Source organism: Streptomyces sp. NPDC051909 (assembly GCF_040681095.1).
Taxonomy (GTDB): Bacteria; Actinomycetota; Actinomycetes; order Streptomycetales; family Streptomycetaceae; genus Streptomyces.
This window is the reverse complement of record NZ_JBFAYA010000036.1, coordinates 1-44,931: the sequence shown is the minus strand read 5'-3', so window position 1 is coordinate 44,931 and position 44,931 is coordinate 1. Positions and strand designations below refer to the sequence as shown.

Genomic DNA, 44,931 nt, shown 5'->3' with positions numbered 1-44,931 from the left:
AGCGGTCGTCGTGCCACCGGCCGTGGTGGTGCCACCAGCGGTCGTGGTGCCCGCATCGGTACCACCAGCGGTCGTCGTGCCACCGGCCGTCGTGGTGCCACCAGCGGTCGTGGTGCCCGCATCGGTACCACCAGCGGTCGTCGTGCCACCGGCCGTCGTGGCGCCACCAGCGGTCGTGGTGCCACCAGCGGTCGTGGTGCCACCCGTGGACGTAGTACCGGCGTCAACGCCGCCCGGGCCGCCACTGCTGTCGCCGCCCTCGCCGTTGATGCCGAGGCCGACGTCGATCTTCTCGTCCGTCACCGTGATGTCGGCGTCCACGCCGACCACGGCCTGAGCGGCACCCGCGACGGTCAGCGACGCACCGGCGGCGATAACGGCACCGGCAGCGATCCGCGCGACGCGGATGCGCGTCTTCTTGGTCATCTGGCTGCTACCCCCAGTAGCTCAAATCGTCTGTAGAGCTGCGTTCGGGGCCACCGGACATCAGGGGCGTCACAAAGCACTGGACCTGCCCCCGTTCACACGCGCCCCAGATTCACGCATGCCGCATGCCACCCTTCCGAGTTTCCGAGAGCACGTCAAGGTCGTTGCGCGTGCGATGCCCGAAAGATCACCTTGTGCCCACCATGCGGGGATGCAACTGTGACGTAAACCCTGAACTCCCGGCCCCACCCGACCAGTTCCCATGTCGACAAAGCGCCAGAACTGCCAACACACCGCTTGCGCCCGCGAATCAACCGAAGGAACAAGCACTGCCCTCGGCCAGGAACTCGTCACGGTCCATCACCTTGTTCTTCTCGCCACCGTCCGCGACAAGAACATCATCCGGACCGAGCTCCTCCACATCATTGAGGGTGAAGAAGATTCCACCGTTAAGAGCCCGGTCTCCCACCCGCCCCATGGACCCGGCCCTGTACGGGACCCCACTGGCCAAGAAGGTGAGCGACGCCTCGTCGGTGCGCCACCCCGTGGTGAGCTCGGTGCGCGCGCCCACGACCTCGACGCGCTCCCCGGTCTCGGCCGCCTCGGCGAGAGCCCGCTGTTCCTCGGTCGCCGAACCGCCCACGGCGGGCGGTGTGGCTGCCCGCGAGGCGCTCGCGGCAGCGGCGGGCAGGCCCGTCCAGGCCAGCGTTCCTACGACGATCGCGGCAATCGTTCTTCGAAAGCATGTCAGGTGCACCATCGACATACATCACCTCAACACATGTCCATGAAGCGCACGAACGTATACGCCGACCCGGAAGACCTCGCCATCATCAAGGAGGCGGCCAAGCGCCGCGGCATCGGCGAGGCGGAGATCATCCGGCAGGGCATCCACCTCGCCGCCATGGCCAACCGGGTCTGGGACGAGCCGCTCTTCTCGCGGACCTTCGAGGGGCCGGGACGAACGCTCTCCAAGGACGAGGTGCGGGATGTGGTCGCCGACGGCGTCACCCACGGGTCGGGAAGCGCCGCGTGATCATCGTCATCGCCGACACGTCCGGCCTGCTCGCGGAGCTCGACCACGTGGCGACCCGAGAGCTCGGCCGGGCGGCGGCGATCAGCGCGATCGACGACATCCGGCACTGGATGAGACGCGGACGCGTCATCGTTCCGGAGGTCTCCGAGGATCATCTGGGGGCCGCACAGTCCCTGCGGGCGCGTTACGCGGGGCTGAATCTGAACCTCGCCGATGCCGTGAACGTCGCGCTCGCCGCCGACTACGACACCGACGCGATCCTCGCCCTGGACCGTCGCGACTTCCGCGCGGTACGCCCGCCGGGCCGGCACAAGGCGTTCCGGGTCCTTCCCGACGATCTTCCGCTGTGAGACCTCCCCTGCGAGGCGGGAAAAGCCTCGGGCCCCACGCGTGACGTCACGAGTGGGGCCCGCTGCCTGAGGAGTCAGGGAGTGGTGCTACTGCACCTGCTCCTGCTGCTTGCGCCAGCGGATGCCCGCCTCCAGGAAGCCGTCGATCTCGCCGTCCAGGACGGACTGCGGGTTGCCGACCTCGAACTCGGTGCGGAGGTCCTTGACCATCTGGTAGGGGTGCAGCACGTACGAACGCATCTGGTTGCCCCAGGAGCTGCCGCCGTCGCCCTTGAGGGCATCCATCTTGGCGCGCTCCTCCTGGCGCTGGCGCTCCAGGAGCTTCGCCTGGAGGACGTTCATCGCGCTCGCCTTGTTCTGGATCTGGGAGCGCTCGTTCTGGCAGGAGACCACGATGCCGGTCGGGATGTGCGTGATGCGCACCGCCGAGTCGGTGGTGTTGACGCCCTGGCCGCCGGGGCCCGACGCCCGGTAGACGTCGATGCGCAGGTCCGACTCGTCGATGTCGACGTGGTCGGACTGCTCGACGACCGGGAGGATCTCGACGCCCGCGAAGGAGGTCTGGCGGCGGCCCTGGTTGTCGAAGGGCGAGATGCGCACCAGGCGGTGCGTGCCCTGCTCGACGGAGAGGGTGCCGTAGGCGTACGGGGCCTTGACCACGAAGGTGGTCGACTTGATGCCGGCCTCTTCCGCGTACGAGGTCTCGTAGATCTCCGTGCCGTAGCCGTGGCGCTCGGCCCAGCGCAGGTACATGCGCTGAAGGCGCTCGGCGAAGTCGGAGGCGTCGACGCCGCCCGCCTCCGCGCGGATGTTGACCAGCGCCTCGCGCTCGTCGTACTCGCCGGAGAGGAGGGTGCGGACCTCCATCTCGTCCAGGGCCTTGCGGACCGACGCGAGCTCGGTCTCGGCCTCGACCCGGGTGTCCGGGTCGTCCATCTCCTCGGCCAGCTCGAAGAGGACCGCGAGGTCGTCGATGCGGCCGCGCAGCGCCTCGGTCTTGCGGACCTCGGCCTGGAGGCGCGAGAGCCGGCTCGTGATCTTCTGCGCCGCCTCCGGGTCGTCCCACAGGGACGGGGCCGCGGCCTGCTCTTCGAGCACGGCGATGTCTGCCCTCATCTTCTCGAGGTCCAGGACGGCCTCGATCGACCCCATGGTCGAGGAGAGGGACTTCAGCTCTTCGGATACATCGACGACTGCCACGCGTCCAGCGTAACGGCTCCGCGCCCCGACCCGGACTCTCCCGGTGCCAGTCCGTCGGATCGGGGGCGGTCGGGCGGCCGCCTCGCGGGCCTGGGGCCTGTCCGGCGGATCAGGGCCGCACCAGAGGTCGGTGGACCCGGCCGAGATTCCGGAAGAGACGGCCTAAGGCTGCTGCGACTGTTCCGAGTCCTGCGGCGGGGCGTCCTCGCCGGCCGAGGCCGCGACGTAGCCGCCGGCGCCCAGTGCGCCGGCGAGGACGACCGCGGCGATCGTGAGGGTGATGCGGCGCTTGCGGACGGCGTCCGCCTTGTGGCGGGCCGAGCCGGGGCGGCGGGCGCTCGCGGAGCGCGGGGCGCGGGCGGTGCCGAGGGGGCCGCCAGAGAGCTCGTCGGGGCCGGGGACCCGCATGGAGGTGTGGGTGTCGCGGTTGGAGTCGGTGGAGGCGCCCGGCACCAGGGGGACGGCTGCCCGGCGCGGGGACGGCTCGCCGCCGCCCGTACCGCCGTTCGTCGCGTACGGCTCCACCTCCGGCTCGGCCGCCGGGTCCGCGTCCGGCTCGTCCACGTCGAGCGGCGGGATGCCCTTGAGCATCGGCAGCACGTCCCGCAGCCGGCTGCCGAGCTCGGAGGCGCGCAGCCGGGAGGCGGGGGCCTTGGCGAGGCACTGGACGATCAGCTGCCACAGCTCCTCGGGGATGCCGGGGAGCGGGACGACGGTCTCGGTGACGTGGCGGCGCAGGACGGCGCCGGGGTGGCCGCCGCCGAACGGCGTGAAGCCCGCCAGCAGCTCGTAGAGGACCGTCGCGAGGGCGTAGATGTCGACGGCGGCGCGGGGCGGCAGGCCCTCGACGATCTCGGGGGCGAGGTAGTCGGGGGTGCCGATGATCCGGGTGGCCTTGGTGCGGCCGGGGGTGTCGATGAGCTTCGCGACGCCGAAGTCGGTGAGGAGGGCGGGGTGGGCGCCGCCGGGGCCGAGCGGGCCCTCCATGTCGAGCAGGATGTTCTCGGGCTTGACGTCGCGGTGCACGACACCGGCCTTGTGGGCGGCGGCGAGACCGTCGGCGACGTCGGCGATGATCGCGACGGCGGCCTCGGGCGCGAGCCGGCGCTCGCGGTCGAGGCGGGTGCGCAGATCGGTGCCGCGGACCAGGTCCATGACCAGCGCGAGGTCGTTGCCGTCGACGACGAGGTCGCGGACGGAGACGACGTGCGGGTGGTCGAGCCCGAGCAGCGCGGTGCGCTCCTGGACGAAACGGCCGACAAGTTCCTGGTCGGAGGCGAGGTCCTCGCGCAGCAGCTTGATGGCGACGGGGCCCTCGGGGCCCTCGCCGAGCCACACCGTGCCCGCGCTGCCCCGCCCGAGGATCTGGTGGGCCGTGTAGCGGCTGCCGATATTCCGTGCCAAGACTGCTCCCTCAGCGGCTGCGGTTCGCGTCAAAGTTACGCGTCCGAGGGCATCGACCGGCACTTCCGAGAGGAAATCACCCCTCGGAAGTCGACAAATCGACGCCCCGACCGTCCGCCGGGGCCCTCCTACTGCCCGCTACCGCCGGTAGCACCGCTGCCTCCGCCGCTGCTGCCCGTGCTGTCGCCGAGCGAGGAGACCCAGTCGGTGAAGGAGGTGATCGCGTCACCGATCGTCTCCCAGTAGCCCTTGCCCTGGGCGACCCAGTCCTGGAGCGGGGTCAGCTCCCAGACGAGCCAGCCGGCGACCACGAAGAGCACGATCGTGAACAGACAGCCCTTGAGGCAGCCGAGGCCCGGGATGCGCATGGGGTTCGCGCTGCGCTGACGCGGCGGACGCGGCTCACGCGGGACCGGGGCGGGCGCCGGAGCCTGCGGGGGCGGCTGCGGCGGCGTGTAGGCCTGCTGCGGCGGCTGGGGAGCGTATTGCTGGGGCGCGTACGGCTGGGGCTGGGGCTGGCGCGGCTGCTGGGGCTGCGGGTAGCCCTGCGGAGGCCGCTGCGGCTGCTGGTACGGCGCCTGCTGCCCGTACCCCTGCCCCTGCGGAGGCTGCGGCTGCGCCCGGCGCTGCGGGCGCCGTCGCAGCGGGTCCTCGCTCGGGTCGAGGTACTGCACCTGGGTCTGCTCGTTGCGGTCGCGGAGCGCGCCGAGCTGGGTCTGCCAGGGGTGCGGGTCCTCCGGCCGCGGACCGGGCGGGTCCTGCGGTACGGGGGGCATGACCGCGGTCGGGTCGGCGGCGCCCGCACCGGCGGTGGGCAGCATCGCCGTCGGGTCGGCGGCGCCGGCCGGGCCGCTGGTGGGCAGCACGCTGGTCGGCGCGGCCGGGTCGTACGCGCCCGCCGGGGCGGCGGAACCGGCCGGCAGCACCTGGGTGGCGCCCGCCGGGTCCACGCCCGGGATCTGCGGGACGGGCGCGGGCGCCGGGTCGGGGGCGAGCAGCGCGCCGACGCCGTCGGCGGCCTCGATCTGGGCCGGGGTGGCGTGCACGCCGATGCCGGCGGCGACGGTCCGCAGGCCGCGGGCGAGGTTCTCGGCGCTGGGCCGCCCCGCCGGGTCCTTGCTGAGGCAGCGCTCTATCACCGTCCACAGCGGGCCGGGCACCGTGGACGGGCGGCGCGGCTCCTCGCTGAGGTGCCGGTGCAGGACCTCCAGGGCGGTGCCGCCGGCGAACGGCGGACGGCCGGTGACCAGCTCGTACAGCAGGATTCCGGCGCCGTAGACGTCGACGGCGGAGGTCTGCGGGCGGCCCTCGGCGGACTCCGGGGCGACGTACGCGGGCGTGCCGACGAACTCGTGGGTGCGGGTCAGGCCCGGGGAGTCGGCGAGGCGCGCGATGCCGAAGTCGGTGAGCATCGGGTGCATGCCGCCGTCCTGCTCGGCGAGCAGCACGTTGGCGGGCTTGAGGTCGCGGTGCACGACGCCGTCGGCGTGGCTGGCGGCGAGCGCGTCGGCGATCTGCGCGGTGAGCAGCGCGGCGGCGACCGGGGTGAGCGGGCCGTTCTCGCGGATGTAGCGGTGCAGGTCGGGGCCCTCGACGAGGTCCATGACGAGGGCGAGGACATCGCCCTCCACGACCAGGTCGCGGGTGCGCACGATGTTGGGGTGGGTGAGCCGCAGCAGCACGGACCGTTCGCGCAGGAAGCGCATCACGATGTCCGCGTCGTTGGCCAGCTCCTCCTTGAGGACCTTGATCGCGACGGTCTCGCCGGGCTGGCCCGCCACCGCCGCCTCTGCGCCGGCCGTCTCCCGCTGGCGGGCTCGCCAGACGGTGCCCGTGGCGCCGCGGCCGAGCGGCTCCTCGAGCAGGTACTTGCTGCCGATAGGCCGCACGTCACGCGCTCCCTGCTGATCGTGGTCCTGGGGTCGTCCGTCGAAGTGTCCCCGGGGTCCCTGTGTGTTCTGTGACCCGTCCGGGTGTCCGACCCACTTTAGGGCCTCTCCGGTGCCGCCGAACGTGTCATCGATCGTTCGAGAAGCGTCCGGGGGACGGCCGATTCCGGTGCCGTACGTGTCCGAAAAGAAGACGTCCGGAACGCGGCCGGGGTTGCCGTAAGTGCTGCGAGCCATACGCAATCAGGCGAAATAGCGTCCCTCGACGACCGGACAAGATCATTTGGAGGCGACCCGGGGGCGGGGTGTCAGTGGCAGGTGCGAGGATGCGTACAGCACGTCGTGTCGGGGTCGGGAGCCCCGGCCCCGTGCCGACCTGTACCGGACGACGCGTCCGCGCCGGGTGGGGGGAGCGAGCGGTCCTGTCCCCTGCCGGGCGCGCCGCGCAGAAGGGACCGCTGACGGCGATGCAGATCCGGCTGACCGTCCTCGCGCCGCACGCCGGCCACGGCGCGGGCCGCGCCTGCGACGTGCTCGTCACCGCGCCCGCGGGGACCGAGCTGGCCGCCGTGGCCTCCTCGCTCGCCGCGGCCGTCTCCGGCCCCGACACGTCCTCCTCCGGCACCACCGTGCTGTACGCGGGCGAGCGTCGGCTCGACACCCGCCGCTGTCTGCTCGGCGAGCCGCCGCTGGTCGACGGGGCGGTGCTCTCCCTCCAGGTGCCTGGCCCGGACGAGGTCATGGGCGAGGGCGCCCCGGCCCGGCTGCACGTGGTGGCGGGACCGGACGCCGGCGGAGTGCATCTGCTGCACGGCGGGGCGAACGGCGGAGCGATCAGAATCGGCCGTTCTGTGGACGCGGACGTTCCGCTCGACGACCCGGACGTCTCGCGGGTCCACTGCACCGTGACGGTCGGCCCGGACGGCCGGGTCACGGTCACCGACCAGGGCTCCACCAACGGCACGACCCTCGACGGCGCCCCGGTCGGCCCCCGGCCCGTCCGCTTCCCGCCCGGCGGCACCCTCCGGGTGGGCGAGTCCGCCCTGCGCCTGTCCTCCGGCGGTACGCGTACGGAATCGGGTACGGGTACGGGCGTCGGCTCGGGCGCGGGCGCGGGTACGGAGCCCGGCGCCGCGCCCGGCGCGGACGACGTCCGGCTGCCGACCGTCCCCGACGGCGAGGGGCACCTGCGGGTGGCCCTGCGCGCCCCGGAGGCCGCGTACGGCGCCGCCCCTGGCGGCGGTAGGGGCGGGCAGGGCGCGGGCCCCGCTCCGTACGCGCCCGTGGCGGACGAGGGCCACGGCCCGGCGGCCGACCACGAGCCCGGCGCCTCCCACGGCAACGGCCAGGGCCACGGACACGCGCGCGTGGAGGAGCCCGACGAGTCCGACGGCGAGGTCGAGTCCCACAGCAGGACCCGGCAGACCCGCCGCCGCGGCCTCGGCGCCTGGGCCCGGCGGCTCGCGGGCGGCCGGGACGAGGACCGGGACGGCGAGTACGGCGTGGCTCCGGTGCCCGCCTTCGCCGGCGGCGCACGCCCCGGTCCCGCGCCCGAAGGCGGCGGAGCCGCCCTGCCCTCCCCGGACAGCTGGCCGGATCCCGCCGCGATACTGCTCACCGCCCTCGGCCCCGGCCCGCGCCTGTGGGAGCGGGGCCCCGGCCACCCCGAGGCCCTGGTGGTCCGGCTCGGCACCACCGACCGCGCCGACCTGTGCGGCGTGCCCGTCACCGTCGGGCTGCGCGAGGCGGGCTCGCTCGGCCTCGCCGGGCCCGCGCCCCGGCTCGGCGGCCTGGCCCGTTCCGTGGTCGCCCAGCTGGCCGCCCTGCACTCCCCCGCCGACCTGGAGATCGTCCTCGTCAGCGCCGACCGCAACCGGCCCCTGGAGGAGCGGCGCCGGGACTGGGCGTGGCTCGGCTGGCTGCCGCACACCCGCCCGGCGCACGGCCAGGACTGCCGGCTGCTCCTCGCGTACGACCGCGAGCAGGCGCACGCCCGGTTCACCGAGCTGACCCGGCGGCTCGACGACGGGCCGCTCGGCCCCGGCTGGCCCAGCGCCGACCGGGCCGCCGTGGCGGAGGCCGCCGCGCGTCACGAGGGCCCCGCGACCGTCGTGATCGTCGACGGCGACCCGGGCTCCGCCGCGCTCCGCGAGACCGCGGCGCGGCTCGCCGGGGCCGGACCCGCCGCCGGCATCCATCTGCTCTGCCTCGCCGAGGCGCCCGCCGCCTCCCCGGCCTCCCCGGTCGCCGCCACCTACGAGTCGGCCTGCGCCGCGTCCCTCGCCTTCCGCGAGTGCGGTGCGGCCGCCCTGCTCAGCGGCGACGTGGCGACCGCGCTGCGGCTGCTGCGCACGGCGGGCGGGCGGGCCGCCGGACACGGCACGGTCGGCGTGGTCGACGCGGTGTCCGTGGCCTGGGCCGAGCGTTTCGGCCGCGCCCTCGCCCCCTTGCGTACGGAGACGGCCGCGGGCGGCGGACCGGGCCGGGCGGCCGCCGCGCTGCCCCTGTCGGCCCGCCTGCTCGACGAGCTGGGCCTCGCCCGGGCCACCCCCGCCTCCCTGATGGCCCGCTGGGCCTCCGCCGCCGACGGCACCGCCGTCCTGGGTGCGGGGCCGCGCGGGCCGGTCGCCGTCGACCTCACCCAGGAGGGCCCGCACCTCCTCATCGAGGGCCCGGCGGGCAGCGGCCGCACCGAGCTCCTCCGCTCGGTCGCCGCGTCCCTCGCCGCCGGGGCCCGCCCCGACCGCCTCGGGATCCTCCTCGTCGACGGCGCGGGCGGCGACCGCGGCGAGGGCCTGGCGGCCTGCACGGAGCTGCCGCACGTCACCGAGCACCTGGTGGCCTCCGACCCGGTCCGGATGCGGGAGTTCGCCCAGGCGCTCGGCGCCGAGCTGAAGCGCCGCGCCGAACTCCTCGGCGACACCCACTTCGCCGACCGCCGCTCGGCCCGGCTGATCGGCCAGCGCTCCCCGAGCGCGGCCGAATCCGTCCCGCCGGCCGCCGGCCGGGCCACCGCCCGCATCCCGGACGCCCGCTCGGGCACGGACCTCCTCGGCGACCGCCCCAGCGGACGCACCCTGCGCACCGCGCCCGACGGCGCGATCGGCGACGTCCCGAGCAGCCGCAGCCACCGCACGGCGCCGCGCGAGGTGTACGACCAGCAGGCCGACACCACCACGTACCGCACGCCGCCGCCGGGCGCGGACCTGCTGGGCGACCGCCCGAGCGGACGCCTCCCGCGTACGAGCTCCGGCGACCGCACTCCACCGCCCGGCGCCGACCTGCTCGGCGACCGGCCCAGCAGCCGCACGCTGCGGCTGACCGCCGACAGCCTGCTCGGGGACACGCCGAGCGGCCGCACCGAACCGGCGCGCGGCGGTCCGGCCGCCGAGGGGGCGGGCGCGCTGCCGCGGCTCGTGGTCCTCGTGGACGACTTCGACGCCCTGGTCGCGCCCGCGCTCGGCGCGCCGGGCCGGCCGGCGGCCGGGTCCGTGGTGCGGGCCCTGGAGGCGGTCGCGCGCAACGGGGCGCGGCTCGGGGTGCACCTGGTGGCGGCCTCGGCCCGCCCGGACCGCACGGCGGACACGGAGCTGGCCCACGGCGCGCGGCTGCGGATCGTCCTGGACCCGCCGCCCGCGGCCCCCGGCCCGGACGAGCCCCGGCCGGGCCGCGGCCGGCTCGGTCACCCGGACGGCCGGGTGACCCCGTTCCAGACCGGCCGCGTCACGGGACGCATCCCCCGCACGGCCACCCTGCGCCCGACGGTCGTCCCCCTGGAATGGGACCGCATGGGCGACCCGCCCACCCGCCGCCCGGTCCGCGAACTCGGCAACGGCCCCACGGACCTGGCCCTCCTCGCCAGCGCCCTGGACCGCGCGGCCCGCTCGGTGGACGCGACCCCGGTACCGCCGCTGGTGTCCCCGACGCCGGCCTGAGGGACGGGGTCCTCCGGACGGGAGCGGGGGACGTGCCACCGGAACGGCCCCCGCGCACCCACCCACCACAGCGGCCCGACCCCCGCCCCACCGCCCCTCCAGCCCACCCCCGTACCGCACTTGACGCCACGTCACGAGCCGATCACGATCCCGCTCCCCACCCCGAAGGCGGCCTTGCGGGCCTCCGGCGCCGCGCGTAGACCTGAGGGCACGGGACCGGAAGACGCGGGAGAGGCGGGGCTCGGATGCGTGACGGCAGAACTCTTCGACTCGGTGTGGTGGCGGCGGTCGCCGTGCTCGCGGCGGCCGGTTGCGGCGGCGGAGGCGACGGCGGTGACAGCGGTGACGGTCCGGCCAAGACCGCGCCCGGCACCAGCGCGCCCGGGGTCTCGTTACCCTCCCTCAAGGGGGAGAAGATCGCGGTCGCCGCCGTCTGGACGGGGCCCGAGCAGGCGAACTTCACCAAGGTCCTGAAGGAGTTCGAGAAGCGCACCGGCGCGACCGTCACCTTCGTGCCCGCCCAGGACCCGATCGTGAACTTCCTCGGGACGAAGATAGCCGGCGGGTCGCCGCCCGACGTGGCGATGCTGCCGCAGGTCGGCGCGATCCAGCAGGCCGCCGCGCAGAAGTGGCTCAAGCCGCTCGGGCCGGAGGCCAAGGCCCAGCTGACGGCGAACTACTCGAAGGGCTGGCAGGGCCTCGGCGCGGTCGACGGCACCTCGTACGGGGTGTACTTCAAGGCCGCCAACAAGTCCCTGGTCTGGTACAACACCGCCGCCTTCGAGGACGCCGGCGTGAGCGAGCCGAAGACCTGGAAGGACTTCCTCGCGACCGCGGAGACGATCTCCGCCTCCGGTGTCGCGCCGGTGTCGGTCGGCGGCGCGGACGGCTGGACGCTCACCGACTGGTTCGAGAACATCTACCTCTCCCAGGCCGGTCCGGAGAAGTACGACCGGCTCGCGAAGCACACCATCACCTGGACCGACCCGTCGGTCGCCCAGGCGCTGACCACGCTCGGCGAGCTGTTCGGCAAGCAGAACCTGATCGCGGGCGGCGCGGACGGCGCCCTGCAGACCGAGTTCCCGATGTCCGTCACCCAGACCTTCACGGGCGGCGACCAGGGCAGGACCGCGATGGTCTTCGAGGGCGACTTCTCGGCGGTGAACATCGCCGAGACCGGCGCCAAGATCGGCACGGACGCGAAGGTGTTCCCGTTCCCGGCGGTCGGCGACGGCAAGGCGCCCGTGGTGACCGGCGGCGACGCGGCGGTGGCCCTGAAGGACACCAAGGGCGCGCAGGCGCTGCTGACCTTCCTCGCCTCGCCGGACGCGGCGAGGATCTGGGCGGCCGAGGGGGGCTTCCTGTCGCCCAACAAGGCGCTCGACCCGGCCGCCTACCCGAACGAGGTGCAGCGGACGATCGCGAAGGCGCTGATCGACTCGGGCGACGCCTTCCGCTTCGACATGTCGGACCAGATGCCGCAGTCGTTCGGCGGCACGCCCGGCAAGGGCGAGTGGAAGGCGCTCCAGGACTTCCTGAAGAACCCGAAGGACGTGGCGGGGACGCAGGCCCGTCTTGAGGCCGACGCGGCCAAGGCGTACAAGGGCTGATCCGGTGGACACGCCCCCCGGATCCGCCACCCCCACCCCCACGCCCACCGCCGAACCCGCCCGGCCCGACCGGTCCGACCAGGCGGCCGGGGCCACCCGGCCCGGCCGTCCCGCCCGCTCCCGTCACACCACCGTCGCCGCCCTCTTCCTGCTCCCGGCCCTCGTCCTCCTCGGCGCGCTGGTCGTCTACCCCATCGGGTACTCCCTCCAGCGCTCCCTCTTCGACCGGTCCGGCGACTCCTTCGCGGGCCTGGACAACTACCTCACCCTCTTCACGGACGACGCGATCCGCACCGCCCTGCGCAACAACCTGATCTGGGTGGTGCTCGCGCCGACCGTGGCCACGGCGCTCGGGCTGGTCTTCGCGGTGCTCACCGAACGGGTCCGCTGGGGCACGGCGTTCAAGCTGGTCGTCTTCATGCCGATGGCGATCTCGATGCTCGCCGCCGGAATCATCTTCCGGCTGGTGTACGAGCAGGACCCGGACCGCGGGGTCGCCAACGCGGTCTGGGTCGGGGTGCACGACACCTTCGCCGAGGCATCCGTCTTCCCGCGCGCCCGCCCCCTTCCGGTGCACCCGCTGAAGGCGGCGGGCGACGGCGCGTACGAGACGAAGTCCCCGGTCCGTGCGGGCGAGGTGGCCCGGCTCCCGCTGGTCGGCGTGGCGCCGGCGCAGATGCCGGAGGGCGCCCGCCCGGCCCGTACCCCCGCGCCCGGGATCAAGGACACGATCGAAGGCGTCGCGTGGCTGGACTTCACCCGGGGCGGCGGCGGGCGGCCGAACACCGTCGATCCGAAGGAGCTCGGGCTCAAGGGACTGCGCGTCGAGGCGGTGAAGGACGGCAGGGTGGTGGCCCGGGCGACGGCCGCCGCCGACGGCGGCTTCACCCTCGACGCCGCCGCCGAAGGGGCCGTCCTGCGGCTGCCCGCGAGCAACTTCCGCGAGCAGTACAACGGGGTCTCGTGGCTGGGCCCGCACCTCGTCACCCCGGCGATCATCGGCAGTTACGTGTGGATGTGGGCCGGGTTCGCGATGGTGCTGATCGCCGCCGGGCTCGCCGGGCTGCCGCGCGACGTCCTGGAGGCGGCCCGGGTCGACGGGGCGAACGAGTGGCAGGTGTTCCGGCGGATCACCGTGCCGCTGCTCGCGCCGGTGCTCGGCGTCGTCCTGGTCACCTTGATGATCAACGTCCTCAAGGTCTTCGACCTGGTCTTCATCATCGCGCCGGGCTCGGCGCAGGACGACGCGAACGTGCTCGCGCTCCAGCTCTACCGCTCGTCCTTCGGGACGGACGCGGACCTCGGGGTGGGTTCGGCGATCGCCGTGGTGCTGCTGTTGCTCGTGCTGCCGGTGATGGCCGTGAACATCCGCCGTATGCGAAGGGAGAGCCGCCGATGAGCGGCGTGAGCAGCACGAACAGCACGAGCAGCAGCGCAAGCACGGGCGGCGGCCGTCCCGGCGGCCGGAGTACCGGCCTTGCCGCGCGGCTCGCCGCCCGCGCCGCCGGCGGCGCGCTGCGCGTCCTCCTGGTCCTGGTCGCGCTGTTCTGGCTGATGCCGACGGTCGGGCTGCTGCTCTCCTCGCTCCGTTCGCCCTCCGACATCTCGTCGAGCGGCTGGTGGCAGGTGTTCACCGCACCGGCGCAGCTGACCACCGAGAACTACCGGGACCTTCTCTCCGACGACGCGATCACGGGCTCCCTCGTCTCCACGGTGCTCATCACCGTCCCGGCGACCCTCCTCGTGATCGTGATCGGCGCCTTCGCCGGCTACGCCTTCGCGTGGCTGGACTTCCCGGGCCGGGACTGGTGGTTCCTGCTCGTCGTGGCGCTGCTCGTGGTGCCGGTGCAGGTGGCGCTCGTGCCGGTGTCGAAGCTGTTCGGCGCGGTGGGGATCTTCGAGACGACGCTGGGCGTGGTGCTCTTCCACACGGCCTTCGGCCTGCCCTTCGCGATCTTCCTGCTCCGGAACTTCTTCGCGGAGATCCCGCGTGAGCTCCTTGAGGCCGCGCGGCTCGACGGGGCGGGCGAACTGCGTCTGTTCACCCGGGTGGTGCTGCCGCTCGGCGGCCCGGCGGTCGCCTCGCTCGGCATCTTCCAGTTCCTGTGGGTGTGGAACGACATGCTGGTGGCGCTGATCTTCGCGGACGCACAGTCGCCGCCGATCACGGTGGCGCTGCAGCAGCAGGTGCGGCAGTTCGGCAACAACGTCGACGTGCTCGCGCCGGGCGCGTTCGTGTCGATGGTGATCCCGCTGCTCGTCTTCTTCGCGTTCCAGCGGCAGTTCGTGAACGGGGTGATGGCGGGCGCGGTGAAGTAGCCCGCACCGAAGGCCACAGGAAGAGACGCGTCACGCGGTGAGCGCGGCCACCGCCGAGCGCGCCAGGTCGTCGAGGTAGCCCTTCGGCGGCTCGGTACGCACCACGACGAGCCGCCAGTAGAGCGGGCCCATCACGAGGTCCAGGGCGCGGTCCGGGTCGGCGTCGGCCGGCAGTTCGCCGCGCTCGACGGCGGCGCGGACGACCTGGGCGACGACGCCCTGCTGCGGGTCGAGCAGGGCGGCCTTCAGGCTGTCGGCGATCTCCGGGTGCCGGGCCGCCTCGACGAGGAGGTCCGGGATGACCTGCGAGGCCACGGGGTGGCGCAGGGCGTGCGCGGCGAGCTCCAGGAGGGCGCGGACGTCGCCGTGCAGCGAGCCGGTGGCCGGGGCGGGCATGCCCTGCACGGCGACGGCGCCGACCAGGTCGAGCACGAGCGAGAGCTTGGACTTCCAGCGCCGGTAGACGGCGGTCTTGCCGACCCCGGCGCGACGGGCGATGCCCTCGATGGACATGCGGGCGAAGCCGACCGCGGCCAGTTCCTCGAAGACGGCGGCGCGGATGGCCTCGGTGACGTCCTCCCGGAGCACGGCGGCTCCCGCGGGGGCGCGGCGAGGGGTTCCCGAGGATCCGGTGGGTGGCGTCATGCCCAGGATCTTATCCAGCGGTTACGGAACGAGCTCGTGACGACGAAACGGTAGCGTTCCGACGTTGACATGCTCCGACCTCACGTCCTAGCCTCCACGTAGCGACGATACGGACCCGTTCCATCGAAGGCTCATCGAAGGCGATCCCGTGACGACCCTCCACGCCCCCACCCTCCAGAAACCGCCCGCGCCCCCGACCTCCGAGGAGCTGCGCGCCCTCGCGCTGCGCCACGGGCTGACGGTGAGCGGCGCGCGCCCCTCCCTCCCCGCGTACGTCCGGCAGCTGTGGTCCCGGCGGGACTTCATCACCGCCTTCGCGACGGCCAGGCTGACCGCGCAGTACAGCCAGGCCCGGCTCGGCCAGGTCTGGCAGGTGGTGACCCCGCTGCTCAACGCGGCCGTCTACTACGCGATCTTCGGCGTCCTGATGGACGTGCAGCACGGCATCCCGGACTACGTGCCGTTCCTGCTCACCGGCGTCTTCGTGTGGACCTTCACCTCACAGACGCTGTTGGTCGGCACCCGCGCCATCAGCGGCAACCTCGGCCTGGTCAGGGCGCTGCACTTCCCGCGGGCCAGTCTGCCGATCGCGCTCGCGCTGCAGCAGCTCCAGCAGCTGGTCTTCTCACTCGGCGCGCTGGTCGTGATCCTGTTCTGCTTCGGCGAGTTCCCGCGCCCGAGCTGGCTGCTCGCGATCCCGGCGCTGACCCTGCAGGCGCTGTTCAGCACCGGGCTCGCCCTGGTGACGGCCCGGCTCGCGGCCCGTACCCCGGACATCGCGCAGCTGATGCCGTTCCTGCTGCGCACCTGGATGTACGCCTCCGGGGTGATGTGGTCCATCGCCCGCCTCACCGAGGGCCGTGGCCTGCCGCACGCGGTGGTCCTGCTGCTCCAGGCCAACCCGGCCGCCGTCTACATCGACCTGATGCGCTTCGCGCTGGTGGAGAGCTTCACCGCCGACCTGCTGCCGCCGCACGTGTGGGCGCTGGCGGCCGGCTGGGCGCTGCTCGCCTTCGCGGGCGGCTTCGCCTACTTCTGGAAGGCAGAGGAGACCTACGGCCGTGGCTGACCACGCGAAACCCGGCCCCCGCACCCCCACCGTCGTCGCCGACGGCGTCCACATCACGTACACCGAGCGCAGCGGCCCCCGCGGCACCCGCACGGTCCACGCGGTCAAGGGCGTCAGCTTCGCCGCGTACCGGGGCGAGGCGATCGGCCTGATCGGTTCGAACGGTTCGGGGAAGTCGACCCTCCTGAAGGCGGTCGCAGGACTCCTGCCGACCAGCGCGGGCCGGATCTACACCCGGGGCCGGCCCGCGCTGCTCGGGGTCGACGCGGCCCTCATGGGCGATCTGACCGGCGAGCGGAACGTGATCCTCGGCGGGCTCGCCATGGGCATGAGCCGCAAGGAGATCACCGCCCGGTACGCCGACATCGTCGACTTCTCGGGGATCAACGACAAGGGCGAGGACGCCGTCTCGCGCCCGATGCGGACCTACTCCTCCGGCATGGGCGCCCGGCTCCGCTTCGCCATCGCCGCCGCCCGCAGCCATGACGTACTCCTCATCGACGAGGCCCTGGCCACCGGCGACGCGGCCTTCCGGCGCCGCAGCCAGAAGCGGATCGACGAGCTGCGCGCCGAGGCGGGCACGGTCTTCCTGGTCAGCCACTCGAACGCGACCATCACGCAGACCTGCGACCGGGCGCTGTGGCTGGAGGCGGGCGTGCTGCTGATGGACGGCCCGGCGAAGGACGTGGTGGCGGCGTACGAAGGACGCGCGGACACCTCACCGCAACGGCCCCCAAGAACGTAACAAAAGGGATATAGCGCACTACAGTGCGGTGGGGTGACGATCGACCCGCCCTCGCCCGACCCCGCCCGCACCAGCCCCGCGCCACCCACCCTCACCCGCTCCCCCTTCGAGTCGGAGACCTTCACCTCCGCCACCTTCGTGACCGTGGGGCGCGGCCCGCTGCTCGCCCTCGCCGCCGTCTGGCTGCTCACCCGGGCCGGGACGCTGCTGCTCCTGATCCGCGACGACCTCGGCATCGGCGGCGTGGGCAGCGAGGTGTACCTCCTCTACCGGCACTGGTACGGCCAGTTCGCGCAGGGCACCTTCCCGCCCGGCGACGTCACCTGGCAGTACCCGCCCGGCGCGGGCCTTGTCATCATGGCGCCCGGAGCGCTGCCCTGGCTGAGCTACTTCCAGGCCTTCGTCGCCCTCGCGCTGCTCGCCGACGCCGTCGTCACCGGCGCGCTCGCCCGCGCCGACCGCGCCCGGCTCACCCACGGAGCCTGGTATTGGGCGCTCGGCCTGCCGCTGCTCCTGCACATCCCGCTCGCCCGTTACGACGTGCAGACCACCGCCCTCGCCGTCCTCGCCCTGCTCGCCCTCACGGCCCGGCCGACCGCCGCCCACCGGATCGGCGGCGTGCTCGCCGGACTCGGCGCGATGGTCAAGGTCTGGCCGGCGCTCGCGCTGATCGGCACCCCGCGCGGCCGCACCACCCGCGAGGCCTGGACCTCCGCCGCCGTCACCGCGGTGACCCTGCTCGCCGCACTCGCCCTGCTCTTCGCCGAGCCCCTCGGCTTCCTGCGCCAGCAGGGCGACCGGGGCGTGCAGATCGAGTCCCTCGGCGGCACCGGCCTGGCCCTCGCCCGGGCCACCGGACTGTGGCCCGGCAGCGTCCAGTTCCGCTTCGGCGCCTTCGAGTACGTCGGCCCGTACGTCTCCACCATCGGGCACCTGGCCCTGTTCCTGACCGCCGCCGCCTTCATCTGGCTGGTGTTCTGGCGCATCCGGGCCCTCCGCTGGACCCCGGCCACCCCGCTCGACGCGGCCCTCGCCGCCGTTCTGCTCTTCACCGTCACCAGCCGGGTGATCAGCCCCCAGTACCTGATCTGGCTGCTCGGTCTGGCCGCCGTCTGCCTGACCTCACGGGCCACCGTCATGCGCCCGGTCGCCCTGCTGCTCCTGCCGGCCGCCGCGCTCAGCGCCCTCGCGTACCCCGTCCTGTACGAGGACGTCGTCGTCGGCAGTTGGCTCGGCATCGCCGTGATGACGGCCCGCAACGCCCTGCTGCTCGCGGCGGCGGTGCTCGCCGCACGGCGCCTGTGGACGTCCACGGTGACCTCGTAGCCGTACCCACGCCGTACGAGAAGAGGGGCGCCCCCGCCGGTCACGCAGACCGACGGGGGCGCCCCTTCCCGCAAGCGGGACTAGCTGTGCGTACGGAGCAGGGTGCGCATCGTCCGCATCGCGACCGACAGGTTCGCCAGGTCGAAGGCGTCCGAGCCCTGGATCTCCTCCAGGGTCGTGCGCGCGCGGCCCAGGATCGCCGCGTTCTTCTCCTCCCAGTCCTTGAACCGCTCCTCCGGGATGGAGGTGCCGTTGCCGGCCGACAGGACGTCGGCGGTGAGCCCGGCGTGCGCGGCGAACAGGTCCTCGCGGATGGAGGCGCGGGCCATGGACTGCCAGCGGTCGTTGCGCGGCAGCTCGATGATCCGGTCCATCAGGTCGGAGATCCGCAGCCGGTCGGCCAGGTCGTAGTAGACCTCGGCGACCGCCAGCGGGTCCTTGCCGGTGCGGTCCGCGATCGCGACGATGTCGAGCGTCGGGAAGGCGGAGGAGAACCCGGCCACGCGCAGCGCCAGCTCCTCCGGGACGCCGACACCGGTCAGCTCGTCCAGGATCGACTGGTACCACTCCAGGTCCGAGCCGCGCAGCAGCTGCGGCAGCTTCTCCCAGACCTGCTCGACCCGCTCCGCGAAGAACTCGATGGTCTCGCCGATCTGGAGCGGCTGCGGCCGGTTGTTGAGCAGCCAGCGGGTGCCGCGCTCGACGAGCCGGCGCGAGTGCAGACGCATCCGGGTCTGGAACTCGGCGGCCACCTTGTTGTCGAGGTCCTCGACGGCGTCCCAGACCTCGCCCAGGCGGAAGATCGCGCGGGCCGCGGTCTGCGCGCGCACGATCTCCTCGATCGACGCGCCGGTCTCCTCGCGGAGGCGGTGCAGGAAGGTCGAGCCACCGGTGTTGACGGTGTCGTTGACCAGGACCGTCGTGATGATCTCCCGGCGCAGCGGGTGGGTGTCGACGGCCTCGGCGAAGGTGTCGCGCAGCTGCGTCGGGAAGTAGGCGTGCAGCAGCCCGCGCAGGTACGGGTCGTCCGGCAGATCGGTGCCGATCAGCTCGTCGGCCGCGGTGATCTTCGTGTACGCGAGGAGAACGGCCAGCTCCGGCTGGGACAGGCCCCTGGCGTTGTTGAGCAGGTCCCGGATCTGCCGGTCGTTGGGCAGGAACTCCAGCGAGCGGTCGAGCGCCCCGTCGCGGCCGAGCCGGCGCATGAAGCGCTGGTGGGCGTGGAGCAGGGACGGCGACTGGGCGACGGCGTTGGCCAGGGCGGTGTTCTGCGCGTAGTTGTTGCGCAGCACCAGCGCGCCGACCTCGTCCGTCATCTCGGCGAGGATCTTGTTGCGCTGCTTGAGGGTCATGTCGCCCTCGGCGACCAGACCGTTGAGCAGGATCTTGATGTTGACCTCGTGGTCGGAGGTGTCCACGCCGGCGCTGTTGTCGATGGCGTCGGTGTTGATCTTGCCGCCCTCGCCGGCCGGTCCGCCGGAGCGGGCGAACTCGATGCGGCCCAGCTGGGTCGCGCCGAGGTTGCCGCCCTCGCCGACGACCTTGGCGCGCACGTCCTGGCCGTCGACGCGGATGGCGTCGTTGGCCTTGTCGCCGACGTCGGGGTTGGACTCGACGCTCGACTTCACGTACGTGCCGATGCCGCCGTTCCACAGCAGGTCGACGGGCGACTGCAGGATCGACTTCATCAGCTCGGCCGGGGTCAGCTTGGTGATCCCGTCCTCGATGCCGAGGGCGGCCCGCATCTGCGCGTTGACCGGGATGGACTTGGCGGTACGCGGGTGGATGCCGCCGCCGGCGGACAGCAGCTCCGTGTTGTAGTCCGCCCACGAGGAGCGCGGCAGGTCGAAGAGCCGGCGGCGCTCGGCGTACGAGGTGGCCGCGTCCGGGTTCGGGTCGATGAAGATGTGCCGGTGGTCGAAGGCCGCGACGAGGCGGATGTGCTCGGAGAGCAGCATGCCGTTGCCGAAGACGTCGCCGGACATGTCGCCGACGCCGACCACGGTGAAGTCCTCGGTCTGGGTGTCGTGGCCCAGCTCGCGGAAGTGCCGCTTGACCGACTCCCAGGCGCCGCGGGCGGTGATGCCCATGCCCTTGTGGTCGTAGCCGGCGGAGCCGCCGGAGGCGAAGGCGTCGCCCAGCCAGAAGCCGTAGTCCTGGGCCACGCCGTTGGCGATGTCGGAGAAGGTCGCGGTGCCCTTGTCGGCGGCGACGACCAGGTAGGTGTCGTCCTCGTCGTGGCGGACCACGTCCGCCGGGGGCACGACCTCGCCGGCCACCAGGTTGTCGGTGATGTCGAGGAGCGCGGAGATGAAGGTCTTGTACGAGGCGATGCCCTCGGCCAGCCACGCGTCGCGGTCCACGGACGGGTCCGGGAGCTGCTTGGCGACGAAGCCGCCCTTGGCGCCGACCGGCACGATGACGGTGTTCTTCACCATCTGCGCCTTGACCAGGCCGAGGATCTCGGTACGGAAGTCCTCACGGCGGTCGGACCAGCGCAGGCCGCCTCGGGCGACCTTGCCGAAGCGCAGGTGGACGCCCTCGACGCGCGGCGAGTACACCCAGATCTCGAAGGCCGGGCGCGGCGCCGGCAGGTCCGGGATGGCCTGCGGGTCGAACTTCATCGACACGTACGGGTGCGGCCGCCCGTTCTCCGCCTTCTGGCCCCTCTTGTCGCTTCCCTCGCTGACGCTCTGGAAGAAGTTCGTGCGGAGCGTGGCCTTGATGACGGTGAGGAAGGAACGCAGGATGCGGTCCTCGTCCAGGCTCGCGACCTGGTCCAGGGCGCCGTCCAGCTCCTCCAGGAGTCCGTCGATCAGCTCGGTGCCGGCGCGCTGCCGCTCCGGCGCCATCCGGGCCTCGAAGAGGTTGACCAGGAGACGGGTGGTGTGGACGTTGTTACGGAGGGTGTCCTCCATGTAGTCCTGGCTGAAGGTCGAACCGGCCTGGCGCAGGTACTTGGCGTAGGCGCGCAGCACCATCGCCTCGCGCCAGGTCAGCCCGGCGGACAGCACCAGCGAGTTGAAGCCGTCGTTCTCGGCCTCGCCGGTCCAGGTGGCGGCGAAGGCCTCCTGGAAGCGCTCGCGGGCGTCGTCGCCGAGGTAGTCGCCGTTGCCGCTGGGCGTGGGCATCCGCAGGCCGAAGTCGTAGACCCAGGCGTGGGTGCGGTCGGCGCAGCGCAGCTCGTAGGGGCGCTCGTCGGTGACCTCGACGCCGAGCCGGTTGAGCACCGGCAGGACGGCGGACAGGGAGATCTGCTCGCCGGTCTTGTAGATCTTGAAGCGGCGCTCGCCGGAGCCGGACGCGACCGGCTCGTAGAGGGAGAGCGCGAAGTCCTTCTCGCTGTCGGCCAGGGCCTCCAGGTGCTGGAGGTCGGCGACGGCGGCGCGCGGCGAGTGGTCGGCCTTGTAGCCCTCGGGGAAGGCGTTGCCGTAGCGGCGGAGCAGCTCGGCGGCGCGCTCCTCGCCGCACTCGGCGTTGAGCGCCTCGGCGAAGCCGTCGGCCCAGGAGCGGGTGGCGTCGGCGAGCCGGGACTCGATGCGGTCGACGTCGGCCTCGGTGAGCTTGGCGAGGACGGTGCCGGGCTCGACGCGGATGACGAAGTGCAGCCGGGACAGGATCGACTCGGTGTTCCAGGCCGTGAAGTCGACGCTGGTGCCGTTCAGCTCCTCCTTGAGGAGGTCGATGATCCGCAGCCGGACGCGGGTGGTGTAGCGGTCGCGCGGCAGGTAGACGAGGGCCGAGTAGTAGCGGCCGTACTCGTCCTGGCGCAGGTAGAGCCGCAGTCGGCGGCGCTCCTGCAGGTACAGGACGCTGGTGACGATGGAGCGCAGCTCGTCGACCGGGGTCTGGAAGAGCTCGTCGCGCGGGTAGGTCTCCAGGATCTGGAGCAGGTCGCGGCCGTCGTGGCTGCTCGGCGAGAAGCCGGCGCCCTCCAGGACCTCCTGGACCTTGCGCTTGATGACCGGGACGCGGCGCACGGACTCGGTGTACGCGGCCGAGGAGAAGAGGCCGAGGAAGCGGCGCTCGCCGATGACGTTGCCGTCGGCGTCGAACTTCTTCACGCCCACGTAGTCGAGGTACGAGGGGCGGTGCACGGTCGAGCGGCTGTTGGCCTTCGTCAGGATCAGCAGCTTGTGCTCGCGGGCCTTGGCGCGGGCGTCGGCGGGCAGCCGGCTGAAGGACGGGGAGACCGGGTGGGCGTGGTTGTCCTCGCCGCTGTGGTGCGGGTCGGAGCGCAGGATGCCGAGGCCGGTGCCGGGCACGGCGGCCAGGGCGTCGCCGTTGACCAGCTCGTACTCGCGGTAGCCGAGGAAGGTGAAGTGGTCCTCGGAGAGCCAGCGGAGCAGCTCGCGGGCCTCCTCGACCTCGGTCGGGCGCAGGTCGGAGGCGGTGGGCTCGTCGGGCAGGCCGTCGGCGAGCCGCAGCGCGGCCTCGCGCATCTTCTCCCAGTCCTCGACGGCCTCGCGGACGTCGGACAGGACGCGCAGCAGGTCGCTGGTGATCTGCTTGAGGTCGGCCTTGTCGGTCTCGCGGTCGATCTCGACGTGGATCCAGGACTCGACCAGGGCGTCGTGCGGCAGCTCGCGCTTGGCCTTCCCGGCCTTGGACTCGGGCTCCTTGGCGAGCACCTCGATGAGCTTGCCCGTGACATCGCGGCGGACCAGGACCTGCGGGTGGATGACCACGTGGATGCCGCGGCCCACGCGGGACAGCTCGTTGGTCACGGAGTCGACGAGGAAGGGCATGTCGTCGGTGACGACCTCGACGACGGAGTGGCTGGAGGTCCAGCCGTTCTCCTCGACCGTCGGGGTGTGCACGCGGACGTTCGCGGTGCCCTGCGGGCGGTTCTCGGCCAGCCGGTAGTGCGAGAGCGCGGCGCCGAAGACGTCGACGGGGTCGCGGTCCGTCAGGTCCTCGGGCGCGGTGTGCAGGTAGTAGCGCTGGAGGTAGTCGAGCACGGTCGCGTGGTCCGGACGCTTCCCGTCGGGCCCTGTCGGAAGTCGCCCCCCGACCGGGCTGTTCTCAGCTACCCGGGCGGCCCGATCGAGCAGCTCGGCCTTGGCTTCGTCCAGCTTGGTCTGCATGTCCTCTGACTCCTGTCGCGCGCCGTTGCGTGACGTCGGTGGAAGAAAGGGCACAACGCCACGACGCGGTGGTACCGGTCGGAAGAGACGTTATGCCGCGATGAGAGATGTCCGGGCGCTTCTCGGCCACCGGACGGGGGATCTCGGCGAACGCACCGTCGGCCCGGCGCCTGTGGCGAACCGGGCGGATGCCGGGGGCTGCGCTGCCCCCTCGGCGTATCGCGCTGATCACGGGAAAAGCCTATCGCTGTTGACCCCCCGGCCGTCATGAGCCTTATGTGTACAAAAGAGGGGCGCGAAGTTTGACACTGTGGACAGCGACGAATGTTTCGACGGGGCACACACCGACATCAGAGATCTGGACAGACCTGGGAGTCGCCATGGCAAGGATCTTGATCGTGACCGGGGACGCGGCGGAGTCGCTGGAGGTGATGTACCCCTACCAGCGGCTGCTCGAAGAGGGGTACGAGGTCGACATCGCGGCCCCCTCCCGCAAGCAGCTCCGCTTCGTGGTCCACGACTTCGAACCGGGCTACGACACGTACACCGAGAAGCCCGGCTACACCTGGCCCGCCGACCTGGCCTTCTCGGAGGTCGACCCGGGCGACTACGCGGCGGTGGTGATCCCGGGCGGCCGGGCGCCGGAGTACCTGCGCAACGACCCGGAGCTCCGCAAGATCCTCAAGTCCTTCTTCGACGCCGACAAGCCGGTCGCCCAGATCTGCCACGGCCCGCTCCTGACGGCCGCCCTGGGCTCCCTGGAGGGCCGCCGCGTGACGGCGTACCCCGCCCTCGAACTGGACATGCAGGCGGCCGGCGCGAGCTTCCAGGACACGACGGCGGTGGTCGACGGCAAGCTGGTGTCGTCCCGGGCCTGGCCGGACCACCCGACGTGGATGCGGGAGTTCCTGAAGGTGCTGCGGGAGTCGGGGGTGGAGGCCTAGGTGGCGTAGGCCGGGGCTAGACGATCTCGTCGGCGACGGCGACGGCCTCGGTGAGCGAGTCGACGACGGGCACGCCGGCCCGCTCCAGGCTGCGGCGGCTGTGCGAGCCGCCGGTGTAGAGGACCGCCTTGGCGCCCACGTGCAGGGCCGCCACGGCGTCGTCCGCGGCGTCGCCGATGACGACGATCCGCTCGGCCGGCATCTCCAGGGCGGCCAGGTGCCGGACCATGTGCCCGGACTTGCCGTCCGTGGAGCTGCCGACGCGCCCGTCCATCCGTACGAAGTGCTCGGCGATGCCGTGGCGCCGCACGAGCGGGACCAGGTGCTCGTGCGGCGCGAGCGACAGCAGCGACTGCGTGAAGCCGGAGGCCCGGCGCGCCGCGAGCAGCTCCGCGGCGCCCGTGGTGAGCCCGCAGCCCTCGGCGCGCTCCCAGTAGTGCCGGTGGAAGGCGTCGTCCATCAGCGTCCACTCGTCGTCGGTGGGCAGCCGGCCCATGAGCCGCTCGTAGAACTTCGGAACGGGCACCGTGTAGAGCTCGCGGTACCGCTCCAGGGTGATCGGTTCGAGGCCGAGCTCGGCGAAGGCCGCGTTCGTCGCGCCGATGACCGCGCCGATGTCGTCGAGCAGCGTGCCGTTCCAGTCCCAGACCAGATGCCTGCCGTGTGCGCCGTGTGTGCCGTGCTTCCCCATGGGAAGCCACGGTACCGGCCCGGTCAGCCCAGCAGTCCGGGGATTTCCTGCACCCCGTACCAGAGCAGCTCGTGGTCCTCGGCCCCGTCCACGACGAACTGCGCGTCGTCGTCGCCCTGATCGGCCGCTCCGAGCGCGGCCGCCGCGGCGGCGACGTCCGTCTCGGCGTCGTCGGCGTCGGCGTGGACGGCCGCGGCCTTCCCCATGGGCACGGCCCGCGCGATCCGCACCTCCCCGAGCGCCCCGGGGTCGAGGCCCCGGTCCGGGTCCACGACGGCGTCCTTGTCGGCCACGTCCACCGCCACGACCACCCGTCGCCGCGCCGCCTGCGGGTCCCCCGCGATCAGCCGCAACGACGCGGCCGCGGCCCGGCTCAGCGCCGCGTACTCCAGCTCCTCGATGTCATCCGACACGTACCACTCCCGCAGCGCGGGCGTCACCCCGTACGCCACCACGGGCCCGGGCCCCAGCTCACCGCCCTTGTACGCCTGTGCGAGCCCGGAAAGGGTCAGAGGTACGTACACACGCATGGCAGCCGCTTTCATAGTCGGAATCGCCCTCAGGATACGTGCGGGGCGGCGTTCCGGGGGGCGGAGGGCTGCCTTCCGGCCCCCGCCCGGACGCCCGGCACGTCCCCGTTCGGGGGGTCCCCGCATCCACCCGCCCGGGTGATCCGGCCGCGCCCACAGAGGCCCCGCGACGGGCCGCCGGCCGTGCGATACCGGGCCCGTCACCCTGATAGGTGAAGCCCGCCGCGCGGCCACCGATCCACCGGCCACGCTTGCCCGGCGCCCCGCCCGGCCCGTACAAGATCCCCAACGGAAGTTACCGACAGGTATCGGTCGGTGACCCATCGCGACGGACGGGGATCCGCATGACCACCGAGACGGACACGCAGCCACAGCCGCGCCCCCACCCCCGGCAGCGGCCCCGCCCGGCGACCCGGCGGCCGGCCGGACCCGCCGGGACGCGGCCGCGGGGGCGGGCGGGCGCGGGGCCCGTGCTGCGGGTGCCGCCGCACGTGATGTTCGCGGAGCGGCTGCTCGCCGTGCTGAGCGGGGAGCGGCCGGTGCACTGGATGCTCGGGTTCACCGTCGGGGAGGCGTACGAGCAGCTGGTGCGGCTCGCGCCCGCCACGCCGTTGCGGTCGGCGACCGGACCGCGGCCGGTGGTGCGGCGCTGCACCGCCCGGCAGCCGGGGCACCGGGAGGCCGTGGAGGCCTGCGCCACGATCGCGACCGGGGAACGGGTACGGGCCATGGCCTTCCGCCTTGAGCGCGGCCGCGACCTCCGCTGGCGCTGCGCCGCCGTCGAGCTCGACGGACTGGCGTGAACGACCGGCGTGAACGCGTGAACGACCGGCGTGAACGGCCGGCGTGAACGGTCTGCCGCAACAGACGAGAAGGGGCCGGTCGCCCAAGCGGCGACCGGCCCCTCCCCCACGTCACTACTTCTTGCGGCGACGCCCGCCCGCGTTCTTCTGCGCCTTCCGGCGCTCCGCCCGCGTCATGCCGTCGCCCGCGTCCGCCGGCTCGCCGTCGGAGGCGAAGTCGCCCTCGACGACCGACCCGTCACCGTCGACCTTCGGCGCCGAGAAGTGCAGCCGGTCCGGCCGCTGCGGCGCGTCCAGGCCCTTCGCCCGGATCTCCGGACGCCCGGCACCCGCCGCCACCGCGTCCTGCTTCTCCAGGGACGGCGCCGCCTCCTGCACCGGGACCTCCTCGACCTGCTGCTCGACCTGGACCTCCAGGTTGAACAGGTAGCCGACGGACTCCTCCTTGATGCCCTCCATCATCGCGGAGAACATGTCGAAGCCCTCACGCTGGTACTCGACCAGCGGGTCCTTCTGCGCCATCGCGCGCAGGCCGATGCCCTCCTGGAGGTAGTCCATCTCGTAGAGGTGCTCGCGCCACTTGCGGTCCAGGACCGACAGCACGACCCGCCGCTCCAGCTCGCGCATGATGTCCGAGCCGAGCTGCTTCTCGCGCGCGTCGTACTGGTCGTGGATGTCGTCCTTCACGGACTCCGCGATGAACTCCGCGGTGATGCCCGCACGGTCGCCCGCCGCGTCCTCCAGCTCGTCGACCGTGACCTTCGCCGGGTAGAGCTGCTTGAACGCGCCCCACAGCCGGTCCAGGTCCCACTCCTCGGCGAAGCCCTCGGCGGTCTCCTGGCGGATGTAGTCGTCGATCGTGTCGTCCATGAAGTGCTGCACCTGCTCGTGCAGGTCCTCGCCCTCCAGGACGCGGCGGCGCTCGCCGTAGATGACCTCGCGCTGCCGGTTGAGCACCTCGTCGTACTTCAGGACGTTCTTGCGCGTCTCGAAGTTCTGGGACTCGACCTGCGCCTGCGCGGACGCGATCGCGCGCGTCACCATCTTGTTCTCGATCGGCACGTCGTCCGGGACGTTGGCCATGGCCATGACCCGCTCGACCATCTGCGCCTTGAACAGACGCATCAGGTCGTCGCCGAGCGACAGGTAGAAGCGGGACTCGCCCGGGTCGCCCTGACGGCCGGAACGACCGCGCAGCTGGTTGTCGATACGGCGCGACTCGTGGCGCTCGGTGCCGAGGACGTACAGCCCGCCGAGCTCCTTGACCTCCTCGAACTCCGCCTTCACGGCCTTCTCGGCCCGCTCCAGCGCGCCCGGCAGGGCCGCCGCCCACTCCTCGACGTGCTCGACCGGGTCCAGGCCCGCCTGCCGCAGCTCCGCCTCGGCGAGGTCGTCGGGGTTGCCGCCGAGCTTGATGTCCGTACCGCGGCCGGCCATGTTCGTGGCGACCGTGACGGCGCCCTTGCGGCCCGCCTGCGCGACGATGACGGCCTCGCGCTCGTGGTGCTTGGCGTTCAGCACCTCGTGCGGCACGCCGCGCTTGCTGAGCTGCTGCGACAGGTACTCGGACTTCTCGACGGACGTCGTACCGACGAGGACCGGCTGGCCCTTCTCGTACTTCTCCGCGATGTCGTCGACGACGGCGGCGAACTTGGCGACCTCGGTCCGGTAGATCAGGTCCGGCTGGTCCTTGCGCTGCATGGGCTTGTTCGTCGGGATCGGCACGACGCCCAGCTTGTAGATCTGGTGGAACTCGGCCGCCTCGGTCATGGCCGTACCGGTCATGCCGGAGAGCTTGTCGTAGAGGCGGAAGAAGTTCTGGAGGGTGATCGTGGCGAGCGTCTGGTTCTCGTCCTTGATCGGCACGCCCTCCTTGGCCTCGATGGCCTGGTGCATGCCCTCGTTGTAGCGGCGGCCGGCGAGGATACGGCCGGTGTGCTCGTCGACGATCATGACCTCGCCGTCGATGACGACGTAGTCCTTGTCCTTCTTGAACAGTTCCTTGGCCTTGATGGCGTTGTTCAGGTAACCGACGAGCGGGGTGTTCACCGACTCGTACAGGTTGTCGATGCCCAGCCAGTCCTCGACCTTGGCGACACCGGACTCGTGGATGCCGACGGTGCGCTTCTTCTCGTCGACCTCGTAGTCGCCGGTCTCCTCGATGCCCTTGAGCGGGTTGCCGGGCTCGCCCTTGACGAGGCGGGTGACCAGCTTGGCGAAGTCGCCGTACCACTTGGTGGCCTGGTCGGCCGGGCCGGAGATGATCAGCGGCGTACGGGCCTCGTCGACCAGGATCGAGTCGACCTCGTCGACGCACGCGAAGTTGTGGCCGCGCTGCACGAGCTCGTCCTGGGACCACGCCATGTTGTCGCGCAGGTAGTCGAAGCCGAACTCGTTGTTCGTGCCGTACGTGATGTCGCACGCGTACTGCTCGCGGCGCTGCGCCGGGGTCATGTTCGCGAGGATGCAGCCGACGTTCAGACCGAGGAAGCGGTGGACGCGGCCCATCATCTCGGAGTCGCGCTCGGCCAGGTAGTCGTTCACCGTGATCAGGTGGACGCCCTTGCCGGACAGTGCGTTCAGATACGCCGGGAGGGTACCGACGAGGGTCTTGCCCTCACCGGTCTTCATCTCGGCGACGTAACCGAGGTGGAGGGCGGCACCGCCCATGATCTGCACGTCGTAGTGGCGCTGGCCGAGAACGCGCTTGGCGGCCTCACGGACCGTGGCGAACGCCTCCGGAAGCAGGTCGTCCAGGGACTCGCCGTCCTGGTAGCGCTGCTTGTACTCGTCCGTGAGCGCCCGCAGGTCGGCGTCGGAGAGGTTGACGAAGTCCTCTTCGATGGAGTTGACCTGGTCCGCGATGCGGTGCAGTTTGCGCAGGATCTTGCCTTCGCCTGCACGCATGAGCTTGTGGAAGACGGACACTGAGGCTGGTCTCCTTGCCGGTCGGGCCTGGCACTGGGTCTTGTCATGACTCGGGCGCGGGCACGGCAGGTGGTCCCCACCGCAACGGCCATCGTAAGCGAGACCACCCTCACGGAGGGAGGCCCGCAGTGCCGGAGCAGTGGCGGAGCGCTGCGGGACGGGTGCGGGGCCGGTGCCGAGGGGCCCGCTCCCGCCCGTGACACCTCGCTCCCTGACCAACGCACGAGGCCGCCGGAAGGTGCCGCCCGCTGCGAAAAGTGTTCGCACCCGGTCCGGCGGGACACCAGAATTCCGTCATGGAACCCATCACCCTCGCCACGGCCAGACTGCGCCTGCGCCCCTTCACCCCGGACGACGTCGACCCTGTGTACGAGGCCTGTCAGGACCCCGACATCCAGCGCTGGACCCAGGTCCCCTCGCCGTACACCCGCGAGGACGCCGAGTTCTTCGTGACCCGCATCGTCCCGGACGGCTGGCGCGCCGACAGCGACTACGCCTTCGCCGTCGAGCCGCTGGAGGGCGGCCCGCTGGTCGCCGCCATCGGCCTGCACGCGCGCGGGGAGGGCATCCGCGAGGTCGGCTTCTGGACCGCCAGGGAGCACCGCGGCCGCGGTTACGTCACGGAGGCCGTGGGCGCCCTCGCCCACTGGGCCTTCGCCTCGCTCGGCGTCCACCGCCTGCTGTGGCGCGCCGAGGTCGGCAACGCGCCCTCCCGGGCCGTCGCCGAGCGGGCCGGTTTCGTCGTCGAGGGCGTGGAGCGCGCCGGGCTGCTCAACAAGGGCACGGCCCGCGACTGCTGGCTCGGCGCCCTGCTCCCCTCCGACCTGGACCTGCCGTCCCCCGTGCCGTACCTCCCGGCGAAGGCCGCCGCCGGGGCCGGGGCCGAGGCCTCCGCGAGCACCGTCACGCGGGCCTGAGCACTGTCAGTGCCAGGGCCTAGGGTCGGAGCATGACGACCGCCCCGCGCCCCGCTGCCGAACTGTCCGCCGACGAAGCCCGCCGGATCGCCCTGCGGGCCCAGGGGTTCCTCGGCGCCCCGGACCGCCGGGCCGGGGTGCGGGGTGTGCTGCGCCACCTCGGGCAGGTCCAGCTGGACACGATCTCGGTCCTCGCCCGCTCGCACGAGCTGATCGCGTACGCGCGCCTGGGCGCGGTCGGCCGCCGCACCGTCGAGGAGGCGTACTGGACCGACGGCCACGCCTTCGAGTACTGGTCGCACGCCGCCTGCATCCTGCCCATCGAGGAGTGGCCGCACTTCGCCTTCCGCCGCCGCGCCTACCGCGACCGCCCGCACTGGAACCACGAGCTGTCGGACGACGCCTACCAGGCGGTGATCTCCCAGCTGAAGACCGAGGGGCCGCAGACCGCCACCGAGCTGGGCGGCGCCAAGAACAAGGGCGAGTGGTGGGACTGGTCGGACTCGAAGATCGCCGTCGAACGGGCACTGATGTTCGGCGAGGTGGTCGTGACCGAGCGGCGCGGCTGGAAGCGGGTCTACGACCTGGCGGAGCGCGCCGTGCCGGACGCGCTGCTGCACGACGACCTGGACGACAAGGAGTGTCTGCGCCGCCTGGTGCGGCAGGCGGGCGAGGCGCTCGGCGTCGGCACCCGCGCGGACCTCGCCGACTACCACCGGATCAAGGGCGAGGCCTTCGACGCGGTGGTGGCGGACTCGGGTCTGGTGCCGGTGACGGTCGCGGGCTGGGGGAAGCCGGCCTGGGCCGATCCGGCGGCGCTCGCCACCGAGCCGCGCGGCCGGCACCGCACGACGCTGCTCTCGCCCTTCGACTCGCTGATCTGGGAGCGGCCGCGCACCGAGCGCGTCTTCGGCTTCACGCACCGCCTGGAGGCGTATGTGCCGAAGCAGAAGCGGGTGTACGGGTACTTCGCGATGCCGGTCCTGGCCGGCGGCCGTCTGGTGGGCCGGGTGGACCCGGCGCGTGACGGGCGCACGCTGGTCGCCCGGCAGGTCACCCTGGACGGCCCCAAGGCGGTCCCGGCGGTGGCGCAGGCGCTGCGCGAGGCCGCGGAGTGGGTCGGCTGCGACGCGGTGGCGGTGGAGCGGGTCGACGCGCCCGAGCTGGCCCCGGCGCTGGTGAAGGCCCTGGGGTAGGTCTCGAAGCAGTCCTGGGGGCCGTGCCTCAGCGGATCTCGAGGATCTTCTCCCGCATCGCGTAGACCACGGCCTCCATCCGGGAGTGCAGCTGCAGCTTCTCCAGGATGTTGCGGACGTGGTTCTTCACGGTGTTCTCGGAGATGAACAGCTCCTTGGCGATGTCCCGGTTGTTCATCCCGGTGGCGACGAGCTTGAGGACCTCCAGCTCGCGGTCGGTGAGGCGCGGCGCGGGCACGAGCCGGCGCTCGTCGGTGCGCTGGATCATCGACTTGAACTCGGTGAGCAGCTTCGAGGCCATCGAGGGGCTGATCTGCGACTGCCCGTCGGCGACGGCGCGGATCGCGGTGGCGACCTCGTCGGTGGAGATCTCCTTGAGGAGATAGCCGGTGGCGCCCGCCTTGATCGCGTCGTAGAGGTCGGCCTCCTCGTCGCTGATCGTCAGCATGATGATCTTCGCGCTGGGGGCGACCTCCTTGATGGAGGTGCACGCCTCGATTCCGCCGCGCTTGGGCATGCGGACATCCATCAGGACGATGTCGGGCAGGAGATCGGCGGCCTTGTCGACGGCCTCCGCGCCGTCGCCCGCCTCGCCGACGACCTGGATGTCCTCCTCCTGCGCGAGAACGATCTCCAGGCCGCGGCGGAAAAGGGCGTGATCGTCCACGACGAGGACCCGGATCGGCTCGTCGCGTGACGCCCCGTTGGCCGAATCCATTCCCTCCGGGTTCACCGGCTCGTCGAGCGTTCGCCCGCCGTGCACCGGCCCGAAGCTGTCCGCCATCGTTCCTCCCCCATGAAGGCCGTGGCCTGAAGTCGTGTACTGGTTCGCTTTCCGTCCGCCAACCGCTGCCCGGGGAGCACCGGTTGGGGTGCGCCCCATGCTTTCATGCCGCGGCCCCGGTGCGGTGATCCCGTGGGCGCACGCCGGCGCACAGGGGTGCCCCTGGGAGCGCGCGGGGCGCTCCAGGGGCACCGGGGTCATGGTCCGCGGCCGGGGCGCGGCCCGGGGCGATCAGCCGCCGAGCGCGCCGCCCGCGCCGCCGCCCTCGGCGAGCGGGTCGCTCTCGAGGTGGATGACGCCGTAGTCGTAGGCGTGTCGCCGGTAGACGACACTGGGCTGCTTGGTGTCGGAGTCGACGAAGAGATAGAAGTCGTGCCCGACCAGCTCCATCTCGTAGAGCGCCTGGTCGAGGCTCATGGGGGCGGCGCTGTGGGTCTTCTCCCTGACCACCAGCGGCCCTTCGCCCTGGACCTGGATCGAACCCATCATCGTGGTGGGCACGTTCTCGGACTCGTCGGCGACCAGCTCGCCGCTGCCGTTGAGCTGGGCGGCGCCGTGCACCACGTCGCCGACCTCGGCCGCCGACAGCCGGCCGGCGCCGCGGCGGGTGAACCGCTTGTCGTGCTGCTTGCGCAGTCGGGCCTCCAGCTTGTCGCTGGCGAGGTCGAGCGCTGCGTACGGGTCGCCTGCCGCCGCTTCGGCCCGGATCACCGGGCCTCGGGAGTGGAGGGTGATCTCCACGCGGTCCGACCTGTCGGCCTGCCGCGGGTTGTGCTCCTTGGACACCTCGACGTCGAGGCTGATCACCTTGCCGTCGAGCTTCTGGATCTTCTCCAGCTTCAGCTTCTCGGCCACGTGCTTCCGGAACCGCTCGGGCACCTCGGTCTTGCGGCCCTTGACGACGATGTCCACGCAGAACTCCGTTCCCGGATTGCCCGTCCCGGCTCCTTGGCCCGGCGGGCTTCATCCCTTTGCACCAGGCTCCGGCGATTACCGGAACCTCGGACTTGGCGACCTGACCTCCTCCTCCCCAGCCGACAAGCTCCCCACCCCATCAACCAGAGGTTAATTCGCCTTGAACTCCTGTCCTGTAGGCGCACCCGTGCATTCGATGAGGTGTGGCATTCGCCATTCCTCACAACCGAACATAGCTCGTTCGGACGGGTGTCGGCACCCGCTGGAGCCGGTTACCTCCGTTCGGGTGCATTCACCTCTCACCACCTGCAACGATGCAACTTCCCCGTCAGTTCCGGTTTATTTCGAACGAGGACGGAGAAGATGCGACTACCGCCGCCGCGGCCTGTTCGAATTGCCCTTCCACAGGTCCTCCTGCCGCTCCTCCCTTCGGCCTGTCCGGTAATCCCGGAAACATGAACGGACGGTGTACGGAGCGGTGGCCGTGCCCCGCCGCCGCGAGCGCCCGCGCCGCCTCCGCGAGCGAGGCCCCGGTGGTCATCAGGTCGTCCACGAGGACCACCCGCGCGCCCGCCCGCACGGCCTCGCCGAGCGGCCGCACCCCGTGCGCCGCCACCTCCAGCGCCCCGGCCAGGTTCGCTCGCCGCCCGCGCGCGCCGAGCCCGGCCTGGTCGGCCACCTCCCGCCGCTGCCGCAGCACCGGCAGGACCCGCGCCACCCGTCCCGTACGCCGCAGCCGGCCCGCCGCGGCCAGGGCGATCCGCCGCGTCGGATCATGGCCACGCGCCCGCACCGAGCGCCGCGAGGACGGCACCGGTACGAGAAGCAGCGGACCGCCCCCGAGCCCGCCCCGGCCCCCGGCGGCGGCCGTCACGGCCCCGGCCAGCGCCACGCCGAGGGGCCCGGCGAGCGGCAGCGCACCGCGCTCCTTGTGCGCGAGGAGCACGGCCCGTGTCGCGCCCTCGTAGGCGGCCGCCGCGAACACCACCGGCAGCCCCGGCGGCTCCGGCGCCGGCCGCACCCGGTGGGGGGCGCCGCCGGTCAGTTCGGCCTCGCACGGCGGGCACAGCGCCGTACGGGGACTCCCGCAGCCTCCGCAGGAGCCCGGCAGCACCAGCCCGGCAATCTCTCGCCACCACCCCCGCATGGCTCCACTGTCCTCCTGCCCGACGGCTGCGGCCACCCCTGTGGACAACGCCCTGTGGACAACGCGAGAGGAAAGGAGAAAGGGCCCCGTCCGCAGGACGCGGACGGGGCCCGAACGGCCCGGAGGAGTGGGGCCGGACGGCCCCCGGGACGGGACCCGGGACGGGACGGCCCCAGGCCGAGGCCCCCGCGCGGGCGGCCCAGGGGCGGGCGGCCTCAGCCCGGGTAGACCGGGGAGCCGCCCTCCTTCACCACCGGCTGCCAGTTCGCGCCGGGGACCAGCCGCACGATGCCGTCGTTGCCGGAGTCGGCGACCACCGGCGCCTGTTCGCCGTGCGGCGCGGCCACCGCCTCGACGCCGTTCAGGCCCGGCAGGACGGAGGTCGCCGAGGTCGAGCCGTCCGTCTGTACGTACCGCACCTGCTGCACCCCGCCGGCCTCCGTACCGACCACCACGAGCCGGCTCGGCCCGGCCCACGAGACGGAGGTGACCGACTCCAGGCGCGGCGCCGCGTTCTCCAGGTCCGTCACGGCGACCGACTGCACGCCGTCGTCGAAGGTCCGCTCGACCCGCCCGATCTGCAGGGTGGTCCGCTTGTCCTGGGTGACGAGCAGCGCGATGCGCACCCCGTCGGCGGAGATCCGCAGCGACTCGATGCGCGCGCCGTCCCGCAGCCACGGCGTGGCGACCGCGATCCGCTCGCCCCGGCCGCCCGGCACCATCCACAGGCGCGGCCTGAGCGGGTTGCGGTCGGCGACCCACAGGTCGCCCCGGCCGTCCCAGCTCGGCGCCGAGAGACGGTTGTCGGGCTGGGCGGCACTGCTGGTGACGACGGGGGCGGGCAGCTCCTCGTCGGTGGTGAGGGAGCCGACACGCAGTTCGCGCCCGTCCTGGCCGACGCCCGCCGCGTGGCTCTCCTCGCGGTCCACCGCCACCGACTGCAGCGGGACCGTGCCCTTGCCGAAGGGCCCGGTCACCTCGGACGGCTTGTCGGGCCGCTGCCCGCCGACCGACAGCATCATCAGCTTGCCGTGCTCGTCGACGAAGTAGGGGTTCTCGCCGCTGCCGGGATCGCGGACCGGCGAGTACTCGTCGATCGCCTGCCCCTTGCCGAGCAGGCACAGCCGGTTGCCCTCGCTGCCCTGGATCTCCACCTGCTCGACCCGTACCGAGGTCAGGTCGCGCAGCGTGAACAGCAGCTGCGCCGCCATTCCCTTGCAGGCGGCCGCGCCGACATGGTCGGCCTTCTTGTTGAGCGGCACCTTCAGGGTGGACTGGTCGTCCGTGGCCAGGGTGGTGACGCCCTCACGCAGCTGCGTCCCGGACGGGAAGCGGGTGTCGACGGCCGGATCCAGCCAGCCGGTCGGGCCCTCCAGAAGCGCCTTCACGGTCTGCGCCACCGCGTCCATGCGGGTGACCGGATCCTGACGCTGCCGGATGTAGACGGGGTCGGCGACGACCCAGTTCTCACCGGAGGCGAAGTAGTACTTGTTGACCGGGCGGTAGTTACGCAGGAAGTCCGCCTCGCCGAGCACCAGGCCCTTGGGCAGGCTGTCGATGCGCCATTCCCTGGTCTTGCCGTCCGCCGAGGGCTGCTGCACCACGTGGATCGACTGGGTGTACTCGGCCGGCGCCTTCGGCTGGTACGCGTGGCTCGCGTCGACCGTCGCGATCTGCCGCCCGGAGAGCGGGAAGGTCCGGCCCTTGCTCTCGGGGTCGGCGAGCCGCACGGCCGGGTCGCGGCCGGGCGCGTTGGTGAGCACCGCGATGCTCTCCTCCGGCTTCCAGCTGCGCGCGGCCTGCTTCGTCAGGTACTTCCGCGCCGTGGCGAAGCCGGGGTCGTCACTCGTCATGGCCTCCAGGAAGCCGTCGACGATCTCGTCCGGATCGGCGTTCTCACGGGGCGCGACCGCGTACACCCGCACCTGCGAGTCGCCCGGGTTCGAGGCCTTCACGGCCTGGACGTCACCGCTGTCGGGCATGGTCGCGCAGCCGGCCACGAGCAGCGAACCGCACGCCGCCAGGACCGCGCCCCGCACCGGCCTTCCCCGCCCCAGGGTCTCCCGCTTCCCTCGAAGGTCAGCGCCCACCAGTTCCGTCCTCCCGCTCGGCGCGCGTCGACGCCATCGCCTCACCACCGTCGCCGTCCCCGACCCCGGATCCGGGCCCGGTTCCGGCCGCGGCGTCCTCGGCCCCGTCGGCGGACCGGGCCACCACCCGGGCACCACTGCCCGGCAGAGCCGTCGGGTCGGCCGTCGCCCGCGGCACGGCGGGCATCCGCGGCGGTACGGGCAGGGCCGGTCGGTCCCCGGCGGGCTGCACCGGCACCGCCGAGAGCCGCGCCCCGGCAGCCGTACCGGCGCCCGTCCCGGCCGCGGCCCGGTCACCGGACCTCGGGGTAGCGCCCACACCGCCTGTCCCGCCCGCGGCGAGCGCGGCCTGCTCGCGGTTGCGCCGCGAGTCCTCCGGCTCCAGTGGGATCGGGGAGCCGCGCAGCGGCTCGTCCGCGGTGCGCGGCAGGGTGAGCCGGAACTGCGAGCCGCCGCCCGCCTCGCCCCACGCCTGGAGCCAGCCGCCGTGCAGCCGGGCGTCCTCCACCGCGATCGACAGGCCCAGGCCCGTACCGCCGGTGGTACGCGCGCGAGCCGGGTCGGCGCGCCAGAAGCGGTTGAACACGCGGGTGGCCTCGCCCGGCTTGAGGCCCACGCCGTAGTCGCGTACGGCGACGGCGACGGCCCCGCCGGCCGCGGCCAGCTTCACGACGACGTCCTGGCCCTCGCCGTGCTCGACGGCGTTCACGACCAGGTTGCGCAGCACCCGCTCGACCCGGCGGGCGTCCGCCTCGGCCACCACCGGCTGCTCGTCGCCGGTGACGACGATCCGGCAGCCCTTGCGCTCGGCCAGCGGCTCGGCGCCGCCGATGACCCGCCGTACGACCTCGCGCAGATCGATCGGCGCGGCCTCCAGGGCCGCCGCGCCCGCGTCGAAGCGGCTGATCTCCAGGAGGTCGGAGAGCAGCGACTCGAAGCGGTCGAGCTGGTCGCCGAGGAGCTCGGCGGAGCGCGCGGTCACCGGGTCGAAGTCGGCGCGCGCGTCATGGATGACGTCGGCCGCCATCCGTACGGTCGTCAGCGGGGTGCGCAGCTCATGCGACACGTCCGAGACGAAGCGCCGCTGCATCCGGGACAGCTCCTCCAGCTGCTGGATCTTGAGCTGGAGGTTCTGCGCCATCTTGTTGAAGGCCTCGCCGAGGCGCGCGATGTCGTCCTCGCCGGTGACCTTCATACGTTCCTGGAGCTTGCCGACGGACAGCCGCTCGGCGATCCCGGCGGCCATCCGCACCGGCGTGACGACCTGCCGCACCATCAGCCACGAGATGGCGCCGAGCAGCACGACCACGAACAGGCCGGCGGTCGCCAGAGTGCCCTTGACCAGGGCGAGGGAGTCCTCCTCCTGGGTCAGCGGGAAGAGGTAGTACAGCTCGTACGGAGTGCCGTCGGCGTCGTTGAGCCGCTTGCCGATCACCAGGCCGGCCTCGGAGTTCTTGCCGCTGGTGTAGTGGATGCGCGCGAACTTCTGGAAGGTGCTGGTGCCCTGCGCGACGTTGTGCCGCAGGTCGGCGGGGATGCTCGTGGTCGGGTCGACCTCGCCGGAGGCGCGGGCGCCGCGGCTGGCGGTGTTGCCGGTCTCCAGGGACAGCGCGACCACGTTGTAGGCGCTCTGGCCGCCGCTGGCGAGCTGCTCGACGAGCGTCGAGCGCCAGTTCACGGACGCGCCGGCCCGGCCGCCGTCCTGGGCGCCCGGCTGGGAGGGCGTGGTCGCGGCCCGGTCCTGAGCAGCGGAGAACCCCCCGGCCGCCTGGCTCTGCGCCGCCTTCTCCTTGGCGTCGAGCAGCCCGTTGCGCACCTGGCCGATGACGACCAGGCCGAGGAGCAGCACCACTCCGATGGACATGAGCAGGGTGCCCGCGACGACCCGTATCTGCAGATTGCGCCGCCACAGGCGTACGGCGGGCAGCAGCGGACGGCGCACCCAGCGCACGACGAGCCGGAACACCGGCCCGCCGGGGGCCCCGTCCTGGAGCAGACGGCCGAAACGCGAGCCCCCCCGTCCCGGTCCGGCAGCCCGCCCCGTACGGACTCCCGGGTTCCCGGGCTTCGGAGCAGTACTGCCTGCACTCATGTCAGCTCGGTCCTGCCTTGTATCCGACACCGCGGACGGTGACCACGATCTCCGGGCGCTCGGGGTCCTTCTCGACCTTGGAGCGCAGCCGCTGGACATGCACGTTCACCAGACGGGTGTCGGCGGCGTGCCGGTAGCCCCAGACCTGCTCCAGGAGCACCTCACGCGTGAACACCTGCCACGGCTTGCGGGCGAGGGCGACGAGCAGGTCGAACTCCAGCGGCGTCAGGGCGATGGACTGCCCGTCCCGCTTCACGGAGTGACCGGCCACGTCGATCACCAGATCGCCGATGGCCAGCTGCTCGGGCGCCGGCTCCTCCGACCTCCGCAGCCGCGCCCGGATACGGGCGACGAGCTCCTTCGGCTTGAACGGCTTCACGATGTAGTCGTCGGCACCCGACTCGAGCCCGACGACGACGTCGACGGTGTCGCTCTTGGCCGTGAGCATCACGATGGGCACCCCGGACTCGGCGCGGATCAGCCGGCACACCTCGATCCCGTCCCGCCCGGGCAGCATCAGATCGAGCAGCACCAGATCCGGCTTGGCCTCCCGAAAGGCGGCAAGCGCCTTGTCGCCGTCCGCGACGAACGACGGCTCGAACCCTTCACCTCGCAGCACGATGCCGAGCATCTCGGCCAGTGCGGTGTCGTCGTCGACGACGAGAACGCGTCCCTTCATATCGACATCATCCCATTTCCGTATCAGTCTCAAGGCGGCTGGTGAGATACCTCACTGACCTGCGGTGACGTCCGTGAATACCCGCCGTGAACTGCCGGTTTCTGTGGGTGTCGACGTCAGACAGAGATGTCAACCCGTGGCCCCCGTGGTCGCCCTGCACCGTACCTTGTGCCAGGCCGTATGGCCCATGGGCGACCTGGCCTGATCCCGAGCCCCGGCCGCGCTCAGCCGGCAAGAGCCGGGTCGCCGATGAGGTCCCCCTGCTTGCAGTCCCCCGGCTTGTCGCCCACAGCGGTGCGGGCAAGCAGGACGGGCAGGCCCCGGAATTCCCCGAACACATGGACGGGAACGGAGTGGCGCAGGAGGAGGCGCACAGGTGTCGTCCTTGCTGTAGAGGTCATGTCATCGACAAGTCGCGCCAAGCTACACGGCCGGATGCACGCGGCCAGAGCGGCGTGTGGCCCCGTCGCTTTCCGCGAGGAAGGTGCCGGAGTGCGCCCGGGCCCGCCCGCGGGAGGGCCCCGCGTGGCACGATGGCTCCCGGCCCGGCGCCCGGACAGGCGTACGGCCGCAGAGACCGAGCCGGTTCGCCGATCCGGCCCCGCGACCATTCCTCGAGGTGGACGACCGTGAACGACACTCCGGGCTGGACCTCGCCCGGATCTGCTCCCTCCGACGGCCAGGACGGCGCGGGGGTCCCCCGGCCCGCCTCGCCCGGCGACGCGAACGGCTCCGCCCCCCAGTGGTCGAAGGAGCAGCCGCCCGCCGGCCAGTGGCAGTCGCCGACCGCTCCCAGCGCCGGTGCCGACACTCCGCCGCATACCCCAGCCCGCGCCCACAGCGGTGGCGGCCAGGGCACGCCGCCCCCGTACGGACACTGGGGCCCGCCGCCCGCCGCCAAGCCCGGTGTGGTGCCGCTGCGCCCGCTGACCCTCGGCGACATCCTCGACGGCGCCGCGGCGACCATGCGCCGCTACTGGCAGACGGTCCTCGCGATCAGCCTCGGCGTCGCGGTCGTCGCGCAGCTCGCGGACATCCTCAGCGTGCGCTTCCTGGCCCCGGAGCCCGTGGCGATCGACCCGGACGCCACCCCGGCCGAAGCCCTCTCGCAGAGCGTCGCGTCCCTGAAGAACGCGCTGGCCGAGTCCGGCCCCTCGTACATCGTCATGATCGCCGCCGGCCTGATCTGCTCCGCGCTGCTCACCGTCGTCATGAGCCGGGCCGTCCTCGGCCGCCCGGTCACCCTCGGCGAGGCCTGGCGGGACGCCCGCCCACGGCTGCTCCAGCTCCTCGGCATCACGGTCCTGGTGGTCGCCCTCTCCGTCGCGATCATGCTCGTGGGCGTACTGCCCGGACTGCTCCTCGGCGGCAGCGCCGGTGCCGGACTGGCGTTCGTGGGCGGCTTCTGCGCCTTCGTCGCCGTCATCTGGCTGACGATCGCCCTCTCCCTCGCCTCCCCCGCCCTGATGCTGGAACGCCAGGGCGTGATCAAGGCGATGAAGCGGTCCATGAAGCTGGTCCAGGGCTCCTGGTGGCGCATCTTCGGCATCACCCTGCTCACCAACGTCATGGTCGCCGTCTTCACGATGCTGGTCGCCATCCCGTTCGTCATCCTGGCGACGGCCGTCTCCGGCAGCGGCCTCGACTCCTTCATGGAGGGCAGCGTCCCGGAGACCGGCTGGACCTTCCTGATCATCATGGGCATCGGCGGCGTCATCACCAGCGCCCTCACCTACCCGCTGACCTCCGGCGTGACGGTGCTCCTCTACATCGACCAGCGCATCCGCCGCGAGGCCCTCGACATCGAACTGGCCCGCGCCGCCGGACTCCCCGGCTACGGAGGCTGATGGCGTGACCATCACGGGGGGTACGGCCGGTGACATACCGGTCGACATTCCGCGCACCCCCGCCCAGGAGGCGGCGGAGCGCGAACTGTCCAAGCCGATGTACCACGAGAACGATCCCAGCCTGCTCCAGCGCGTCCTCGACCGCTTCTGGGAGTGGGTCGACGACCTCTTCGACGCCGCCTCCGGTGCGACACCGGGCGGCACGGTCGGCCTCGTGACCGTCGTCATCGTCGTACTCGCCCTGATCGCCGCCCTCTGGTGGCGCCTCGGCACCCCCCGCCGCACTCCCACCACCGGCGGCGACTCCCTCTTCGACGACGGCCCCCGCACCGCCGCCGAACACCGGGCCGCCGCCGCACGGCACGCCTCCGCCGGCCAGTGGAACCAGGCCGTCCAGGAACGCATGCGCGCCATCGTCCGGGCCCTCGAGGAACGCACCCTCCTCGACCCGCGACCCGGCCGCACCGCCGACGAGGCCGCCGCCGAGGCCGGCCGCCAACTCCCCGCCCACGCCGACGCCCTGCGCGCCGCCGCCCGTGCCTTCGACGACGTCACATACGGCGGCCGCAGCGCCGACGAACCCGCGTACCGGCGCATCGAACAACTGGACACCGCCCTGGAGCGGGCCAAGCCGGTCCTGGCCACGAGCGCCGCCGGCGGCTTCACGGAGGCGCCCCGATGAGCCGCGCCCCGAAGACCCGGTCCGCCACCTCCACCTCGCTCACCCCCCGTCAGCTGTGGAACCGCGCCCGCGGCGCCCTGCTGCTCCTCGCCCTGGCCCTGATCGGCGGCCTCGTCCTGGCCACCGTCCGCTCCTCCGACCACGGCGGCCGCCTCGACCCACGCTCCGCCGACCCCTACGGCAGCCGCGCCGTCGCCGAACTCCTCAAAGCCCGGGGCGTCACCATCGACGTCTTCGACACTCTCACCGACGCCACCACCGCCACCGGCGACGACACCACCCTGCTCGTCACCACCCCCGACCTGCTGACCCCGGAACAGCAGTCCACGCTGTACGGGGCGATGAGCCGCTCGGCCGGCCGAACCGTCCTGCTGGGCGCGGGCGCCGCGAGCCTCGACACCCTCGCCCCGGGCATCGAAGCCGACCTGAGCGCCGCCGTCGCCACCCGTGGTCCTGGCCCCCGCTGCACCCTGCCGGCCGCCACCCGCGCCGGCACCGCCGACCTCGGCGGCGAGCGCTACCGCACCGGCGTCACCACCGCCGACTCCTGCTACCCCGCCGACGGCCTGCCGACCCTGGTCCGCGTCCCCGGCCCGGGCACCGCCGACACGGTCCTCGTCGGCTCCCCCGAACTCCTCTACAACAAGCGCCTCGCCCAACAGGGCAACGCGTCCCTCGCCCTGCAACTCCTCGGTTCCCGACCGCATCTCGTCTGGTACCTCCCCTCGCTCATCGACGTGCCCGCTGACCCCGAGGCCACCGACGACCCCGGCTCCGCCTTCCTCGACCTGATCCCCTCCGGCTGGCTGTGGGGCACCCTCCAACTCGCCGTCGCCGCCGTACTCGCCGCCGTCTGGCGCGCCCGCCGCCTCGGCCCCCTCGTCCCCGAACGCCTCCCCGTCGCCATCCGCGCCTCCGAGGCCACCGAGGGCCGCGCCCGCCTCTACCGCAAGACCGACGCCCGCGACCGCGCGGCCACCGTCCTGCGCACCGCGACCCGCGGCCGGATCGCCCCGCTCCTCGGCCTCCCCGCCAAGGACGCCCACACCCCCGAACTGCTCCTCCCCGCACTCTCCGCCCGGATCCCCACGACCGCCGGGGCGATCCACCGGGCCCTCCTCTTCGGCCCGGCTCCCGCCGACGACGCCGCCCTCGTCCGCCTCGCGGACCAACTCGACGCCCTCGAAAGAGAGGTACGCACCTCATGAGCGCCCCGACCCCCGAGACCATGACGAGCTCGGACAGCGCCCGCGCCTCCCTGGAGGCCCTGCGCACCGAGATCGGAAAGGCCGTGGTCGGCCAGGACCCGGCCGTCACCGGTCTCGTCGTCGCCCTGCTCTGCAAGGGTCACGTGCTGCTCGAGGGCGTCCCCGGCGTCGCCAAAACCCTCCTGGTGCGGGCCCTCGCCACGTCGCTCGAACTCGACACCAAGCGCGTCCAGTTCACCCCCGACCTCATGCCGAGCGACGTGACCGGCTCCCTCGTCTACGACACCCGGACCGCCGAGTTCTCCTTCCAGCCCGGCCCGGTCTTCACCAATCTGCTGCTCGCCGACGAGATCAACCGGACGCCACCGAAGACCCAGTCCTCGCTCCTGGAGGCCATGGAGGAGCGCCAGGTCACCGTGGACGGAACCCCCCGCCCGCTGCCCGAGCCCTTCCTCGTCGCCGCGACCCAGAACCCCGTCGAGTACGAGGGCACCTATCCGCTGCCGGAGGCCCAACTCGACCGCTTCCTGCTGAAGCTGACGGTCCCGCTGCCCTCACGCGAGGACGAGATCAGCGTCCTCACCCGTCACGCCCAGGGCTTCGACCCGCGCGACCTGAAGGCCGCCGGAGTCCGCCCCGTCGCCGGCCCCGCCGAACTCGCGGCCGCCCGCGACGCGGTCGCCAAGGTCGCAGTCTCCGCCGAGATCGCCGGCTATGTCGTCGATATCTGCCGTGCCACGCGTGAATCCCCCTCGCTCACCCTCGGCGTCTCCCCCCGAGGAGCCACCGCCCTGCTCTCCACGGCCCGGGCCTGGGCCTGGCTCACCGGCCGGGACTACGTCACCCCGGATGATGTGAAGGCCCTGGCGCTGCCGACCCTCCGGCACCGTGTCCAACTGCGGCCCGAGGCCGAGATGGAGGGAGTCACCTCCGACTCCGTCCTCAACTCGATCCTCGCCCACGTCCCCGTACCTCGCTGAGAACGGCACCCCATGGCCCTCACCGGACGAACCGCCCTGCTCGCCGCCATCGGGTCGCTCCCCGTGGGCATCCTCGCGCCCAGCTGGACGGGGATGCTCGCGGTGAACGCGCCACTCACACTCGCAATTCTGTGCGACTACGCGATGGCCGCGCCAGTGCGAAAGCTCCAATTCACCCGAACCGGTGACACAACGGTTCGACTCGGTGACGCGGCCGAGGTCCGACTGACCGTCACGAACCCGTCCCGCCGCCGACTTCGCGCCCAACTCCGCGACGCCTGGCCCCCGAGCGGCGCCCAGAACCCCACGCGCCAGAAGCTGACGGTCCCCGCCGGCGAACGCCGCCGCATCACCACGACCCTGCGCCCCACCCGCCGCGGCGACCGCCGAGCCGAACGCGTCACCGTCCGCTCCTTCGGCCCCCTCGGCCTCGCCGCCCGCCAGGGCAACCACGAGGTCCCCTGGACCGTGCGGGTCCTGCCCCCCTTCACCAGCCGCAAGCACCTCCCCTCGCGCCTGGCCAGGCTGCGCGAACTCGACGGCCGCACCAGCGTCCTCACCCGAGGCGAGGGCACCGAGTTCGACAGCCTCCGCGAGTACGTCCCCGGCGACGACACCCGCTCCATCGACTGGCGGGCCACCGCCCGCCAGACCACCGTCGCCGTCCGCACCTGGCGCCCCGAACGCGACCGCCACATCCTTATCGTCCTCGACACCGGCCGCACCTCCGCCGGCCGCGTCGGCGACGTTCCCCGCCTCGACGCCGCGATGGACGCAGCGCTCCTGCTCACCGCGCTCGCCTCCCGCGCCGGCGACCGCGTCGACCTCCTCGCCTACGACCGCCGCCTCCGCGCCCAGGTCCAGGGCCGCTCCGTGAACGACGTCCTCCCGGCCGTGGTCGACGCCCTGGCCCCGCTCGAACCCGAACTCGTCGAGACCGACGCTCGCGGCCTCGCGGCCACCGCCCTGGCCCGCGCCCCGCGCCGTTCCCTCATCGTCCTCCTCACCGGCCTGGACGCCGCCCCCGTCGAGGAAGGCCTGCTCCCGGTCCTCCCGCAGCTCACGCAGCGCCACACCGTCCTGGTGGCCTCCCCCTCCGACCCGCACGTGGTCCAGATGACCGGTACCCGAGGCACGATCGAGGGCGTCTACGAGGCCGCCGCCGCGACCCAGACCCAGTCCCAGCGCCTCCGTACGGCGGAACAGCTCCAGCGCCACGGCGTCACGGTCGTTGATGCGACCGCGGATGCCCTGGCCCCCGCGCTGGCGGACACCTATCTCGCGCTGAAGGCCGCCGGCAAGCTCTGAGGGCGGGCCGGGCAACAGGCCTCGGCCGGAATCCGGGGGGGGATTCCGGCGGTGAACGCAGAAAAGCCCCGCACCAGAGGTGCGGGGCTTTCCCACAATGATTGTTCGGCGGCGTCCTACTCTCCCACAGGGTCCCCCCTGCAGTACCA

Annotated in this window: 34 protein-coding genes and 1 pseudogene; 18 read left to right on the top strand and 17 right to left on the bottom strand. The window is 72.6% G+C overall.

The window, feature by feature from the left end; genetic code table 11:
- Positions 1-426: pseudogene (locus AB0M18_RS33575) on the bottom strand (hypothetical protein); the annotation flags it as partial.
- Between the two features lie 310 nt (positions 427-736).
- Positions 737-1,192 (bottom strand): hypothetical protein, encoded by a 456-nt coding sequence (locus tag AB0M18_RS33570; RefSeq protein WP_365764763.1) that lies wholly within the window; start codon positions 1,190-1,192, stop codon positions 737-739.
- Positions 1,193-1,207: 15 nt separating this feature from the next.
- Here AB0M18_RS33570 and AB0M18_RS33565 point away from each other — a divergent pair, with 15 nt between their 5' ends.
- Both AB0M18_RS33565 and AB0M18_RS33560 read left to right on the top strand, forming a co-directional pair.
- Positions 1,208-1,462 carry a CopG family transcriptional regulator gene (locus AB0M18_RS33565; protein WP_365764761.1) on the top strand — a complete coding sequence of 85 codons (255 nt, stop codon included), beginning with the start codon at positions 1,208-1,210 and terminating at the stop codon, positions 1,460-1,462.
- Entirely contained in the window at positions 1,459-1,812 is a 354-nt protein-coding gene (locus tag AB0M18_RS33560; RefSeq protein ID WP_365764759.1) for a VapC toxin family PIN domain ribonuclease, read from the top strand. Before AB0M18_RS33565 ends, AB0M18_RS33560 begins: the two co-directional genes overlap by 4 nt.
- A gap of 87 nt (positions 1,813-1,899) precedes the next feature.
- Here the strand turns inward: AB0M18_RS33560 and prfB are convergent, their stop codons facing one another.
- The 3 genes from prfB to AB0M18_RS33545 form a co-directional block, all read right to left on the bottom strand.
- Positions 1,900-3,012, bottom strand: coding sequence for a peptide chain release factor 2 (gene prfB, locus AB0M18_RS33555; RefSeq protein WP_365764757.1), 1,113 nt, complete (start codon positions 3,010-3,012; stop codon positions 1,900-1,902).
- 162 nt (positions 3,013-3,174) lie between these two features.
- Positions 3,175-4,416: a serine/threonine-protein kinase gene (locus AB0M18_RS33550; RefSeq protein WP_365764755.1), complete on the bottom strand. Its 1,242-nt coding sequence runs from the start codon at positions 4,414-4,416 to the stop codon at positions 3,175-3,177.
- 128 nt (positions 4,417-4,544) lie between these two features.
- The gene (locus AB0M18_RS33545; protein WP_365764753.1) at positions 4,545-6,305 is read right to left on the bottom strand and encodes a serine/threonine-protein kinase; all 1,761 of its coding nucleotides are present in this window, start codon (positions 6,303-6,305) and stop codon (positions 4,545-4,547) included.
- A gap of 467 nt (positions 6,306-6,772) precedes the next feature.
- Between AB0M18_RS33545 and AB0M18_RS33540 the strand changes: the two genes are divergently transcribed.
- The 4 genes from AB0M18_RS33540 (at position 6,773) to AB0M18_RS33525 (ending at position 14,169) form a co-directional block, all read left to right on the top strand.
- Positions 6,773-10,240 carry an FHA domain-containing protein gene (locus AB0M18_RS33540; RefSeq protein WP_365764751.1) on the top strand — a complete coding sequence of 1,156 codons (3,468 nt, stop codon included), beginning with the start codon at positions 6,773-6,775 and terminating at the stop codon, positions 10,238-10,240.
- A gap of 245 nt (positions 10,241-10,485) precedes the next feature.
- Entirely contained in the window at positions 10,486-11,850 is a 1,365-nt protein-coding gene (locus tag AB0M18_RS33535) for an ABC transporter substrate-binding protein (protein WP_365764749.1), read from the top strand.
- Positions 11,851-11,998: 148 nt separating this feature from the next.
- Entirely contained in the window at positions 11,999-13,249 is a 1,251-nt protein-coding gene (locus AB0M18_RS33530) for a sugar ABC transporter permease (RefSeq protein ID WP_365764784.1), read from the top strand.
- The gene (locus AB0M18_RS33525; RefSeq protein ID WP_365764747.1) at positions 13,246-14,169 is read left to right on the top strand and encodes a carbohydrate ABC transporter permease; all 924 of its coding nucleotides are present in this window, start codon (positions 13,246-13,248) and stop codon (positions 14,167-14,169) included. Before AB0M18_RS33530 ends, AB0M18_RS33525 begins: the two co-directional genes overlap by 4 nt.
- A 30-nt stretch (positions 14,170-14,199) precedes the next feature.
- Here the strand turns inward: AB0M18_RS33525 and AB0M18_RS33520 are convergent, their stop codons facing one another.
- On the bottom strand, positions 14,200-14,814 hold the full coding sequence (locus AB0M18_RS33520) for a TetR/AcrR family transcriptional regulator (protein WP_365764745.1): 615 nt from the start codon (positions 14,812-14,814) through the stop codon (positions 14,200-14,202).
- Between the two features lie 148 nt (positions 14,815-14,962).
- Here AB0M18_RS33520 and AB0M18_RS33515 point away from each other — a divergent pair, with 148 nt between their 5' ends.
- The 3 genes from AB0M18_RS33515 to AB0M18_RS33505 all read left to right on the top strand — a co-directional run bounded on the left by AB0M18_RS33515 (position 14,963) and on the right by AB0M18_RS33505 (position 17,954).
- On the top strand, positions 14,963-15,883 hold the full coding sequence (locus AB0M18_RS33515) for an ABC transporter permease (protein WP_365764743.1): 921 nt from the start codon (positions 14,963-14,965) through the stop codon (positions 15,881-15,883).
- Positions 15,876-16,628 carry an ABC transporter ATP-binding protein gene (locus AB0M18_RS33510; RefSeq protein ID WP_365764741.1) on the top strand — a complete coding sequence of 251 codons (753 nt, stop codon included), beginning with the start codon at positions 15,876-15,878 and terminating at the stop codon, positions 16,626-16,628. Before AB0M18_RS33515 ends, AB0M18_RS33510 begins: the two co-directional genes overlap by 8 nt.
- Before the next feature lie 138 nt (positions 16,629-16,766).
- Positions 16,767-17,954 carry a glycosyltransferase 87 family protein gene (locus tag AB0M18_RS33505; RefSeq protein WP_365764782.1) on the top strand — a complete coding sequence of 396 codons (1,188 nt, stop codon included), beginning with the start codon at positions 16,767-16,769 and terminating at the stop codon, positions 17,952-17,954.
- 80 nt (positions 17,955-18,034) lie between these two features.
- Here AB0M18_RS33505 and AB0M18_RS33500 read toward each other — a convergent pair whose 3' ends face one another.
- On the bottom strand, positions 18,035-23,041 hold the full coding sequence (locus AB0M18_RS33500; RefSeq protein WP_365764739.1) for an NAD-glutamate dehydrogenase: 5,007 nt from the start codon (positions 23,039-23,041) through the stop codon (positions 18,035-18,037).
- A 380-nt stretch (positions 23,042-23,421) separates the two neighbouring features.
- On the opposite strand from AB0M18_RS33500, the gene AB0M18_RS33495 reads away from it, so the two are divergent.
- Positions 23,422-23,985 carry a DJ-1/PfpI family protein gene (locus AB0M18_RS33495; protein ID WP_365764737.1) on the top strand — a complete coding sequence of 188 codons (564 nt, stop codon included), beginning with the start codon at positions 23,422-23,424 and terminating at the stop codon, positions 23,983-23,985.
- A gap of 16 nt (positions 23,986-24,001) precedes the next feature.
- Here the strand turns inward: AB0M18_RS33495 and AB0M18_RS33490 are convergent, their stop codons facing one another.
- Positions 24,002-24,676, bottom strand: a complete 675-nt coding sequence (locus AB0M18_RS33490; RefSeq protein WP_365764735.1) for an HAD hydrolase-like protein — start codon at positions 24,674-24,676, stop codon at positions 24,002-24,004.
- Positions 24,677-24,699: 23 nt separating this feature from the next.
- Positions 24,700-25,206, bottom strand: a complete 507-nt coding sequence (locus AB0M18_RS33485; protein WP_365764733.1) for a hypothetical protein — start codon at positions 25,204-25,206, stop codon at positions 24,700-24,702.
- A gap of 494 nt (positions 25,207-25,700) precedes the next feature.
- On the opposite strand from AB0M18_RS33485, the gene AB0M18_RS33480 reads away from it, so the two are divergent.
- Complete coding sequence (locus AB0M18_RS33480; protein WP_365764780.1) at positions 25,701-26,009, top strand: Rv3235 family protein; 309 nt, start codon at positions 25,701-25,703, stop codon at positions 26,007-26,009.
- A gap of 114 nt (positions 26,010-26,123) precedes the next feature.
- Here AB0M18_RS33480 and secA read toward each other — a convergent pair whose 3' ends face one another.
- Positions 26,124-28,937 carry a preprotein translocase subunit SecA gene (secA, locus tag AB0M18_RS33475; protein ID WP_365764731.1) on the bottom strand — a complete coding sequence of 938 codons (2,814 nt, stop codon included), beginning with the start codon at positions 28,935-28,937 and terminating at the stop codon, positions 26,124-26,126.
- A gap of 296 nt (positions 28,938-29,233) precedes the next feature.
- Between secA and AB0M18_RS33470 the strand changes: the two genes are divergently transcribed.
- Complete coding sequence (locus tag AB0M18_RS33470; protein ID WP_365764729.1) at positions 29,234-29,854, top strand: GNAT family N-acetyltransferase; 621 nt, start codon at positions 29,234-29,236, stop codon at positions 29,852-29,854.
- A 32-nt stretch (positions 29,855-29,886) separates the two neighbouring features.
- Positions 29,887-31,050: a crosslink repair DNA glycosylase YcaQ family protein gene (locus tag AB0M18_RS33465; protein WP_365764727.1), complete on the top strand. Its 1,164-nt coding sequence runs from the start codon at positions 29,887-29,889 to the stop codon at positions 31,048-31,050.
- 28 nt (positions 31,051-31,078) lie between these two features.
- Here AB0M18_RS33465 and AB0M18_RS33460 read toward each other — a convergent pair whose 3' ends face one another.
- The 7 genes from AB0M18_RS33460 to AB0M18_RS33430 form a co-directional block, all read right to left on the bottom strand.
- Positions 31,079-31,834, bottom strand: coding sequence for a response regulator transcription factor (locus AB0M18_RS33460; RefSeq protein WP_365764725.1), 756 nt, complete (start codon positions 31,832-31,834; stop codon positions 31,079-31,081).
- Between the two features lie 231 nt (positions 31,835-32,065).
- Complete coding sequence (gene raiA / locus AB0M18_RS33455; protein ID WP_365764723.1) at positions 32,066-32,746, bottom strand: ribosome-associated translation inhibitor RaiA; 681 nt, start codon at positions 32,744-32,746, stop codon at positions 32,066-32,068.
- A gap of 331 nt (positions 32,747-33,077) precedes the next feature.
- Entirely contained in the window at positions 33,078-33,896 is an 819-nt protein-coding gene (locus AB0M18_RS33450; RefSeq protein WP_365764721.1) for a ComF family protein, read from the bottom strand.
- Positions 33,897-34,111: 215 nt separating this feature from the next.
- Complete coding sequence (locus AB0M18_RS33445) at positions 34,112-35,878, bottom strand: LpqB family beta-propeller domain-containing protein (protein WP_365764778.1); 1,767 nt, start codon at positions 35,876-35,878, stop codon at positions 34,112-34,114.
- Positions 35,879-35,975: 97 nt separating this feature from the next.
- Positions 35,976-38,078, bottom strand: coding sequence for an MtrAB system histidine kinase MtrB (gene mtrB / locus AB0M18_RS33440; protein WP_365764719.1), 2,103 nt, complete (start codon positions 38,076-38,078; stop codon positions 35,976-35,978).
- 1 nt (position 38,079) lies between these two features.
- A complete protein-coding gene (gene mtrA, locus AB0M18_RS33435; protein WP_009333493.1) occupies positions 38,080-38,757 on the bottom strand; it encodes a two-component system response regulator MtrA in 678 nt (225 codons plus the stop codon).
- 224 nt (positions 38,758-38,981) lie between these two features.
- Positions 38,982-39,131, bottom strand: a complete 150-nt coding sequence (locus tag AB0M18_RS33430; protein WP_365764717.1) for a hypothetical protein — start codon at positions 39,129-39,131, stop codon at positions 38,982-38,984.
- Positions 39,132-39,386: 255 nt separating this feature from the next.
- Between AB0M18_RS33430 and AB0M18_RS33425 the strand changes: the two genes are divergently transcribed.
- The 5 genes from AB0M18_RS33425 to AB0M18_RS33405 are packed head-to-tail and all read left to right on the top strand — an operon-like array spanning position 39,387 to position 44,782.
- Positions 39,387-40,604 carry a hypothetical protein gene (locus AB0M18_RS33425; RefSeq protein ID WP_365764715.1) on the top strand — a complete coding sequence of 406 codons (1,218 nt, stop codon included), beginning with the start codon at positions 39,387-39,389 and terminating at the stop codon, positions 40,602-40,604.
- Positions 40,605-40,608: 4 nt separating this feature from the next.
- Positions 40,609-41,286 (top strand): DUF4129 domain-containing protein, encoded by a 678-nt coding sequence (locus AB0M18_RS33420; protein ID WP_365764713.1) that lies wholly within the window; start codon positions 40,609-40,611, stop codon positions 41,284-41,286.
- The gene (locus AB0M18_RS33415; RefSeq protein WP_365764711.1) at positions 41,283-42,494 is read left to right on the top strand and encodes a DUF4350 domain-containing protein; all 1,212 of its coding nucleotides are present in this window, start codon (positions 41,283-41,285) and stop codon (positions 42,492-42,494) included. Before AB0M18_RS33420 ends, AB0M18_RS33415 begins: the two co-directional genes overlap by 4 nt.
- Positions 42,491-43,474, top strand: coding sequence for a MoxR family ATPase (locus tag AB0M18_RS33410; RefSeq protein ID WP_365764709.1), 984 nt, complete (start codon positions 42,491-42,493; stop codon positions 43,472-43,474). Before AB0M18_RS33415 ends, AB0M18_RS33410 begins: the two co-directional genes overlap by 4 nt.
- Before the next feature lie 12 nt (positions 43,475-43,486).
- Positions 43,487-44,782 carry a DUF58 domain-containing protein gene (locus AB0M18_RS33405; RefSeq protein ID WP_365764707.1) on the top strand — a complete coding sequence of 432 codons (1,296 nt, stop codon included), beginning with the start codon at positions 43,487-43,489 and terminating at the stop codon, positions 44,780-44,782.
- The last annotated feature ends 149 nt before the right edge of the window (positions 44,783-44,931 follow it).

Excerpts from the sequence above, each read along its gene's own strand:
- AB0M18_RS33570 (WP_365764763.1), bottom strand. The coding sequence starts at position 1,192 with ATGTCGATGGTGCACCTGACATGCTTTCGAAGAACGATTGCCGCGATC.
- AB0M18_RS33565 (WP_365764761.1), top strand. The coding sequence starts at position 1,208 with ATGTCCATGAAGCGCACGAACGTATACGCCGACCCGGAAGACCTCGCC.
- AB0M18_RS33540 (WP_365764751.1), top strand. The coding sequence starts at position 6,773 with ATGCAGATCCGGCTGACCGTCCTCGCGCCGCACGCCGGCCACGGCGCG.
- AB0M18_RS33535 (WP_365764749.1), top strand. The coding sequence starts at position 10,486 with ATGCGTGACGGCAGAACTCTTCGACTCGGTGTGGTGGCGGCGGTCGCC.
- AB0M18_RS33525 (WP_365764747.1), top strand. The coding sequence starts at position 13,246 with ATGAGCGGCGTGAGCAGCACGAACAGCACGAGCAGCAGCGCAAGCACG.
- AB0M18_RS33520 (WP_365764745.1), bottom strand. The coding sequence starts at position 14,814 with ATGACGCCACCCACCGGATCCTCGGGAACCCCTCGCCGCGCCCCCGCG.
- AB0M18_RS33500 (WP_365764739.1), bottom strand. The coding sequence starts at position 23,041 with ATGCAGACCAAGCTGGACGAAGCCAAGGCCGAGCTGCTCGATCGGGCC.
- AB0M18_RS33495 (WP_365764737.1), top strand. The coding sequence starts at position 23,422 with ATGGCAAGGATCTTGATCGTGACCGGGGACGCGGCGGAGTCGCTGGAG.
- AB0M18_RS33490 (WP_365764735.1), bottom strand. The coding sequence starts at position 24,676 with ATGGGGAAGCACGGCACACACGGCGCACACGGCAGGCATCTGGTCTGG.
- AB0M18_RS33485 (WP_365764733.1), bottom strand. The coding sequence starts at position 25,206 with ATGCGTGTGTACGTACCTCTGACCCTTTCCGGGCTCGCACAGGCGTAC.
- AB0M18_RS33480 (WP_365764780.1), top strand. The coding sequence starts at position 25,701 with ATGTTCGCGGAGCGGCTGCTCGCCGTGCTGAGCGGGGAGCGGCCGGTG.
- AB0M18_RS33470 (WP_365764729.1), top strand. The coding sequence starts at position 29,234 with ATGGAACCCATCACCCTCGCCACGGCCAGACTGCGCCTGCGCCCCTTC.
- AB0M18_RS33465 (WP_365764727.1), top strand. The coding sequence starts at position 29,887 with ATGACGACCGCCCCGCGCCCCGCTGCCGAACTGTCCGCCGACGAAGCC.
- AB0M18_RS33460 (WP_365764725.1), bottom strand. The coding sequence starts at position 31,834 with ATGGCGGACAGCTTCGGGCCGGTGCACGGCGGGCGAACGCTCGACGAG.
- AB0M18_RS33450 (WP_365764721.1), bottom strand. The coding sequence starts at position 33,896 with ATGCGGGGGTGGTGGCGAGAGATTGCCGGGCTGGTGCTGCCGGGCTCC.
- AB0M18_RS33445 (WP_365764778.1), bottom strand. The coding sequence starts at position 35,878 with ATGCCCGACAGCGGTGACGTCCAGGCCGTGAAGGCCTCGAACCCGGGC.
- mtrB (WP_365764719.1), bottom strand. The coding sequence starts at position 38,078 with ATGAGTGCAGGCAGTACTGCTCCGAAGCCCGGGAACCCGGGAGTCCGT.
- mtrA (WP_009333493.1), bottom strand. The coding sequence starts at position 38,757 with ATGAAGGGACGCGTTCTCGTCGTCGACGACGACACCGCACTGGCCGAG.
- AB0M18_RS33415 (WP_365764711.1), top strand. The coding sequence starts at position 41,283 with ATGAGCCGCGCCCCGAAGACCCGGTCCGCCACCTCCACCTCGCTCACC.
- AB0M18_RS33410 (WP_365764709.1), top strand. The coding sequence starts at position 42,491 with ATGAGCGCCCCGACCCCCGAGACCATGACGAGCTCGGACAGCGCCCGC.
- AB0M18_RS33405 (WP_365764707.1), top strand. The coding sequence starts at position 43,487 with ATGGCCCTCACCGGACGAACCGCCCTGCTCGCCGCCATCGGGTCGCTC.